General features: G+C 43.1%; 53 protein-coding genes, 1 other RNA gene, 1 pseudogene and 1 riboswitch (1 of these 56 running past the window's edge). Of the genes and pseudogenes, 41 read left to right on the top strand and 14 right to left on the bottom strand.

All coding sequences use genetic code 11. The annotated features are described in order from the left end of the window. Positions 1-73: 73 nt before the first annotated feature. A complete protein-coding gene (locus Q5C82_RS11020; protein WP_003220076.1) occupies positions 74-607 on the bottom strand; it encodes a GbsR/MarR family transcriptional regulator in 534 nt (177 codons plus the stop codon). A gap of 284 nt (positions 608-891) precedes the next feature. Between Q5C82_RS11020 and opuBA the strand changes: the two genes are divergently transcribed. The 14 genes from opuBA (at position 892) to Q5C82_RS11090 (ending at position 16,401) form a co-directional block, all read left to right on the top strand. Continuing rightward, positions 892-2,037 carry a choline ABC transporter ATP-binding protein OpuBA gene (opuBA, locus tag Q5C82_RS11025; protein WP_003220072.1) on the top strand — a complete coding sequence of 382 codons (1,146 nt, stop codon included), beginning with the start codon at positions 892-894 and terminating at the stop codon, positions 2,035-2,037. A 14-nt stretch (positions 2,038-2,051) separates the two neighbouring features. Then, positions 2,052-2,705 (top strand): choline ABC transporter permease OpuBB, encoded by a 654-nt coding sequence (opuBB, locus tag Q5C82_RS11030; RefSeq protein ID WP_003220070.1) that lies wholly within the window; start codon positions 2,052-2,054, stop codon positions 2,703-2,705. A gap of 11 nt (positions 2,706-2,716) precedes the next feature. Beyond that, on the top strand, positions 2,717-3,637 hold the full coding sequence (gene opuBC / locus Q5C82_RS11035) for a choline ABC transporter substrate-binding lipoprotein OpuBC (protein ID WP_003220068.1): 921 nt from the start codon (positions 2,717-2,719) through the stop codon (positions 3,635-3,637). Between the two features lie 16 nt (positions 3,638-3,653). Next, entirely contained in the window at positions 3,654-4,325 is a 672-nt protein-coding gene (gene opuBD / locus Q5C82_RS11040; protein WP_003220066.1) for a choline ABC transporter permease OpuBD, read from the top strand. Between the two features lie 218 nt (positions 4,326-4,543). Beyond that, entirely contained in the window at positions 4,544-7,636 is a 3,093-nt protein-coding gene (locus Q5C82_RS11045) for a thiopeptide-type bacteriocin biosynthesis protein (RefSeq protein ID WP_003220060.1), read from the top strand. Then, positions 7,627-9,471 carry an ABC transporter ATP-binding protein gene (locus tag Q5C82_RS11050; protein ID WP_003220059.1) on the top strand — a complete coding sequence of 615 codons (1,845 nt, stop codon included), beginning with the start codon at positions 7,627-7,629 and terminating at the stop codon, positions 9,469-9,471. The genes Q5C82_RS11045 and Q5C82_RS11050 overlap by 10 nt, the downstream gene beginning before the upstream one ends. Further along, positions 9,444-10,769 carry a lanthionine synthetase C family protein gene (locus Q5C82_RS11055; protein WP_003220057.1) on the top strand — a complete coding sequence of 442 codons (1,326 nt, stop codon included), beginning with the start codon at positions 9,444-9,446 and terminating at the stop codon, positions 10,767-10,769. The genes Q5C82_RS11050 and Q5C82_RS11055 overlap by 28 nt, the downstream gene beginning before the upstream one ends. Before the next feature lie 74 nt (positions 10,770-10,843). Then, positions 10,844-11,014 carry a gallidermin/nisin family lantibiotic gene (locus tag Q5C82_RS11060; RefSeq protein WP_003220055.1) on the top strand — a complete coding sequence of 57 codons (171 nt, stop codon included), beginning with the start codon at positions 10,844-10,846 and terminating at the stop codon, positions 11,012-11,014. A gap of 585 nt (positions 11,015-11,599) precedes the next feature. Further along, positions 11,600-12,097, top strand: a complete 498-nt coding sequence (locus tag Q5C82_RS11065) for a NisI/SpaI family lantibiotic immunity lipoprotein (protein ID WP_229283779.1) — start codon at positions 11,600-11,602, stop codon at positions 12,095-12,097. Between the two features lie 13 nt (positions 12,098-12,110). Beyond that, complete coding sequence (locus Q5C82_RS11070; protein WP_003220042.1) at positions 12,111-12,827, top strand: lantibiotic protection ABC transporter ATP-binding protein; 717 nt, start codon at positions 12,111-12,113, stop codon at positions 12,825-12,827. Continuing rightward, positions 12,824-13,579 (top strand): lantibiotic immunity ABC transporter MutE/EpiE family permease subunit, encoded by a 756-nt coding sequence (locus Q5C82_RS11075; protein WP_003220041.1) that lies wholly within the window; start codon positions 12,824-12,826, stop codon positions 13,577-13,579. Before Q5C82_RS11070 ends, Q5C82_RS11075 begins: the two co-directional genes overlap by 4 nt. A 1-nt stretch (position 13,580) precedes the next feature. Next, a complete protein-coding gene (locus tag Q5C82_RS11080) occupies positions 13,581-14,351 on the top strand; it encodes a lantibiotic immunity ABC transporter MutG family permease subunit (protein WP_003220040.1) in 771 nt (256 codons plus the stop codon). 17 nt (positions 14,352-14,368) lie between these two features. Beyond that, positions 14,369-15,031: a response regulator transcription factor gene (locus tag Q5C82_RS11085; protein WP_003220039.1), complete on the top strand. Its 663-nt coding sequence runs from the start codon at positions 14,369-14,371 to the stop codon at positions 15,029-15,031. Further along, positions 15,022-16,401 (top strand): HAMP domain-containing histidine kinase, encoded by a 1,380-nt coding sequence (locus tag Q5C82_RS11090; RefSeq protein ID WP_003220038.1) that lies wholly within the window; start codon positions 15,022-15,024, stop codon positions 16,399-16,401. Before Q5C82_RS11085 ends, Q5C82_RS11090 begins: the two co-directional genes overlap by 10 nt. A gap of 209 nt (positions 16,402-16,610) precedes the next feature. Here the strand turns inward: Q5C82_RS11090 and catR are convergent, their stop codons facing one another. From catR to rghR, 3 genes are all read right to left on the bottom strand, one after another. Beyond that, complete coding sequence (gene catR / locus Q5C82_RS11095) at positions 16,611-16,937, bottom strand: catDE operon transcriptional regulator CatR (protein ID WP_003220037.1); 327 nt, start codon at positions 16,935-16,937, stop codon at positions 16,611-16,613. A gap of 90 nt (positions 16,938-17,027) precedes the next feature. Next, entirely contained in the window at positions 17,028-17,447 is a 420-nt protein-coding gene (locus tag Q5C82_RS11100; RefSeq protein ID WP_003220036.1) for a helix-turn-helix domain-containing protein, read from the bottom strand. A 28-nt stretch (positions 17,448-17,475) separates the two neighbouring features. Beyond that, positions 17,476-17,883 carry a transcriptional repressor RghR gene (gene rghR / locus Q5C82_RS11105; RefSeq protein ID WP_003220034.1) on the bottom strand — a complete coding sequence of 136 codons (408 nt, stop codon included), beginning with the start codon at positions 17,881-17,883 and terminating at the stop codon, positions 17,476-17,478. A 151-nt stretch (positions 17,884-18,034) separates the two neighbouring features. Between rghR and Q5C82_RS11110 the strand changes: the two genes are divergently transcribed. Then, positions 18,035-18,268, top strand: coding sequence for a helix-turn-helix transcriptional regulator (locus tag Q5C82_RS11110; protein ID WP_003220031.1), 234 nt, complete (start codon positions 18,035-18,037; stop codon positions 18,266-18,268). 40 nt (positions 18,269-18,308) lie between these two features. Here Q5C82_RS11110 and Q5C82_RS11115 read toward each other — a convergent pair whose 3' ends face one another. After that, positions 18,309-19,079, bottom strand: coding sequence for an alpha/beta fold hydrolase (locus Q5C82_RS11115; protein ID WP_003220029.1), 771 nt, complete (start codon positions 19,077-19,079; stop codon positions 18,309-18,311). A gap of 150 nt (positions 19,080-19,229) precedes the next feature. On the opposite strand from Q5C82_RS11115, the gene secG reads away from it, so the two are divergent. From secG to Q5C82_RS11145, 6 genes and pseudogenes are all read left to right on the top strand, one after another. Next, a complete protein-coding gene (secG, locus tag Q5C82_RS11120) occupies positions 19,230-19,460 on the top strand; it encodes a preprotein translocase subunit SecG (RefSeq protein WP_003220028.1) in 231 nt (76 codons plus the stop codon). 131 nt (positions 19,461-19,591) lie between these two features. Continuing rightward, positions 19,592-20,332 carry a carboxylesterase gene (locus Q5C82_RS11125; RefSeq protein WP_003220027.1) on the top strand — a complete coding sequence of 247 codons (741 nt, stop codon included), beginning with the start codon at positions 19,592-19,594 and terminating at the stop codon, positions 20,330-20,332. A gap of 18 nt (positions 20,333-20,350) precedes the next feature. Beyond that, positions 20,351-22,690 (top strand): ribonuclease R, encoded by a 2,340-nt coding sequence (gene rnr / locus Q5C82_RS11130; RefSeq protein WP_003220026.1) that lies wholly within the window; start codon positions 20,351-20,353, stop codon positions 22,688-22,690. Between the two features lie 144 nt (positions 22,691-22,834). Further along, a complete protein-coding gene (gene smpB / locus Q5C82_RS11135; RefSeq protein WP_003220025.1) occupies positions 22,835-23,305 on the top strand; it encodes an SsrA-binding protein in 471 nt (156 codons plus the stop codon). A gap of 175 nt (positions 23,306-23,480) precedes the next feature. Continuing rightward, positions 23,481-23,843: a transfer-messenger RNA gene (ssrA, locus tag Q5C82_RS11140) on the top strand. A gap of 303 nt (positions 23,844-24,146) precedes the next feature. Beyond that, positions 24,147-24,311, top strand: a pseudogene (locus Q5C82_RS11145) (holin); the annotation flags it as partial. Positions 24,312-24,412: 101 nt separating this feature from the next. On the opposite strand, the gene Q5C82_RS11150 reads toward Q5C82_RS11145, so the two are convergent. Beyond that, on the bottom strand, positions 24,413-24,613 hold the full coding sequence (locus tag Q5C82_RS11150) for a hypothetical protein (protein WP_003220023.1): 201 nt from the start codon (positions 24,611-24,613) through the stop codon (positions 24,413-24,415). Between the two features lie 689 nt (positions 24,614-25,302). Continuing rightward, positions 25,303-25,719: an NAD(+)--rifampin ADP-ribosyltransferase gene (gene arr / locus Q5C82_RS11155; protein ID WP_003220022.1), complete on the bottom strand. Its 417-nt coding sequence runs from the start codon at positions 25,717-25,719 to the stop codon at positions 25,303-25,305. A 451-nt stretch (positions 25,720-26,170) separates the two neighbouring features. On the opposite strand from arr, the gene Q5C82_RS11160 reads away from it, so the two are divergent. From Q5C82_RS11160 to azoRB, 5 genes are all read left to right on the top strand, one after another. After that, positions 26,171-26,965, top strand: a complete 795-nt coding sequence (locus Q5C82_RS11160) for an SDR family NAD(P)-dependent oxidoreductase (RefSeq protein WP_003220021.1) — start codon at positions 26,171-26,173, stop codon at positions 26,963-26,965. 120 nt (positions 26,966-27,085) lie between these two features. Next, positions 27,086-28,033 (top strand): DMT family transporter, encoded by a 948-nt coding sequence (locus Q5C82_RS11165; RefSeq protein ID WP_003220020.1) that lies wholly within the window; start codon positions 27,086-27,088, stop codon positions 28,031-28,033. 7 nt (positions 28,034-28,040) lie between these two features. After that, positions 28,041-28,697, top strand: a complete 657-nt coding sequence (locus tag Q5C82_RS11170; protein ID WP_003220019.1) for a GntR family transcriptional regulator — start codon at positions 28,041-28,043, stop codon at positions 28,695-28,697. Between the two features lie 105 nt (positions 28,698-28,802). After that, positions 28,803-30,701, top strand: coding sequence for an FUSC family protein (locus Q5C82_RS11175; RefSeq protein ID WP_003220016.1), 1,899 nt, complete (start codon positions 28,803-28,805; stop codon positions 30,699-30,701). Between the two features lie 159 nt (positions 30,702-30,860). Further along, positions 30,861-31,496, top strand: a complete 636-nt coding sequence (gene azoRB, locus Q5C82_RS11180; RefSeq protein WP_003220015.1) for an FMN-dependent NADH-azoreductase AzoRB — start codon at positions 30,861-30,863, stop codon at positions 31,494-31,496. A 37-nt stretch (positions 31,497-31,533) separates the two neighbouring features. Here the strand turns inward: azoRB and Q5C82_RS11185 are convergent, their stop codons facing one another. Continuing rightward, entirely contained in the window at positions 31,534-32,610 is a 1,077-nt protein-coding gene (locus Q5C82_RS11185) for an oxidoreductase (protein WP_003220013.1), read from the bottom strand. Positions 32,611-32,735: 125 nt separating this feature from the next. Between Q5C82_RS11185 and csoR the strand changes: the two genes are divergently transcribed. From csoR to Q5C82_RS11240, 11 genes are all read left to right on the top strand, one after another. Continuing rightward, complete coding sequence (gene csoR / locus Q5C82_RS11190; protein ID WP_003220011.1) at positions 32,736-33,041, top strand: copper-sensing transcriptional repressor CsoR; 306 nt, start codon at positions 32,736-32,738, stop codon at positions 33,039-33,041. A 74-nt stretch (positions 33,042-33,115) separates the two neighbouring features. Continuing rightward, entirely contained in the window at positions 33,116-33,325 is a 210-nt protein-coding gene (gene copZ, locus Q5C82_RS11195; RefSeq protein ID WP_003220010.1) for a copper chaperone CopZ, read from the top strand. Positions 33,326-33,408: 83 nt separating this feature from the next. Next, entirely contained in the window at positions 33,409-35,820 is a 2,412-nt protein-coding gene (gene copA / locus Q5C82_RS11200) for a copper-exporting P-type ATPase CopA (protein WP_003220008.1), read from the top strand. Between the two features lie 159 nt (positions 35,821-35,979). Next, the gene (locus Q5C82_RS11205) at positions 35,980-38,088 is read left to right on the top strand and encodes a heavy metal translocating P-type ATPase (protein ID WP_136975876.1); all 2,109 of its coding nucleotides are present in this window, start codon (positions 35,980-35,982) and stop codon (positions 38,086-38,088) included. Positions 38,089-38,208: 120 nt separating this feature from the next. Beyond that, a complete protein-coding gene (gene bdbD / locus Q5C82_RS11210) occupies positions 38,209-38,877 on the top strand; it encodes a disulfide bond formation protein BdbD (RefSeq protein WP_003220003.1) in 669 nt (222 codons plus the stop codon). A 4-nt stretch (positions 38,878-38,881) separates the two neighbouring features. Beyond that, positions 38,882-39,298, top strand: coding sequence for a disulfide oxidoreductase (locus tag Q5C82_RS11215; protein ID WP_003220001.1), 417 nt, complete (start codon positions 38,882-38,884; stop codon positions 39,296-39,298). Positions 39,299-39,483: 185 nt separating this feature from the next. Continuing rightward, the gene (locus Q5C82_RS11220) at positions 39,484-40,092 is read left to right on the top strand and encodes a trimeric intracellular cation channel family protein (protein ID WP_003219999.1); all 609 of its coding nucleotides are present in this window, start codon (positions 39,484-39,486) and stop codon (positions 40,090-40,092) included. Between the two features lie 192 nt (positions 40,093-40,284). Next, positions 40,285-42,609, top strand: a complete 2,325-nt coding sequence (gene helD, locus Q5C82_RS11225) for an RNA polymerase recycling motor HelD (RefSeq protein WP_013308051.1) — start codon at positions 40,285-40,287, stop codon at positions 42,607-42,609. 170 nt (positions 42,610-42,779) lie between these two features. Continuing rightward, complete coding sequence (locus Q5C82_RS11230) at positions 42,780-44,597, top strand: assimilatory sulfite reductase (NADPH) flavoprotein subunit (RefSeq protein WP_003221590.1); 1,818 nt, start codon at positions 42,780-42,782, stop codon at positions 44,595-44,597. Positions 44,598-44,622: 25 nt separating this feature from the next. After that, the gene (cysI, locus tag Q5C82_RS11235; protein WP_003221592.1) at positions 44,623-46,338 is read left to right on the top strand and encodes an assimilatory sulfite reductase (NADPH) hemoprotein subunit; all 1,716 of its coding nucleotides are present in this window, start codon (positions 44,623-44,625) and stop codon (positions 46,336-46,338) included. Positions 46,339-46,592: 254 nt separating this feature from the next. After that, on the top strand, positions 46,593-48,605 hold the full coding sequence (locus Q5C82_RS11240; RefSeq protein ID WP_003221594.1) for a Na+/H+ antiporter: 2,013 nt from the start codon (positions 46,593-46,595) through the stop codon (positions 48,603-48,605). A gap of 44 nt (positions 48,606-48,649) precedes the next feature. Here the strand turns inward: Q5C82_RS11240 and yvgO are convergent, their stop codons facing one another. Next, positions 48,650-49,135 (bottom strand): stress response protein YvgO, encoded by a 486-nt coding sequence (gene yvgO, locus Q5C82_RS11245; protein WP_003221595.1) that lies wholly within the window; start codon positions 49,133-49,135, stop codon positions 48,650-48,652. Positions 49,136-49,357: 222 nt separating this feature from the next. On the opposite strand from yvgO, the gene pgoN reads away from it, so the two are divergent. Then, the gene (gene pgoN, locus Q5C82_RS11250; protein ID WP_003221597.1) at positions 49,358-50,188 is read left to right on the top strand and encodes a glyoxal/methylglyoxal reductase; all 831 of its coding nucleotides are present in this window, start codon (positions 49,358-49,360) and stop codon (positions 50,186-50,188) included. Positions 50,189-50,217: 29 nt separating this feature from the next. Here pgoN and modB read toward each other — a convergent pair whose 3' ends face one another. Then, entirely contained in the window at positions 50,218-50,910 is a 693-nt protein-coding gene (gene modB, locus Q5C82_RS11255) for a molybdate ABC transporter permease subunit (protein ID WP_136975874.1), read from the bottom strand. Continuing rightward, positions 50,882-51,664, bottom strand: a complete 783-nt coding sequence (gene modA / locus Q5C82_RS11260; protein ID WP_003221601.1) for a molybdate ABC transporter substrate-binding protein — start codon at positions 51,662-51,664, stop codon at positions 50,882-50,884. The genes modB and modA overlap by 29 nt, the downstream gene beginning before the upstream one ends. A gap of 109 nt (positions 51,665-51,773) precedes the next feature. On the opposite strand from modA, the gene Q5C82_RS11265 reads away from it, so the two are divergent. Then, the gene (locus Q5C82_RS11265; RefSeq protein ID WP_003221605.1) at positions 51,774-52,700 is read left to right on the top strand and encodes a substrate-binding domain-containing protein; all 927 of its coding nucleotides are present in this window, start codon (positions 51,774-51,776) and stop codon (positions 52,698-52,700) included. 26 nt (positions 52,701-52,726) lie between these two features. On the opposite strand, the gene Q5C82_RS11270 is transcribed toward Q5C82_RS11265, so the two are convergent. Both Q5C82_RS11270 and Q5C82_RS11275 read right to left on the bottom strand, forming a co-directional pair. Further along, entirely contained in the window at positions 52,727-54,580 is a 1,854-nt protein-coding gene (locus Q5C82_RS11270) for an LTA synthase family protein (RefSeq protein WP_003221607.1), read from the bottom strand. A gap of 99 nt (positions 54,581-54,679) precedes the next feature. Next, positions 54,680-55,162, bottom strand: coding sequence for a metal-dependent hydrolase (locus tag Q5C82_RS11275; protein WP_003221610.1), 483 nt, complete (start codon positions 55,160-55,162; stop codon positions 54,680-54,682). A 168-nt stretch (positions 55,163-55,330) separates the two neighbouring features. Here Q5C82_RS11275 and sspJ point away from each other — a divergent pair, with 168 nt between their 5' ends. Together sspJ and Q5C82_RS11285 are read left to right on the top strand one after the other, a co-directional pair. Beyond that, entirely contained in the window at positions 55,331-55,471 is a 141-nt protein-coding gene (gene sspJ, locus Q5C82_RS11280; RefSeq protein ID WP_003221612.1) for a small acid-soluble spore protein SspJ, read from the top strand. A 116-nt stretch (positions 55,472-55,587) separates the two neighbouring features. Next, positions 55,588-55,767, top strand: a riboswitch (Lysine riboswitch). Positions 55,768-55,870: 103 nt separating this feature from the next. Beyond that, entirely contained in the window at positions 55,871-57,280 is a 1,410-nt protein-coding gene (locus Q5C82_RS11285; protein ID WP_003221614.1) for an amino acid permease, read from the top strand. Between the two features lie 364 nt (positions 57,281-57,644). Here the strand turns inward: Q5C82_RS11285 and Q5C82_RS11290 are convergent, their stop codons facing one another. Continuing rightward, positions 57,645-57,671, bottom strand: partial view of an iron-hydroxamate ABC transporter substrate-binding protein gene (locus Q5C82_RS11290; protein ID WP_003221619.1) — the 3' end only. It continues 921 nt past the right edge of the window; only the last 27 of its 948 coding nucleotides appear in the window; its start codon lies off the right edge, out of view — the gene reads right to left on this strand; the stop codon is at positions 57,645-57,647.

The raw sequence follows: 57,671 nt of genomic DNA on the forward strand, positions 1-57,671 counted from the left end.
AATTGGCTGTTTAAAAGGTGTTTTGATCCCTGTCTCGAAAACGGGGGTCAGTCCCAATGACAGAGCGTTTTTTTTACGGCTTCGGCACATATTTAAAAATCTCTTCGCTCTCAAAAAACTCAATCAATCGCCCGAGCCAATTATAATAATCGAGCCATTCCTGTAATTCCTTCAGCAGTTCATTCACTTTTTCTTCCGCTTCAGGGGTAAGCTCTTCATCCAAAACGCTGAGCAGTTCCCGATTGAGTTTTTTATGCATCATTTTGTTTTTGCTGACGACTTTGCTCCAAGTGGCTGTAAAAAGCGTGATAAACGTTTGGTAGTAGTCCTGCTCAACCTCATATAAATCTTTTCGCACGCCCTTTTCGAACACTTTCTCGGCAATGTTGGCATCAAGCATTTCCCGCACAACCTGGCTCATGCGAGTTTTGCTCATGCCGGTTGCTTCAGACAATTCGGTCAGCGTCATCGGTTTTCGATTCATATAAATAATGCCCAGCACACGTCCGACGGTAGAGGGCATTCCAAATGCATGCATGTTTTCTGCGATTCTTTCTATTAAATGGTCCTCAGCTTGTTCAATGATCGTTAACGGATCTTTCTCCAACGGTTTCAATCCTTTCAGCTAACAATTCCGATGTCAATATACCACATTTTTGATACGGCGGAAATGCTGTAACAAGAGAATTTGGCAGGAAATTGGAGCAATAAGGAGATCATCACAGGTCAATGCGGGTAAATCAGCGCTTACACATACTTTATAAACAATATGAACAAATTGTAAACTTTTTATTTTATAAACTTTATTCTATAATGGGAAGCATTCAATTGTCTGAAAAATTAAATACAAACTGAACAAATTGAATAAACTTAATTTTGGAGGTGCGATGTTTGCTGACATTAGAAAATGTCTCGAAAACATACAAGGGCGGCAAAAAAGCCGTGAACAACGTGAATCTTAAGATTGCAAAAGGCGAATTTATCTGTTTTATCGGTCCGAGCGGATGCGGAAAAACGACAACAATGAAAATGATTAACCGATTAATTGAGCCTTCCGCCGGCAAGATTTTCATTGACGGCGAAAACATCATGGAACAGGACCCCGAAGAGCTTAGGCGTAAGATCGGCTATGTCTTTCAGCAGATCGGCCTGTTTCCGCATATGACCATTCAGCAGAACATTTCTCTTGTCCCTAAACTGCTGAAATGGCCGGAGCAGCATCGGAAAGAACGGGCGCGTGAGCTTCTGAAATTGGTCGATATGGGGCCAGAATATTTAGACCGTTACCCTCATGAATTAAGCGGGGGACAGCAGCAGCGAATTGGTGTATTACGGGCACTTGCCGCGGAGCCGCCGCTTATCTTAATGGATGAACCGTTTGGGGCACTCGACCCGATTACGAGGGATTCCCTTCAGGAAGAATTTAAAAAACTGCAAAAAACCTTACATAAAACCATCGTATTTGTTACCCACGATATGGATGAAGCGATTAAGCTGGCAGACCGGATTGTGATTTTAAAAGCGGGAGAAATCGTTCAAGTTGGAACGCCCGATGATATTTTGAGAAATCCGGCAGACGAATTTGTTGAGGAATTTATCGGAAAAGAGCGGCTGATTCAGTCATCCAGCCCGGATGTGGAACGGGTTGACCAGATTATGAACACGAAGCCTGTAACGATCACTGCGGATAAAACGCTTTCTGAAGCGATTCAGCTAATGAGGCAGGAGCGTGTCGATTCATTGCTTGTCGTCGATGGCGAGCACGTTCTCCAAGGCTATGTGGATGTTGAAATCATTGATCAATGCCGGAAAAAAGCCAATCTCGTAGGAGAGGTTCTGCATGAAGATCTTTACACAGTATTGGGCGGCACATTGCTGCGCGACACGGTCCGCAAAATTTTAAAACGGGGTATCAAGTATGTCCCTGTTGTGGATGGAAATCGGCGCTTAATCGGAATTGTGACTAGAGCGAGTCTGGTCGACATTGTGTATGACTCCCTCTGGGGGGAAGAAAATCAGCTCGCGGTATTGTCATAGGGAGGTGACAAGTCATGCATCATATTATTCAATTTTTACAAACCAACGGGGGCGAACTCCTGTATAAAACATATGAGCATATCACGATCTCGCTCATTGCTGTCATCTTAGGCGTGCTTGTTGCCGTCCCCCTCGGGGTTGTGCTTACTAGAATGAAAAAGGGAGCCGGCACCATTATCGGTATCGTCAATATCATTCAAACGCTGCCGAGTCTGGCGATTCTCGCCTTTTTTATTCCGCTCCTGGGTGTCGGGAAGGTTCCGGCCATTGTGGCATTGTTTTTCTATTCCGTTCTGCCGATTCTGCGCAACACGTACACGGGCATTCGCGGCGTCAACAAAAATCTGCTCGAGTCTGGCAAAGGCATCGGAATGACGCCGGCTGAACAAGTCCGCCTGGTGGAGCTGCCGCTTGCCGCACCTGTCATCATGGCGGGAATCAGAACATCGACGATTTACTTAATCGGCTGGGCCACGCTTGCTTCCTTTATCGGAGGCGGCGGATTGGGTGATTATATTTTTATCGGACTGAATTTATATCAGCCGGAATATATCATCGGGGGCGCGGTGCCCGTCACAATATTGGCGATTGTGATTGATTATGTGCTGGCAGTGACTGAACGAAAACTGACACCTGCCGGCATGCAGAGATTGAAGGAAGTTTCATAAGGAGGCGGCTCATGAAAAGAAAATATCTCAAATGGATGATCGGGTTAACGCTCGCAGCAATGCTGCCGTTGAGCGGCTGTTCGCTTCCGGGTCTCAGCGCCGCTTCAGACCAGACCATTAAAATCGGCGCGCAAAGCATGAGCGAATCAGAAATCATCGCCAGCATGCTTGGCCAGTTGATCGAACACCATACTGATCTTAAAACAACAACCATTAAAAATCTCGGCTCCAACGCGGTACAGCAACAGGCCTTAATGAATAGGGAAATCGACATTGCGGCCACAAGGTATACGGGAGACGCGCTGACAGGAACGCTGAGAATGGAACCTGAGAAAGATCCGGAGAAAGCGCTGGCGCTAACACAGCGGGAGTTTAAAAAAAGATATGATTTAAAATGGTATGACTCCTACGGGTTTGATAATACGTATGCCTTTACGGTCAGCAAGAAGCTGGCAGATCAATATCATTTAGAAAACGTATCAGACGTGAAAAAATGGGCACCGCAATTAAAGCTGGGTGTTGATAACTATTGGATGAAGCTCAGGGGGAACGGCTATCAAGATTTTACGAAAACCTACGGCATGACATTCAGCGGCACGTATCCAATGCAGATCGGCCTTGTGTATGACGCGGTGAAAAGCGGAAAAATGGACATTGTCCTCGCGTATTCGACTGATGGAAGAATCAAGTCCTATGGTCTCAAAATGCTAAAGGATGATAAGCAATTTTTCCCGCCGTACGATTGCTCTCCGGTTGTTCCGGAACAAGTGCTCAAAGAACATCCTGAGCTTGAAGGCACCATCCAGAAAATGATCGGGAAAATCGACACAGCCACCATGCAGGAGCTTAACTATGAAGTCGACGGCAATCTAAAAGAACCGTCTGTCGTAGCTAAGGAATATTTAGAAAAGCACCACTACTTCGAATCGTGAAAGGAGGCCGAAGCCAATGAACGTGCTTGAACAGTTAATGACATATTACGCGCAGAACGGCAGCTACGTCATGGATGAATTCGGCCGCCACTTTCTCATGTCGGTTTACGGCGTATTGTTTGCCGCTGTTGTCGGGGTTCCGGTCGGAATCCTCATTGCGCATTATCGCCGCTTATCAGCCTGGGTGTTCGCCGTAACAAATGTTATCCAGACAATCCCGGCGCTCGCGATGCTGGCCGTTTTAATGCTTGTCATGGGGCTCGGCGCAAACACCGTGATTATATCATTATTTCTGTATTCCCTCCTGCCGATTATCCGAAACACGTACACAGGCATTGTCAGCATTGAACATGCCTACTTAGAATCGGGAAAAGCAATGGGCATGACGAAATTCCAGGTTCTCCGGATGGTTGAGCTCCCGCTCGCGCTTTCTGTCATTATGGCAGGCTTGCGCACGGCTCTCGTCATTGCCATCGGAATTACAGCAATCGGCACATTTGTCGGCGCCGGGGGGCTCGGGGATATGATTGTCCGCGGCTCAAACGCGACAAACGGAACTGCGATTATTCTCGCAGGCGCGACCCCGACTGCGGTAATGGCCATAGGAGCAGATTTGATAATGGCCTGGATTGAAAGGTTCTTGAATCCGGTGAAACAAAAAAGCAGAAGAAAGGTAATAAGTGTATAGAGTTAAGCAAAAAGGATTCTTTTCTGAGAGGGAAAAGAGTCCTTTTTTTATGGTATTTACTGGGTGGATCTTGATATTTTTTTGATTTTTAGAATGTATAGTAAAAATAGAGTATTGTAAATATTTTGGTTCAAATAGAATAATATGGAGGACTAAGCAGAGGGATGTAGAATTGTTTTTATTAAGAAGCGGATAAATATGGGGGGCTATAGACTAATATGAAATCCTTATATACACCTACAGATTATTATATGATTCGGGTTCCTTTAGTACATCAAGACTTAAAAAATGAGAATTCTCAGGATATCGATCAGTTATTACATGACCTTTGCAACGATTCATTATTTCGGGAACAAATACTGGTATCTAGCAGGACACTATATGAAACAATACATACTTTCCTGCAAGCGCCGGATAAATTAAAAGGGAAAAAAAAGCGCAACTTTCAACAGGCTATTTTGAAGTATGCAACAAGAAGAGCAACAAGAACCACACCTTTTGGCCTTTTTTCTTCAGTCGGTATAGGGTCGTTTTCTGATAAAAATCACTTATCTTTTAATCAACATTCATTTTACAAAAAGGCTCGTGTTGATTTTGAGTGGCTCTACCAATTAATTAGAAAATTGGAAAACGAATACACCGACCGACTTTCTTTTACATTAAATTCCGCTTGTTATATTAAGGGTGACCGGGCTTACTTGTTGTACAGCACAGATGGAAAATCTGAAGAAGTTAGTGTTCGTGCGACATCTGTTTTCTATTTGATAAATGAACTGTGTGGTGAATCTGCTGCATATCAAGATATAATCCGTTGTTTGATAGATAACTATCCAAATACTCCAATAAATAAAATTAATCAGTACGTAGCAGACCTTATTGACAAAGAGTTCCTTATATCAAACTTACGGCCGCCGATGACTGTTTCAGATCAATTTCAGTATTTAATTGATCAAGCGGAAAGCCGCCATATTCCAAATGAACTCATTCAGGCTTGTAAGAACATTCAATATCAGATAGATGCATATAATCGGATCACTATCGGAGAGGGAGAGCATCAGTATTTAAATCTGATTGAAACAATGAATAAACTCATAAAGGCATCATCTCCTCTGCAAGTAGACGCTGGGCTGGCAGACTCCTCCATTCAATTAGATAATGAAACATCTCTCGCCATAAGTGAATTGGCAAGCATGTTTACTTATATGGCTTCTCCCTCTGCCAATACATTAGACCACTTGGAAAAATACAAAAATGTATTTTTGGAACGCTATGGATATGAAAGAGAAGTTCCTCTCTTAGAAATGCTATGTTCCAGCACTGGCATTGGTGCTCCTGCTACGTACACGAATCCTGCTAATGAATTCTTTGAAGAAACATCATTTGGGGAGCAATTTTCACCGGAAATGAAACAATTTTTCATGAGAAAGTATTTTGAATCAGTTAGAAAGAAAGCTCCTATTCAATTAGACGACGAAACATTCCATAGAATTTGCAACTCTGAAATTGCTGATGAGGAAATTCCATTATCATTTGAACTCAATTTCTTTGTTAAATTACGAAATGGGAGAGTTAAGCTTTATTTAGGCCCCAACGTCGGATCTACCCGCGCAGGGAAAACATTTGGGAGATTTTCTCATATGTCTGATTCAATCAGTGAAATCATAAAGACCTTACATAACAAGGAGAAAGAGTTAACAGAGTGTAATACGAAAGTTTGTGAACTGAGTATTGTGCCTAATCAAACTAGGTCTGGAAATGTAACAAGAAATGTAAGCTACCGAGAAAAAGAGATGTCTCTTTTTACGAACAGTGCTCTGCATCTCAATGATTCCGTCAAAGCTGAAGATATTCTAATTGGAATCAATAAAGACCATATCTTTTATGCTAGACATAAAACAACTGGCGAAATTCTGTCTTTTGAGTCAAATCATATGTTTAATCCTTTATTAATGACCAACGCTGTACGGTTTTTATTAGAGATTTCAAGAGATGGTAAAAGAAAATGGAATGATTTCCCGTGGTTTAGTATCTATAGTGATTTCAAGTATATTCCTGAAATCAAATATAAAGAGATAACCTTATCTTGTGAACAATGGCTGATATACAAAAATGATTTAAGCATGCACTCGAATGCATCTCTAGAAGAGATAAAATCTGCTTTTTTTGAATTTCATCGTACTTATGAACTGCCGCAAACATTTTATATCGTTAACGCAGACAATCGATTATTGATTGATATAGAGAATGATTGTACTTTGGATGTTTTTTTCTGGGAATTGAAAAAAACGAACCATAACCAGCCATTACAACTTGTGGCTGTTGAGCATGATGCAGATGCGTTAATGGATAGAAACCAAAATGACTATTCGGGAGAAATCGTCGTTCCGCTGCTTAGAAAACAACCAGAAAAACCATTGTATTTACCGGTTCTTAACGCAATAGAGGGAAGTGGTTCCGACAGAATAAAAATGCCATTTGAAGACTGGCTGTTTATTAAGCTTTATTGTAAACAAACAAGAGAAGAAGAGCTAATTGCTTTTGAAATAGCGGATTTTTATAACCAGATTTCTGATCAATATCCAGTCAGACATTTCTTTATGAGGTATCGGGATCCAAAGCCTCATATAAGACTTAGATTTAATGGAAAAGCCGAAGTGCTGTACAGCTTGTTTCCCCAATTATTGAATTGGCTGAAAAGCTTAAGAGAAAAAGGACTGGTTTCAGAGTCTGTTATCACTCAATACGAGCGGGAGATAGAACGATATGGCGGGCTAAGCCTTATGGAGGCTGCAGAACAGCTTTTCTGTGAAGACAGCAAAGTTGTTGAAATGATGATTAGAATGCACCGGATGAAAGATATTACGATAAGCAAGGAAATTGCAGGCATGGTTTCGGTTATACAGTTTTTAGAACAGTTCGAGCTAACGTTTGAAGAACAGTTAACTTTTTTAGAGAGAAATTCCTTACAGAATGAGTATCGTACTGAATTTAAAAAGGATAGAGAAATGTATATTGAAATATGCAATTCTGACAGAGATTGGGATAATCTCAAGAAAACAAGTGATGGCGGTATGTTATATGAAACTTTGAAAACAAGAAAAATGGCTGCAGCTCATTATGCATTTTTAATCAAAAAGGCATTTGATAACAAAGATGAAGTTTATTCACGTATAGGAAGTATCATCCATCTGCATTGCAATCGTTTATTCGGAACCGACAGAGAACTGGAAAATAAAATTCTCACCCTATGCAGACATTCTTTATATGCGCAACGATATCAAAAGATGAATGGTAGTTTAGCATGGAAGTAAAGGAACAACTGAAACTAAAAGAGCTGCTGTTTATCATGAAACAAATGCCTAAGACGTTCAAGTTGATTTTCACCTTAGAAAGATCACTGTTTTTAAAGTTGATTGCATTCAGTATTATTACCGGTATTCTGCCAATTGTTTCACTATATATTTCACAAGAACTGATTAATTCCCTTGTGACTATCCGGAAAGATGTTTCAATTGTTATCACCATTTTCTTGACATATCTAGGGGTATCTTTTTTTTCGGAGCTCATTTCGCAGATTTCCGAATTTTATAATGGTAAATTTCAATTAAATATTGGTTATAAACTCAACTATAAAGTCATGAAAAAGAGCAGTAATTTAGCTCTCAAGGATTTTGAAAATCCAGAAATATATGACAAGTTAGAGAGGGTAACGAAAGAGATCAGTTATAAGCCCTATCAGATTATTCAAGCCATCATTACAATGACCACATCATTTGTGACGCTACTCTCATCAATTGCGTTTTTAATGTCGTGGAACCCTAAAGTCTCACTTCTGTTGTTAGTTATTCCGGTAATTTCTCTATTCTATTTCTTGAAAATTGGACAGGAAGAATTCTTCATACACTGGAAACGCGCGGGAAAGGAAAGGAAATCTTGGTATATCAGCTATATACTCACACATGATTTTTCTTTTAAAGAATTAAAATTGTATAACCTTAAGGATTATTTATTAAACAAGTACTGGGATATCAAAAAATCATTTATAGAACAAGATACAAAGATATTAAGAAAGAAAACTTTATTGAACCTAATATATGAGATTGCAGTGCAATTAGTCGGAGCTGTCATTATATTTATTGCCATCATGTCTGCTTTTGCGGGAAAAATAATGGTCGGTAATGTAATGAGTTATATCAGATCGGTTTCGCTGGTGCAAAATCACTCACAATCTATCATGACAAGCATTTATTCGATCTATAACAGCAATCTCTATATGAATCAATTGTATGAATTTCTGGAATTAAAAGAAGAGAAAAGTCAAGGTCACAAGAAGCCGATTGTTGAGCCTATTCATTCTGTTGTTTTTCAAAATGTCAGCTTTATCTATCCCAATCAAGGAGAACAGACACTGAAACATATTAACGTTTCATTGCATAAAGGAGAACGTGTAGCCATTGTTGGACCAAACGGATCAGGGAAAAGTACATTCATTAAGCTCCTTACCGGCTTATATGAAGTTCAGCAGGGCGACATTTTGATTAATGGAATAAATATTAAAGAACTGGATATGGACAGTTATATGAATCAAATTGCAGCGCTATTTCAAGACTTTATGAAATACGAAATGACATTAAAAGAAAATATAGGATTCGGCCAAATTGATAAACTACATCAAACAAACAAAATGCATGAAGTTCTCGATATTGTGAGAGCCGATTTCTTAAAAAGCCACTCTTCCTATCAATTCGATACACAGCTCGGACTATGGTTTGATGAAGGAAGACAGCTATCCGGTGGACAATGGCAAAAGATTGCTTTGGCAAGGGCTTATTTTAGGGAAGCTTCTTTGTATATTTTGGACGAGCCAAGTTCTGCGCTGGATCCAATTGCAGAAAAAGAAACCTTCGATACTTTTTTCAGTTTGTCAAAAGATAAAATAGGAATATTTATTTCTCATCGATTGGTTGCTGCTAAACTTGCAGATCGGATCATTGTTATGGATAAAGGAGAGATTGTAGGAATAGGCACACATGAAGAGCTATTAAAAACATGTCCGCTGTATAAAAAAATGGATGAATCCGAGAACTATATGAACCCACTGGAGGAGGAAGGCAGTAAATGGAAAGAGGCACTGTATCAAGGATAGAAGTTGAAATTGTGAAAGAAATGGCTCGTCAAATTTCTAATTACGACAAAGTGCTTGAAATAGTGAATCAAAAAGATAACTTTCGCAGCATTGGCGAAGTTCCGCTTATACCTTGGAAATCAACTGCTTTGAGTCATGGTATACCAGGCATTTGTATGCTGTATGGCGAATTGCACGCTCATTTTCCTGAGGAAGGATGGGACGACATAGGACATCAATATTTATCGATTTTAGTAAATGAAATAAAAGAAAAAGGGCTGCATACTCCTTCAATGTTTTCTGGAGCAGCTGGCATTGGACTGGCAGCAATCTGTTTATCGCAACGTTTCACCTATTACAATGGTTTGATTTCTAGTATTAATGAATATTTGGCTGAAACCGTACCTCAATTGTTAACTGAATTTGATCAGCGGCAAGTGTGTATGAGTGACTACGATGTCATAGAAGGAGTTAGCGGAATTGCCAACTATCTGCTGTTATTTCAAGAAGATAAAGCTATGGGAGATTTGTTAATTGATATTTTGAAATATCTCGTTAGGTTAACTGAAGACATTATCGTGGATGGAGAAAAAGTTCCTGGATGGCATATTCCATCTCAACATCAGTTTACTGATATTGAAAAAAAAGCTTATCCTTACGGCAATTTTAATATGGGATTAGCACATGGGATACCTGGTCCTATTTGTGTTCTCTCTTCAGCACTCATACAGGGAATTAAAGTAAAGGGACAAGAACGTGCGATTGAAAAAATGGCGAATTTCCTACTGGAATTTTCTGAAAAAGAGCAAGACAGCTTGTTTTGGAAAGGAATCATAAGCTTTGAGGAGTATCAATACGGATCTCCGCCAAACGCAGTAAATTTTAGCAGAGATGCTTGGTGTTATGGAAGACCTGGTGTATGTCTAGCGCTTGTTAAAGCCGGAAAAGCACTTCAAAATACTGAACTTATAAATATCGGAGTACAGAATTTAAGATACACAATATCTGATATACGGGGAATTTTTTCACCTACCATATGTCATGGTTACAGCGGTATCGGTCAGATTCTGCTTGCTGTAAATCTACTCACCGGACAGGAGTATTTTAAGGAAGAGCTTCAAGAGATTAAACAAAAGATCATGAGCTACTATGACAAGGATTATATCTTTGGATTCCATAACTATGAATCAATGGAAGGGGACGAAGCAGTACCTTTGCAGTACGTTGGTTTGTTGGATGGAGCTGTAGGTGTAGGCTTAGGGGTATTAAACATGGAATTAGGCTCAAAAACAGATTGGACAAAAGCATTATTAATTTAATAAAAAAAGGAAAAAAATGATAAAATCTTGATATTTGTCTGTTACTATTTAGGTATTGAAAGGAGGTGACCAATATGTCAAAGTTCGATGATTTCGATTTGGATGTTGTGAAAGTCTCTAAACAAGACTCAAAAATCACTCCGCAATGGAAAAGTGAATCACTTTGTACACCAGGATGTGTAACTGGTGCATTGCAAACTTGCTTCCTTCAAACACTAACTTGTAACTGCAAAATCTCTAAATAAGTAAAACCATTAGCATCACCTTGCTCTGACTCCTTGCACTTCTGAGTGTTATACATACTTATTTTCATAGAGTCGGGACAAGAAAATGAAGTAAAAAACGACGGGTGTGAAAGAGTTTATATTCACACCCGTTTTTATATTCGGCTTTAAGGAGGAACACAATTGTAGAACGGAAGAACGGTTATTTTCGATCATGCGTTTTGAATAACATTCCAATAAAAATTCCAGTCTCTTCCTCAAATGCAGACAAAGGATGAAGGACTTAAGGGTACTTACCAGGTTTTATGGTTAAGAATATTTCTAAGAACATCATATTTTTTATTAGGAAATTAATAAATGAGATTGATCCATCTAGAGTAGGAGTGTGACCTGATCGCACTTTTTTTATTTGGCATTGATCATGGCAATGGCCGCCCAAATGCTTAAAGTTTCCAGTTGGAAATGTTTTTTTGATTAAATTTTGATAAAAGTATTCTAGAATGGTCTGCATCCGGAAAAAAGGATTCTTCACATGGATTCATGGCGGTGAAGAATCCATTATTGCTTAACATCTATTGAGGAAAATTCATAAGATTGAGGTGATGTATGTTGTTTTTGAAAAGAAGTGTTAACATTTTAGGCTGTTTTATTGTTTTATTTATGTTATCTGCTTGTCAATCATTAACAAAGTTTAAAGATAAAGTTGTTGAAGAAACAAAAAAAACAATGCATTTTACTGATGATAACGAAAACGATACATCGGAAACAATGGAGAGCCTGATTGATAAGGGAAAACTTGATCAAGTGGTCTATGACGATCAACTTTATCATCTGAAAGAGAAAGTTGATGAAGACAAAAAAGGAAAAGTAATAGGGGCAATAGGCCAAACTTTCTTTGTAGATGGTGATGGAAAGAGATGGTCGGAAGAAGAATTGAAAGAACCGTATATCTCTAATAACCCGGATGAAATTAGAGAGAAAAAACCATTACGCTATGGGAAGGTTTATAGTACAAACGAAGATTCTGATGCCAAAGATGAAATCATTGTTGAGTTTAATCGTGAGTATTATCGAGCGGTTTTAATAAAGAATGAAAAGGAATAAGGGAGAGTGTGACATGAGTACAGTCTTATTAGAAACCAAAAGTCTTACAAAAAAGTTTGGCAAAGAGACAGCTGTTGCAGATGTTTCATTAACTGTTCAAAAAAACAGCATTTATGGTCTGTTGGGACCAAATGGAGCTGGAAAATCGACAACGCTTAAAATTTTAACAGGAATTTTACGGAAAACTTCAGGTGAAATTCTCTTTGATGGACATAAATGGAAAAGATCTGATCTGCAAACTATCGGATCGTTAATAGAAGCTCCGCCTCTTTACGATAATTTAACTGCATTTGAAAATGTGAAAGTACATGCCACGCTGCTCGGTCTTTCCGAAGATCGCATACACAGTGTGCTAAAGACTGTGGATATGCAGCATGCTGGAAAGAAAAGAGCAGGCCAATTTTCGATGGGGATGAGGCAGCGGCTTGGAATTGCAATCGCCTTATTAAACCATCCTAAACTATTAATTCTTGATGAACCTACAAACGGGTTAGATCCAATAGGTATACAAGAGCTCAGAGACCTTATTCGCTCATTTCCTCAGGAAGGTATAACGGTGATTTTATCTAGTCACATCCTTTCGGAAGTCGAGCAAATAGCAGATCATATTGGGATTATCATCGACGGTCATCTTGGGTACCAGGGTGAAATAAACAAGGCTGATGATTTGGAGCACTTGTTTATGGAAGTTGTAAAGTCAACTCGTGAAAAAGAAGGTGTAAAAAGATGATAAATTATATAAAAGCCGAAAACCTAAAGTTTAAGAGGACGTTTTCCAGAAAAATGATTATCTTTGTAGCTCTTCTTAATATAGGTTTTTCTTTTTTAATGAACACTCAATTTTTTGTACCAGGAACTTATAACTGGTGGTCTATTATATTTATGCCAGTGATGATTGCTTTATTTTGTTCTTTATCTCATCAAAAAGAAAAAAAGGCCTCTCATTATAACGGTACGTATTCATTGCCTATAGATCTAGGGAAATTATGGTACGCTAAGATTATTATTATTGCAATTTATTCACTATTATCTCAGGTTGTATTTTTAGTTTTTATGTTACTCATGGGATTCGTTATAGCTGATTTTTCCATCATTTCGCCTTCTATAGTTGCCGCGAGCTTATTGCTTTGGTTGACAAGTCTTTGGCAAATTCCGCTCTGTTTATTTGTGGCAAAAAAGTGGGGATTTACAATGGCGGTAATGTTAAATTTCATAGGGACGCTAGTTCTCGGTGTTATGCCGGCATCTCGTGCCTTTTGGTGGTTCATTCCTTGGAGCTGGCCAATTCGAATGATGTGTCCAACCATTGGTATACATCCTAACGGTTTGCTGCTCGAAAACAATGATCCTTTGTTGAGTTGGATGGTTGTGCCTCCTGCCATAGTGATTTCAATTTTATTTTTTTTGATACTGGCATTTCTGACCAGCCGTTCGTTTGCCCCAACAACTGATTACAAAATGAATAAGCGGGAGGCGATGTAAGGTGAAATTGCTTTTGAGGTGTTTACAAGCTGATTTCCAGAAGAGCAAGCACACCTCTTTTTTGTGGCTGCATCTTATCATTCCTATCGTTTGTTCAGTTATATTGATTTTGTATTTTTACGGAAGAGATCAAGGTGAATTTCACCTTTATAAGTCTTTTATGGAAGCTATCGCAGTTGCATTACCGCTGCTCATCGGGGTGCTATGTGGAATGACTGCATCCTTAGAAGAACAGGCAGGGAAATTTCATGTATTACTAGGGAGCACATCTCCGAAAATCGTTGCTTATGTGAGTAAAGTGTTCATGCTGCTTTTCTTGGAGATTTGCTCTATTGGTTTAGCACTATTCATCTATTTCATTGGATTAAAGTTTATTTTAAAAGTGCCGGATTTATCTTACGATATTTTTATAATGGGTGGTGCCTGGCTGGTTGCAGGCAGTGTAGTCCTGTATTGTATTTACTTTTTTATCAGTTGTATGTTTGGAATGGGGGCTTCTGTCCTGATAGGAGGAGCAGGCCTGCTCATGACAGCTCTCATGAACACTGGATTAGGGGATGCTATATGGAAATTTAACCCGTGGGCCTGGGGGATTAGATTGTCAAGTTTAAATGGAGTACTTCACTTTAAAGAAGTAAATCAAGGGGATCATCCTTTATTAATGCATGAAATAAATTCAGGGGTATTGATGATGGTTTTTGGTATAATATGTACAATCATTGCCAGTCTTATATGGTTTAGTAAATGGGAAGGCAGAAAAACGTTTGAATAGTATGAGGGGGCCGGGAAATGGCAAAAATCCTTGCTGTCGATGATGAAAAAGATATTCTTGTACTGATACAAAATATTTTGCGCCGTGACCAGCATCAAGTTGACATTTTAGATCATGTTCATGGACAGCCGCCTGATGTATTTCAAGGATATGATTTAATTTTGTTAGATGTGATGATGCCGGATATTGACGGTTTTGAGTTATGTAAACAGATACGGCCTTTGGTTGATTGTCCCATTTTATTCCTCACAGCTAAAACGGAAGAGGAAGCGATAGTAAAAGGCCTCATTACCGGCGGAGATGATTATATTACAAAGCCGTTCGGCGTTAGAGAGCTTAGTGCCAGAGTGAATGCTCACTTAAGAAGAGAACGGAGAGATAAACATCAATCGAAGAGAGTGATCTCCGGTTTTTTATTTCATTTTGATAGTAAAGAAGTATTTATCAATAACAACAAACTCAACCTAACAAAAAATGAATATAAAATCTGTGAATTTTTAGCTCAACACAAAGGGAGAACTTTTTCGAGAGAACAAATTTACGAGGAGATATATGGATTAGAGGGGAATGCTTTGTATTCAACAATTACTGAATTTATTCGAACGATTCGAAAAAAATGTAAAGAGCATAATGCAGATCCCATTAAAACGGTATGGGGCGTTGGGTACAAATGGGAATAGGTTTTAAGGGCCGGAAAACGCTTCTTAGAGAACTGGTAAAGTATATGGTGACCCTATGTATTAGCTTGGTCGTACTTGCTCTGCTATATATATTTATAAATACGATTGCAATGAATACAGGTTTCTCACACCCAGCGAATTATAATGAACGAGAAGCGGAAAAACTTGCGCCGAAGCTGGAAACCATCGACAAAGTAACTGCCGATATGATTCCTGATACAATGTCATATGCCATTCTTAACAAAGAAACAAAACAAAAAACAGCTGGAACTATTAAAGAAAAAGATCTGCAGCTGGTAAAAAAGAAGATTGAAAAAAAACCATATGTCAATTATAAGCAAAAAGGCTATTTGGTTATAGAAAGAAACAATGAATATTGTGTTTTGCAATATTCATTGCGTGCCGATTTCAGTTCGCCTTTACTAAGAAAATACCTTCCTAATTATGAATTAACGAGTATTTGTATTTTGATTATCTTGCTCATTATAGTTATCTCTATTATAACAACTTACTTTGCGAATAGATTAAGAAAACATTTTGAGACATTGAACGTAATCACTCGATATATAAAAGAGCAAAATTTGCAATTCACTCCCGAATTTACACATATTAAGGAATTCGATGATGTGATTGACTCGTTGATTGAAATGAGAGATGCTCTCCAGTCCTCACTTGAGGCACAGTGGCGTTTAGAAAAAAACAAGAAAGAACAAATAGGTGCTTTGGCACATGATATCAAGATTCCGATCACCATTATTAAGGGGAATGCTGAATTACTCAGCTTGTCAATGCAAAACGAAGAACAAGCTGAGTATACAAAGTATATTCTTGGAGCAGGAAATCAAATTGAACAGTATATTTATCAGCTGATTCATCTTTCGAAAACGGAGGATGCCTTAACGATTCATTTGGAGAAAGCATCTGTAGATGAGTTGACAGAAACTCTAGTGAAAGATATATCCGCCTATAAAGGAAATAAAAATATAAACATTTCGTTCAAAAAAGAAAATCTAATGAAAGAAGCGAAAATAGACTGGCAATTGTTACATAGGGCATTATTGAATATTTTAACAAATGCAGTTGATTATACACCGGAAGGCGGCACCGTCTCGGTACATGCAGAATGCGATTCTGAGATATTTTATTTTTTTGTAAAAGACACGGGAAATGGATTTTCGGAAATGGGGTTAAAAAAAGCCACAGAACTTTTTTATATGGATGACAAGAGCCGTCATTCTAAAGGTCATTATGGAATGGGATTGACTTTTGCAAAAAATGCAGTGAATCTTCATAATGGAGAACTTACTCTTGGGAACACTATAGCCGGTGGAGCAGAGGTTCGAGTAAAAATACCTTTAAGAAACGAATAAAGCCCATGTCCTATCTGGACGTGGGTTATTTTAAATGTGAACTGATCCATCTTCTCATGAAGCTCTTTCGCCAGCTGCTCAAATTCTTCGGCTAAAAACGCAATGTGGGGTTCTACTATATATCGGCTGAGAAGTCGTTTTTTACCTGGCAAATGAAAAATAAAAAAACGGCTCTTTTCTCGCCTTTGAGATCAGAACCGTTTTAGCAATTAGTCAAGAAAGGAAGGGTCAATCCAATCCGTCGCCCATTTAGAAATCTCACCCAAGATGGGGGCCAACGCCTTTCCTTTATCGGTCAATGAATATTCGATGCGAACCGGAGTTTCAGGGATGACATCCCGCTTCACCACTCCTTCAAGCTCAAGTTCTTTCAGCCGTTCTGACAGAACTCTGCCGCTTAGATTTGGAAGTGCTGCTTCAATTTCGCTAAATCGCTGCGACCCGTTCAAGAGCTGAAATACGATCAAAGCGACCCAGCGTTTACTCAAGATGTCGACTGCTTTTTCAAATCTAGGACACATTTCTGATTGGTTCATACTTTTCACCTCGTCTGACACTATTATAACGCAAATAACGAGGGAAGGTATGCAAGCGTGATTGATAAAATGGAGAAAAGATACAGGGGATTATGAAGAAGAGGTTCGTTTTTTTGCTTCCAAGGCTAAAAAATCGAAGTATTTGCTGAGATTTTCAATATCCTGCTTTGAGAGATATCCCCATTTTTGGCTATTGAAAATCGGGAGGTGCTCCGCTCCGCGAGTGACAGCTGTTTGATAAATGTCATATATGGACTGATAGCTTTCCGAAGCTTCGCGAATTTCTTCTGGAAAGGCCCGAATATGGCCTGCGGCAGCCATCAGGTTTTCGTAGGGAACTTTGAGTACGGCCGCCAATTTTTTGATAGTGGCAGGTTTTGGCGTGCCCCGCTTACCGTTTTCAATTTTGGAAATGGTGGCGGAGCTGATGCCTGAGTACACCGCAAGCTGATTCACTGTCAGTTTGCGGGCGCGGCGCAGCTCCCGTAATTGCTGTCCGAAAGGTGACATGGTGATCCCCTCACATTTCTATCAAGAGTTAGTCATCAGCAGACCGTTTCTTGGCTTCGTCTGAAATAAACGAAAAATAATGATCCAGCATGAGCAAATCTTCTTTATTGAGATATTGCCACTTTTCGTTTTCAAGAAGAGCAAGGTTTTTCAGGTCATAGGCCTCCGCTTTTTCAAGCAGCTTGCACTTCGTTTCATAAGGAGCCCTAGCTTCATGCACTTCTTCGATGTAACCGGCCTTATACATAAGCCCTTCATAAGGAATTTTTAAGGCTTCCGCCAGTTTTTTAATGGTGGCAGGTTTGGGAACGCCCCGTTTGCCGTTTTCGATTCTGGAGATGCCGGCTGCGCTTACGCCTGAATAAGTCGCCAGCTGGTTGACTGTTAATTTTCTCTCTTCACGCAATGCCCGCAATTGTTCGCCAAAGCTTTCCATGTATCTCACCCCGTCCCTCACTGTTACTCATATTTTAGTATGTTTATTGACTAAAGGGAATAGGTAGGCTGGAAATGTGTTGACAAAAGTTAACATAAGCCGTAATGTAAAAGTATAGAAAAAAGTTTTCCAGGAATGGAAGGTGAGGAAAGTGCCAGTAGAAAAGATACAGATTAGACGTGATTATGTATTGCAGTATATGGTCAATAATGATTATTCCCTTAATCAGCTTGCGCTGGAAATCGGAGTCTCACCCGCCACACTTAGCCGCGTGCTGAATGGAGAAAGACGGCCGGGGCAGCTTGTGATCGGTAAAATGCTTCACTATTTTAATTTGAAATTTGAGGATCTTTTTTACTATGATTTTATTGACAAAAGTCAATAAAGGAACCAAAAAACGCAAGGAGACCAAGCGTTTTCTATCTCTATGAATGATGTGTCAACACAAACCCTGTCACCAGTTCGTTGCATGTTTTCCATTGTTTTGTCGGCAGCTGATGCCCCTGATATTCCAATCTGAAAAATTCGGCATGGCTGCAAGCTTTGCGGTAATAGCCTGAGGCTGGGAAGGTCCAGTCCCGCAGGCCGCCATACATAAACAGCATTGGCATGTGTAAATGAGGCAGCTGTTCAATGCAGTTGTAGCGGAGCGAATCCTGATAATATTGATGCCAATGGACAAGGTCTGCTTTTTTCATATGGCCTGTTAATAGGTTTCGAAGTTCTTTGTTTTTTGTGTGGCTGACGGCAAGCATTTTTATGAGCAAACCGGCGTTTTTCTCGAGCAGATACATCCCCGTCTTGTGAATCTTCTCTCCAATTACGTTATGAACAGCGGGGTAAGCGCCGGATAGAATAAGATGAGATACTTTGTCCGGACGGGTAAAGCCGATATGCTGCGCAATTAAGCCGCCGGCGGAATACCCGAATAACACAGCCTTATCAATATGCAGAGCGTCTATGAATTGCAAGATCTCGTTTGCGTAATAAGAAATAGAGACGGGCTGATCCGCGTGATCACTATCACCGTGGCCGCTTAAATCAGGGAAAATCACCCTGAAATGCTCGGAGAGAAGGCGCTGATAATAAAAAACCTTGCGTCCCATGCCCGGCGGGTGGACAAAAATGATAGGAATTCCCTGTCCATATTCCTCATAATAAAGATGTTTTTTGCTGGCTATGCTGATAAGGGGCATTGTTTTTCTCCTTTTGACCTTTTCATATGAATAGGGTAACCAAGATCATACGTCTTATCCCGCCTTTTGGTGTCTGATACAGCGTGACATGCCAACCCTTTTCATGTAAAATAGAAGTAATGTAGGCCAGTGAGTCTGGAGGTGTATGGGATGCACGCGGTTTTGATTACCTTATTGGTTATCGTCAGCATTGCACTTATTATTGTCGTTTTGCTTCAATCCAGTAAAAGCGCCGGATTATCTGGTGCGATTTCCGGCGGAGCGGAGCAGCTCTTCGGGAAACAAAAAGCAAGAGGTCTTGATTTGATTTTGCACCGCATCACGGTTGTGCTGGCAGTCTTGTTTTTCGTGTTAACGATTGCGCTTGCTTATATCCTATAGGGCAATGTTTGTATAAGGTCTGATGTGAAGTCAGGCCTTTTTCACGTTTCTGGCTGATATTCAGAGCGTTTTTTTCTGATCAAACTGTGGAAAACTAAAATGATCGTGCAGATAGAAAGGGAGACATGAGCATGAAAGTTGTGACACCAAAACCATTTACATTTAAAGGCGGAGACAAAGCGGTGCTTTTGCTGCATGGCTTTACAGGAAATACAGCGGATGTAAGAATGCTGGGACGTTATTTGAATGAACGGGGCTATACGTGCCACGCGCCTCAATATGAAGGACACGGCGTGCCCCCTGAAGAACTAGTACATACGGGGCCTGAAGACTGGTGGAAAAACGTGATGGATGGCTATGAATACTTAAAATCTGAAGGCTATGAGAGCATTGCTGCCTGCGGACTGTCGCTTGGCGGGGTTTTTTCGCTGAAATTGGGTTACACTGTACCCATAAAGGGAATTGTTCCAATGTGCGCACCGATGCATATTAAGAGTGAAGAGGTCATGTATCAGGGCGTCCTTTCATACGCTCGCAATTACAAAAAATTCGAGGGGAAAAACCCGGAGCAAATTGAAGAGGAAATGAAGGAATTCGAAAAAACGCCGATGAACACTCTTAAGGCGCTGCAAAATTTAATTGCCGATGTGCGGAACAATGTCGATATGATTTATTCACCGACATTTGTGGTGCAGGCACGTCATGATCACATGATTAATACCGAAAGTGCCAATATTATTTACAACGAAGTGGAAACTGATGATAAACAGCTGAAATGGTACGAGGAATCAGGCCATGTCATTACGCTAGACAAAGAACGGGACCTCGTCCATCAGGATGTGTATGAATTTTTAGAGAAGCTCGATTGGTAATCAACAGGAGGTTGGATAATGGAAAAAGAAGCATTTATGGATAAGCTTCTCTCGTTTATGAAGGAAGAGGCATACAAGCCTCTGACTGTTCAGGAACTTGAGGAGATGTTAAATATTACGGAAGCCGAGGAGTTTAAAGAGCTCGTCAAAGCGTTAGTCGCCTTGGAAGAAAAAGGACTTATCGTACGGACGAGAAGCGACCGCTATGGCATTCCGGAGAAGATGAATTTAATAAAAGGAAAGATTTCAGCACATGCAAAAGGATTTGCCTTTTTGCTGCCTGAGGATACGTCGTTAAGCGATGTGTTTATTCCGCCTAATGAGCTGAATACGGCAATGAACGGCGATATCGTCATGGTTCGTCTGAATTCACAGTCAAGCGGCTCCAGACAGGAAGGAACCGTCATCCGCATTTTAGAAAGAGCGATTCAGCGGGTTGTCGGTACGTATACAGAAACAAGAAACTTCGGCTTTGTCATTCCGGACGACAAAAAAATCACAAGCGACATCTTTATCCCGAAAAACGGGAAAAACGGTGCTGCGGAAGGACACAAGGTTGTTGTCAAGCTGACGAGCTATCCAGAAGGCCGCATGAACGCAGAGGGCGAGATTGAAACCATTCTCGGCCACAAAAATGATCCGGGGATTGATATTTTATCAGTCATTCATAAGCATGGCCTGCCGGGAGATTTTCCTGCTGATGCGATGGAACAGGCATCAAGTACGCCTGACACAATTGATGAAAAAGATCTGAAAGACCGCCGTGATCTCCGTGACCAGGTGATTGTCACCATTGATGGTGCGGACGCGAAGGATTTGGATGATGCAGTTACCGTGACGAAGCTTGATGACGGAAGCTACAAGCTTGGCGTTCACATTGCTGATGTCAGCCATTACGTAACCGAAAATTCGCCGATTGACAAAGAAGCGCTAGAAAGAGGAACGAGTGTGTATTTGGTTGACCGTGTCATCCCAATGATACCGCACAGACTATCAAACGGCATTTGTTCCTTAAATCCAAAGGTTGACCGCCTGACACTCTCTTGTGAAATGACAATTAACAGTCAGGGACAGGTGACAGAGCACGAGATCTTCCAAAGTGTCATCAAAACAACGGAAAGAATGACGTATTCTGATGTGAATCAAATTCTTGTTGACGATGATGAAGAGCTGAAACAAAAATACGAGCCTCTTGTTCCAATGTTCAAAGACATGGAGCGTCTGGCTCAAATTCTGCGCGATAAGCGGATGAACCGCGGCGCCGTTGATTTTGATTTCAAAGAAGCAAAGGTGCTTGTCGATGAAGAAGGGGCGGTTAAAGACGTTGTCATCAGAGAACGCTCTGTCGCCGAGAAGCTGATTGAAGAATTTATGCTTGTGGCGAACGAAACAGTAGCGGAGCATTTCCATTGGATGAACGTCCCGTTTATATACCGGATTCACGAAGAGCCGAATGCTGAAAAGCTGCAAAAGTTTTTAGAGTTTGTAACGACATTTGGCTATGTGGTGAAAGGAACGGCGGGAGATATTCATCCGCGCGCGCTGCAAAGCATTCTGGACGCTGTGCGTGACAGACCTGAAGAAACAGTTATATCTACTGTCATGCTCCGTTCGATGAAACAGGCGAAATACGACCCGCAAAGCTTGGGGCACTTTGGTCTGTCAACGGAATTCTATACGCATTTCACATCACCGATCCGCCGTTATCCGGACTTAATCGTCCACCGTCTGATCAGAACGTATTTAATCAACGGCAAAGTCGATGAAGCGACACAGGAAAAGTGGGCTGAACGCCTGCCGGATATCGCCGAACATACATCAACGATGGAGCGGCGTGCCGTTGACGCCGAGCGTGAAACGGATGATCTGAAAAAAGCGGAATACATGCTTGATAAAATCGGTGAAGAGTTTGACGGCATGATCAGCTCTGTGACAAACTTCGGAATGTTTGTCGAGCTGCCGAATACAATCGAAGGACTCGTCCACGTCAGCTTTATGACGGATGACTACTACCGCTTTGACGAACAGCATTTTGCGATGATCGGTGAGCGGACAGGCAACGTCTTCCGTATCGGGGATGAAATCACAGTCAAGGTCGTCGATGTCAACAAAGACGAGCGCAACATCGACTTTGAAATTGTCGGCATGAAGGGCTCTCCGCGGCGTCCGAGAGAACTGGACAGCAGCCGGAGCAGAAAACGCGGAAAGCCTGCCAGAAAACGCGTCCAAAGCACCAATACACCTGTTTCTCCAGCTCCGTCTGAGGAAAAAGGTGAGTGGTTTACTAAGCCGAAGAAGAAAAAGAAAAAACGCGGCTTCCAAAACGCACCGAAACAGAAACGGAAAAAGAAGAAATAGCAGCTCAACCAGCAAATAGGGCCGCAGTGCTCTATTTGCTTTCTTTCGGAAACAGCTTTTCATTGTAGCGGCACGTGACATTTGGTAAAATAGAGGGTATCGCAAAAGGTGGACAGTTTTTCCTTAGAGAGAGGAGGTTCTGGCATGCCAAAAGGGTCAGGAAAAGTATTATCTCAAAATAAGAAAGCCAATCACGATTATTTTATAGAAGAAACCTATGAAACAGGCATCGTTCTCCAAGGAACTGAAATCAAATCGATTCGTGCCGGCCGCGTAAACCTTAAGGATTCCTTCGCCAAAATCGAACGGGGAGAAGTGTTTCTCCACAATATGCACGTCAGCCCGTATGAACAGGGAAACCGCTATAACCACGATCCGCTTCGGACGAGAAAGCTGTTAATGCACCGCAAGGAGATTAATAAGCTGATCGGGTTAACAAAGGAAAAAGGCTATTCTCTCGTTCCGCTGAAGCTGTATTTGAAAAACGGCTTCGCCAAAGTGCTTCTCGGCCTTGGAAAAGGGAAGAAGAACTATGACAAACGGGAAGACCTGAAGCGCAAGGACGCGAAGCGTGAAATCGAAAGAGCATTCAGGGACAGTCAAAAAGGCTTCTAAAGGCATAGTGCTTGATTCAAAAATCAGGCCTGTGCTATACTGTGTTCACGAACAGATCCATAACGCATCTTTTGAAGGATTTGACAATTGAAAAGAGACGTGATCGTGTTATAATAAGACTATAGCCAGTTTGAGTGAGAGCTTGATATTTTCTCCCGTATTTCCCTTATAACAAGGGGACGTTACGGATTCGACAGGGATGGATCGAGCTTGAGCTGCGAGCCGAGAGGCGATCTCGTAAACACGCACTTAAATATAACTGGCAAAACTAACAGTTTTAACCAAAACGTAGCATTAGCTGCCTAATAAGCGCAGCGAGCTCTTCCTGACATTGCCTATGTGTCTGTGAAGAGCACATCCAAGTAGGCTACGCTTGCGTTCCCGTCTGAGAACGTAAGAAGAGATGAACAGACTAGCTCTCGGAAGGCCCGCCCGCAGGCAAGAAGATGAGTGAAACTACAAATATGCAGGCTACGCTCGTAGACGCTTAAGTAATCGATGTTTCTGGACGTGGGTTCGACTCCCACCGTCTCCATACATACTTTGAAACCGCAGTGCTATCAAGGCTTCCAAAGCTTTTGAGGGCACTGCGGTTTTTTCGTAGAGTCAGTCAATTGTACTGGTCGCTATGCTAAAAAGAACCAAAAACCCTATAATCTGATTTAATCGGCGCTGTCTTATGAGCGCTTTTTTTATGTCTTTTAATTGCTCTATCGCCTGTTTCGGCAGACTTATCCAGCTACAGCCTGGTTATCATAGATTTAGGAAGTTAACCAACACCCACGGAGATGTTTCTATTTTGCCTCTAATGAGGTGATCAAAAGAAAGGGAGGAAACGAACGTGCTTATTAACTTTGAAACGTTGGATTTAGCGAGAGTTTATTTGTTTTAGGGAGGGAAATACACTGATTTAATGCTGATTATCAGCATTATTGACAGCCTAACCGGTGAGATTAAGGGGTGGAAATTTAAAAAGCTGCGGAGCCAGAGCACATGGTTTGGTTACTTCTGAAAAAAGCCTGCCTTTCCAGTTTTTTAACAAAAAGGGAAAAATTCAATTTAAAATTAAAAAATAGACATAATCAGTAAAATATCGACAGAAGATTGTTACCATAAATGCAAAGCAAGAAACGAAAGTACCCATGCAAATATGCCGAATATTACAAAGAACCTAAGAAAAGTTTCATATTTTGTAAGTCTTCGTTCTTTTTTTGTTTTACCTAACTTCCAATAAAGGGCGTAGCCGGAGAACAATAAAATTATTTGTCCCAGTTGCGACACAGACTCTAAAAATTCTATACCATTCATTGATTTCACCTCTTATTTTATTATCGCAGACGGAAAAAACGTTTCCAACAGTTATATAAAAGTTAAGCAATCCATAATATGTCTATGGTATAAGAAATGATGTTTCTCTTACCAGTAGAACCATAAGTGTATAGTGGCAGAATACGTTACGTCCCTCCACTAAAAGAAACAGATGTGTTAATAAAAGAAAAAAGAGCCAAGTATAGGCTCATTCACATTGAAGCTTTATTCCGTCAGCACTAAGCACTCAAAGCCAATACATATCTCATCCCTGTTTCAAAGTCACTCATCGGCACTACTACACGCCTCCTTTTATCAAAGGCCAGCCCCTGTAGGTGATTTATCATGAAACGCTCCAAAAAATTTGGTGCGTATAACTGGGCACTCCGTGATCAGGAGTAACCACAAATATCCTAAATTCCGAAACAAACTCAAACTTATTCCCTGTGTTTGGCTTTGCCAAAAAGAAAAAAGCCATCCTTAGGGATGCCCTTTTTCTTGAAGACCATGGACGCCGTCCACCACCTGTAAGGGGAACTCTTCCTCTTAACTCCAACATAAAAACTCCCCCCAACCCCGGATCTGAAAACATCTCGGTTTGCCCAGGCACTTTTTTAAATCTTGCTTATAATGACAAATTAGTTAAGTCTTTAATTGGGCATTCAGTTGGAGTTTTAATAATGCGATAATCAATCGTATATTACATTTTTTCCTTCTTCACTTAACTTTTTTAAAGATGTAAGCATATGATTTATTTCTTCATCGGAATGCCTTTCCCATGAACCTAATTCAGCTACTATTTTCAAAGGAGATTTAGATCTATAAGAACGTGTTGGGTTTCCAGGGAATTTTTTGTCAGTTAAATTCGGATCATTTTCAAAATCGCCTAATGGTTCTACAATATAAATTCTCTCTTTTGAATTAGATCTTGCTAATTCAGCACCCCATTTAGCAGCGTTTAATGTTCCAGTAAAATAGATATGGTTAGATTTTTTATCCTGATAATTTGACAAATACAACGGTTCAAGCAGGTCTCCAATTTTCAGTTCTGCTTTAGTACCATGAAAAAACGGACCAGGATCTAAGACATTTTTTTTGTCATTCATATAGCCACATCCCTTATACTTTTAGACTTGCGTATAACAGTATAAGGCAGGACAAGAGCGAAAAAACAGTCTGTAAATAATCCTCAGATGGGGTTATAATGTAAGTAGAGACTAAGATGTATTGGTTTGTGGAACACTTTGGTAACAAAATCATAAAATTAAAGTTTAGAGCGGGATTTTCACCATACCGAAAAAACTTATATATCAACGTTTTGTAATGATTTTAAAACATAACCATACCAAGGTAATAGACTCCCACCGTCTCCATACATACTGACAATAAAGCAGAACCTCCTAAGGGGTTCTGCTTTATTTTTTCTCCAGATCACAGGCACCAAAAAGTGCGTACTTCCATTTCAATCCCAGTTGTTTCATACTGATTGCATAGCAGATGTTTCACCAATCAGATTTCTGTCAATAAATAAGAGGAAACAAAACGGAGGGATGAAGAATGAAGCTGAATTTACAAGGAAAAACCGCATTGGTGACTGGGTCGACATCGGGGATCGGAAAAGCTATTGCCTCTTCGTTAGCTGAAGAAGGTGCGGCAGTGATCATTAACGGACGCCGGGAAGAGAAAGTGAATCAGACGATAGATGAATTGAAAACACAATATTCTGAAGCGGTCCTTTATCCGGCCGCATATGATTTGGGAACAGAGGAAGGCTGCAATGACCTGTTTCAGGCATACCCTGAGGTTGATATTTTGGTCAACAATTTAGGAATTTTTGAACCGGCGGAGTACTTTGATATTCCTGATGATGAATGGTTTCGTTTTTTTGAAGTGAACATTATGAGCGGAGTAAGGCTGACACGCAAGTATTTGCACAACATGATAGAGAAAAAAGAAGGGCGTGTGATTTTCATTGCCAGTGAAGCGGCGATTATGCCGTCACAGGAAATGGCCCATTACAGTGCGACAAAAACGATGCAGCTGTCCATTTCCCGCAGTTTGGCGGAGCTGGCAACCGGCACAAATGTCACAGTCAACACCGTCATGCCGGGTTCTACCTTAACAGAGGGTGTGGAAACAATGCTGAATTCGCTGTATCCTGATGAAAACCTGACGGTTCAAGAAGCTGAGGCACGTTTTATGAAAGAAAACCGGCCGACATCCATCATTCAAAGACTGATCCGGCCGGAAGAAATCGCCCACTTCGTTACATTTTTAAGCAGTCCGCTTTCCTCTGCGATCAATGGCGCAGCACTTCGGGCGGACGGCGGTTTGGTCCGCAGTGTCTTTTAACTTCTCCCAAATGGGAGAGGTTTTTTATGTCACTATTTTTGTAAAGAAACCTTTGTTTTCAGAAAAGTGAAACGATATAATATGTAATATATTGCATATTACCTGTCAGGAGGATGTACATTGGCGACTCAAAAACAACGGATGTACGGATTTTTTATGGTCATTGTCGGAGCTGCTTTTTGGGGATTATCGGGAACTGTTGCCCAGCATTTGTTTGAAACAAGTAATGTGTCGGTGGAGTGGCTTGTCACCGTGCGTTTGCTTTTATCTAGCCTGCTTCTGCTGATGATTCTATCTGCCGGTAAAAACAGACGTGCTGTGTGGGAGATATGGAAGGATAAAAAATCGGCTATCCAGCTGATTGTTTTCGGGATTGCCGGCATGCTGGGCGTTCAGTATACATTTTTAGCTTCAATCGGAACCGGAAATGCAGCTGTAGCTACGCTTCTTCAGTACTTGGCACCCGTTATGATTGTGCTGTTTATGCTTGTGACTCGGAAGAATTCCTTTCAGTTAGCAGATATTTGCGCACTTGTGCTGGCCTTGGGAGGCACTTTTTTATTGCTGACCAATGGAAGTATTAATAATTTAACCGTCTCGCCTTTGTCTGTCATATGGGGCCTGCTTTCTGCTGCGGCTCTTGCCTTTTATACGCTATACTCCAGCCCTCTCTTGAAAAAATGGGGATCTGCTCTCGTGATTGGCTGGGGAATGCTAATCGGAGGCATTGGCATGAGCTTTATTCATCCACCATGGGACGTTGATGTACAGGGATGGACGATCTCTGAGAACGTATCAGTCGGTTTTATTGTCATTTTCGGAACGCTATTGGGTTTTTATATGTATTTGACAAGCTTGAAATATTTATTTCCGCAAGAAGCTAGCATGCTTGGGTGCACTGAGCCGGTTGCGGCAGTGGCATCCTCTATCCTGTGGCTCGGTGTGTCCTTTGGATTATATCAAGCGGCAGGGGCAGCGTGTATTTTGGCAATGATTTTTGTTTTATCGCAAAAGAAGAATGCCGGCAAATCGGCGGCGTTGAGAAAACAAACCAATATTCAGAGGTGATGCTTTTATGCCAATCCCGTCAAATACCCCGAAGCCTGTCAGGCAGACAGCTAAAACGATTGCATTGGAACAAATTCAAAAATGGATCGTGGAAGGCATTCTTGCTCCCGGAGAAAAAATCAATGATGACGAGTTAGCGAAAGCGCTTGGCGTCAGCAGAACGCCAGTCAGAGAAGCTCTGCAATTATTGGCAGTACAAGGCTTTGTTGAAATGTCACCGGGGAAAGAAACAAGAATTTCACAAATTGAAAAAAATGATGTTTTCAAGGTGTATCCGCCAATGGCGGCTCTGCAATCCACCGCTGCCGAACTGGCTATCGAAAACATTGAGTCATCCCACTTGGAGGAGATGGCGGCGATCAATCAGCAAATGGAGGCGGCTATTGACCGAAATGAAATCTATGAAGTGCTTGGGCTTGATAAAACGTTTCATGATGTCATGATTGATGCGGCCGATAATGAATATATCCGGAATTTCACATCTGTTCTTCATATGCATTTTCTTCGGCTCGAATATCTTTTTTTCAAATCGCCGCAAAATTCGATTGAAGAGCATGAACAAATCATTCAGGCATGTAAGGAGAAGGATCGAAAAAAAGCAGCCGAGCTGACGTACAGCAACTGGATCAAGCCAATTCAGGATATTGCGAATAAATTGATGTAAGACAGGCAGAGACGGTACGGTCTCTGCTTTTTTAACGTTATTGGGACATACTATAGCGGATAAGCGGGAAGAGTTCTACATATTCATTGAAAAGGATTTTGTCATATGAACAAGACTACTGAGAACAATCAAAGAACCATGCCAAGCATTGTGAAAGATGCCTTTCGCATTCATGCACATCCCTTTCCATGGAAAAAGGCAATCGGATCAGGCGTCGCCTCGGGGTTTCCTGTGCTGATCGGCGCATTGGCGGGGCACACGGATTACGGTTTAACTGCAAGCATCGGGGGCTTTGTTTATTTATATGCGGGCGGTGAATCGTATAAAAAGCGCGCTTTGAAGCTGCTCTTAGTTTCCATTGGGATCGCTCTTTCATTTGGATTAGGCACACTTTTGTCCGGTACGGTTTGGATGATGGCGGCTGTCCTGGGGCTGATCGGTGCAGCGGTGATGTTTATCTTTAGCGCGCTCGGTATACAAGGCCCTGCGCCGATGTTTTTTGTTCTTTCTTTTTTAGTCAGCTCCGGGCTGCCGGCCGATCCTTCACAAGCGCTGTTCAGAGCGGGATTGACGTTTCTCGGCGGCATTTTCGCCATGGGCATCGCCTTAATCGGCTGGTTATGGAGCAAACATGGACCGGAGGAGGCTGTTCTGCAAAAAACATATCATCAGCTGGCAGCATGTCTTTCGGCCGTCGGGACGTCAGGCTTTCATAACGCGCAGCATCAGACGGTGCTCATGCTCAGAACAGCTCGTCAAACGGTTCTCGGCAAGGGGAACAGGAAGAAAAAATCGCAGCATGATGAACGTTTTTTCCGTCTGCTCGAAAAGGCTGACGACATATTCCTTACTATTATTCATTTTTCAGCTGAAACGCCAGACGGAGAGAAGGCACAGATTGAAAGGGCACTCCGCCAAACCGGAGATATGCTTGGGCATGCCCGTGTTTCCAGTGCATTTCAGATTAACGAGAATGAATCAGAGCCAAGCCGGAAGCTGTTTGGAGAAATCAATGATGCTTTGCATATCGCTTTAGGGCGGTTTGATAAGCAGCTGGACGAGGAACCGAGCCGCCTGCCAGCCTCTTTCTACTTTCTGAGAAATGCCTTTGACTGGCAGTCTCCCGTCTTGATACGGTCGTTAAAGTACGGGATTGTGCTGTTTGCCGCCGATATGTTTGCCCTCACATTCGGTTTTGCACGCTCCTATTGGATTCCGGTTTCGGCAGCAGCGGTCATGCTTGGCACTACTGTTGTCTTTACGCTTCACAGGGCCATTCAGCGTTCGGCAGGAACTGTGATCGGTGTGGGGCTGGCAGGCGCAATCCTGTTTGTTAAGCCGGGCGGTGTTTATATTGCGTTATGTATTGCAGCGCTGCAATGTCTTCTTGAGATGCTGATTGTCCGCAATTATGCGCTGGCCGTTCCTTTTTTGACCGCAAATGCGCTTGTCATCACAGAAAGCATGCATGGCGGCGCGGACGTCGGTTATTTTATGATAGCGAGGCTGACGGATGTAGCTGTCGGCAGTGTGATCGGACTATTGGGAACGATGCTCTTGTGGAGGCGGTTTTCAACGAAGCGGCTGCCTGAACTGATGCGAGACGTGATCCGGGCGGAAGGGCAGTTTATGGAGAAGCTGTTAACCGGGCAGAAAGCAGACGAACACCGGTTAAGGGTGAGCCTAGTCAAGCTTCGGGATGCGTATGACAAGGCGCTTGGGGAATTTCCCAATACTCATGCGGATGCGCTATGGCCTGCCATTTCCGGTGCTCAGCACTTAGGGTATTATTTGCTCTCGGCCCAAGCCCATCATCGACCGCCTGCTCCGTTTTCTGAAGAAGAGATGAAGCAGCTAAGGGCATTTTTTGAACAGGCTGAGCAATCCGCTTTGATGAAAAGGATGCCGGCGAACATACAAGTACCGCATGTTCCTTACTACCCGAGGATCAGCAAAGAGCTCTCCGCACTGTATTCCGGCTTGCGGACAGCTTTTGAAAAGTGAACAGTTTGGAAGAGTTAAATAATCTTTAATTCGAGATATTTTACTTGAAAGTAATTTTTATTGTCTCTATAATAAAGCATAAGAGAGAAAGAATATTGGCAGTGCATCTGTATGATAATAATTGATGTGTAATTTTTAAAAACGAAAGGGCTGGTTAAAATGGCAAAAGTATTGTATATCACTGCTCACCCACATGATGAAGCAACTTCTTACAGTATGGCAACAGGTAAAGCATTCATCGAATCTTACAAAGAAGCGAACCCTAATGATGAAGTTGTACATATCGATTTGTACAAAGAAAACATCCCGCACATTGACGCGGATGTATTCAGCGGCTGGGGCAAGCTTCAATCAGGCACAGGCTTTGAAGAGCTTTCTGATAGCGAAAAAGCAAAAGTCGGCCGTCTGGGAGAGCTTAGCGACCAATTTGCATCTGCTGATAAGTACGTATTCGTTACTCCTTTATGGAACTTCTCATTCCCGCCAGTAATGAAAGCGTATCTTGATTCTGTTGCAGTTGCAGGAAAATCATTCAAATACACTGAACAAGGCCCTATCGGATTGTTAACTGATAAAAAAGCGATTCATATCCAAGCACGAGGCGGTTACTATTCAGAGGGTCCTGCGGCTGAAATGGAAATGGGCCACCGCTACATCGGCATCATGATGAACTTCTTCGGTGTACCATCCTTCGATGGCATTTTTGTAGAGGGTCATAATGCGGAGCCTGATAAAGCACAGCAAATTAAAGAAGACGCGATTGCGCGTGCGAAAGAAGCAGGAAAAACATTTTAATGAAAAAGCCTCCCTTGAGAAATGGGGAGGCTTTTATTTAGTGCTCCAGTATAATGGTACGTTTCTCTTCACTGCTTTTCATTGCGGCTTCAATGATGCGGATGACATCAATTCCTTCCTCAGCGGTGACGGGCAGCGCTGCGCCTTCCCGTATGCTTTCCGCTATTTTGCGGTAATAGGTAAGGTAGGAACCATTTACTGATGGGATGGTTTCTGTTTTTTTGTCCGTGCCATGAACGGTTGTCAGCTGTCCGTAATACTCCGGATCATCCGCACCCCAGCTGTCATCCTCCGGTTTTTTTCCCGCTCTGAGTGCGTCTTCCTGTCCGTCGATTCCGTATTTTATAAAGCTAGAATGCTGTCCATGGATTTGATAACGAGGGCCGTTTGCCGGAACGATCGATCCTCCGTATAGAATGGCTTGGAGCTTGCCGTAATCTAGAGTCAAGTGAAAATAGTCAACCGTTTCCGCATTTTCACGCTGGGCCATCACGTTTGCAGTAACGGCTTTAGGCATCCCGAACAAATGCAGGGCTTGGTCTATGACGTGGGAGCCGAGATCATACAGTGTACCAGTGGCAGCGCCTTCTTTATCCCGCCACCGTGCTTGAACCTCAGGTCTGTAGCGGTCATAGGAGACTTGATATGTATTGATATTTTCAAGGGATCCGTCAGCGATCAGCTTTTTAATCGTTAAAAAGTCGTTATCCCAACGTCGGTTATGATATACGCTTAACAATACACCTTTTTCATCAGCAGCCTTCTTTAACTTCTCCCCCTCTTCGGCCGTCGCTGTCATCGGTTTTTCCATTACAACATGTTTTCCAGCCTGAATGCATGCCATAGCATGCTCGTAATGAAGGTCGCTCGGGGTGGTGACAATGACAAGCTCAATGGCTGGGTCATTTGTTATTTCCTCAAGCTCATGCACAACTTCAGCATTCGGAAAATCCCGTTTCACTTCTTCTGTCCGCGATGTCATGACCTTGCTGACGTAATACTCATCCAGAACAGCAAGCAGCGGTGCGTGAAAAACAGAACCAGAAAGTCCGTATCCTAATATCCCAACCTTTATCGTATCCACTTTTCTTCTCCCCTTTAAAAGCGTTTTCACAAGAAGTATATACCCTCCTGAACAAATGGTAAAACCTAACTGATTTATTTTTGCCGCGGCATGCTTAGACAACAGTTTGGACAATCAGTATAATGGGAATTAATATAAGGAACAGAGGTGTACGCATGGAGAAGCATAACGAACATAAAGCATTAAACCATAAAAGCTCGAAAGAAAAGGATCAAATCACAAACCGGCTGAAGCGGATAGAGGGCCAAGTCAGAGGGATTCAAAATATGGTGGAAAACGATAGATATTGTGTAGATATTCTTGTGCAGATTTCAGCTGTTCAGGCGGCAATGAAAAATGTGGCGCTTCAATTGCTTGAGGATCATGCCCATCATTGTGTAGCAGATGCCATCAAAAGCGGAGACGGAGAACAGGCCATTTCTGAGCTTTTGGACGTATTTAAAAAGTTCACTAAATCATAAAGTCTTTTTTTATTGTAATACCCTACGGGGGTATGGTAGGATGAAAACAGAAAGAACAAACAGGAGGAATTCATATGGAACAAAAAACATTGCAAGTTGAAGGAATGTCTTGTCAGCACTGCGTTAAAGCAGTGGAATCAAGCGTAGGAGAACTGGACGGCGTCAATGCTGTCCATGTCAATCTGGAAGCAGGAAAAGTCGATGTTTCGTTTGATGCTGACAAAGTATCAGTCAAAGATATTGCGGATGCGATAGAAGATCAGGGCTATGATGTAGCCGAATGATTCAAGGTATCGCGCCTTTATGGAGGCGCGATATTTCTTTCATTTTTATATACCCCCCGGGTGTATATAAAGGAGTGAGTATGTTGAGTGAACAAAAGGAAATCGCGATGAGGGTATCTGGGATGACCTGTGCGGCATGTGCATCCAGAATTGAAAAAGGACTCAAGCGGATGCCGGGTGTCACAGATGCCAATGTCAATCTGGCAACCGAAACGTCAAATGTCACCTTCGATCCTGCTGAAACAGGGGCGGCAGCGATTCAGGAAAAAATTGAAAAGCTGGGCTATCACGTCATAACAGAAAAAGCTGAATTCGATATTGAGGGCATGACCTGTGCGGCCTGCGCCAATCGGATTGAAAAGCGGCTTAACAAAATAGAAGGCGTCACAAATGCTCCTGTAAACTTCGCTCTAGAAACCGTTACAATCGAGTACAATCCAAAAGAAACGTCTGTCACCGATTTGAAAGAAGTGGTAGATAAGCTGGGATATAAGCTTCAGCCCAAGGGCGATGAGGAGCGTGAAGCGACAGCTTCTAAAAAGAAAGAAGAACGGAAGCAAACGGCGAGACTGATCTTTTCAGCGGTTCTGTCATTCCCATTGCTTTGGGCGATGGTGAGCCATTTTACGTTTACATCGTTCATTTGGGTGCCGGATATTTTCCTCAATCCGTGGATGCAGTTTGCGCTGGCGACACCAGTCCAGTTTCTGATCGGCTGGCCGTTTTATGCGGGGGCGTATAAGGCGCTCAGAAATAAGAGCGCCAATATGGATGTATTGGTCGCGCTCGGAACGTCGGCTGCTTACGCTTACAGTCTTTATCTTACGATTCGAAGCGTCGGTTCCCATGGGCATACAGACGGTCTTTACTATGAAACAAGCGCAATTTTGCTGACGTTGATTTTATTAGGCAAGCTGTTTGAAACAAAAGCAAAGGGCCGTTCTTCAGATGCCATTAAAAAGTTGATGAAGCTTAAAGCCAAAACAGCAACTGTCGTAAGAGACGGACAGGAGAAAATCATTCCAATAGATGAAGTGCTTGTCAATGACATTGTTTACGTCAAACCGGGCGAACGAATTCCTGTCGACGGAGAAGTAGTTGAAGGCCGCTCGGCAGTAGATGAATCGATGATTACAGGAGAAAGCCTTCCTGTTGACAAAAATCCAGGTGATAGCGTGACAGGTGCAACCGTCAACGCAAACGGCTTCCTGAAAATCAAAGCTGTCAACGTTGGAAAGGATACGGCACTTTCTCATATCATCAAAATTGTCGAGGAAGCACAAGGATCAAAAGCGCCGATTCAGCGTCTCGCTGATCAGATTTCCGGTATTTTTGTACCCATCGTTTTGGGGGTTGCCGTTCTCACTTTCATCATTTGGTATCTTTGGGCGGCTCCCGGCGATTTTTCCGAAGCGATCAGTAAGTTTATTGCAGTTCTCGTCATTGCCTGCCCGTGCGCCCTGGGCCTTGCCACTCCGACGAGCATTATGGCTGGATCTGGGCGCGCTGCTGAATTTGGGATTCTCTTTAAGGGCGGCGAGCATTTAGAAAAAACACATCGTCTCGATACGATTGTTCTCGATAAAACCGGAACTGTGACAAACGGGAAGCCGCGACTGACAGATGCCATTCCGTTCGGCCGTTTTGAAGAAACTGATCTGCTTCAATTTGCGGCGGCAGCTGAAATGGGATCAGAGCACCCGCTCGGTGAAGCGATTGTAGCAGGTGTGAAAGAAAAAGGGCTTGAGATACCGAATCTGACCCGCTTTGAAGCAAAAATCGGCTCAGGCATTTTGGCTGAAGCCGGAGGAAAAACCATTCTCGTCGGCACAAGAAAGTTAATGGAGAGCGAACAGGTTGAGCATGGAGCCCTTCTTGCCCAAATGGAAGAACTTGAGGCAGAAGGGAAAACAGTTATGCTTGTATCCATTGATGGTGAAGCCGCGGGCCTTGTAGCGGTTGCCGATACGATAAAAGACACGTCACGGGCGGCAGTAGCCCGTCTGAAAGAGTTGGGCCTGGATGTCATCATGATGACAGGAGACAACCGCAGAACCGCTGAAGCCATCGCCAGGGAAGCGGGGATTACGAGTGTCATAGCGGAAGTCCTTCCTGAACAAAAGGCAGCAGAAATTTCCCGCCTGCAAAAAGAAGGTCGGCAGACGGCCATGGTAGGCGATGGAATTAACGATACGCCGGCGCTTGCCACAGCCGATATCGGCATGGCGATTGGAACAGGCACGGACATTGCTATGGAAACAGCAGACATTACGTTGATTCGCGGCGACCTGAACAGCATTGCCGACGCAATTCGCATGAGCAGACTGACAATGAAAAACATTAAACAAAACTTATTCTGGGCGCTTGGCTATAACAGCCTCGGCATCCCCATCGCGGCGCTCGGATTTTTAGCGCCATGGATAGCGGGTGCAGCAATGGCGTTCAGTTCCGTTTCCGTTGTTCTGAATGCGCTGCGTCTGCAGAAAGTAAAATAAAAACCGGCTATATGCCGGTTTTTGTTTTACATTGACACTTTCTTGGAAAACGACATATAATAGATGTAACCAATATATGAGTATATGCTCATATATAAAAATCCAATACCAACACTCATTGATACGTTTTGAAGAGGGAACCCTAAATCGGAAGGTAAGGTGAGACTAGTGAAACAGGAATACGTTCTGGACGGTTTGGATTGCAGCAATTGTGCTCAAAAAATCGAAAATGGAGTCAAAGGCATAAAAGGCATTGACGGATGCGCGGTAAATTTTGCGGCAAGCACCTTAACTGTCTCAGCCGATGGGAAAGAAGAGCAATGGGTCACCAATAAAGTAGAGAAAAAAGTAAAATCAATCGATCCGCATGTAACGGTTCGTCAAAAACATAAAAAGAAATCAGCTGATGACGGCTATCGTCATCGAATGATCAATATGCTGATCAGAATGGCGGCGGCTGTCATTCTCGGGGCAGCGGCATATTTGGTTCATTCCGGAACAATTGAATTTTTCCTTTTCCTCGCTGCCTATTTGATCATCGGCGGTGACATTATCATCCGTGCAGTTAAAAACATCACTCGCGGTCAGGTGTTTGATGAGCATTTCTTAATGGCTCTTGCCACAATCGGCGCTTTTCTGATTCAGCAATACCCTGAAGGCGTCGCAGTTATGCTGTTTTACCAAATTGGTGAGCTTTTTCAAGGAGCCGCGGTCAGCCGGTCCAGAAAATCAATCAGTGCGTTAATGGACATCCGGCCTGATTACGCCAATGTCAAAACAGAGAACGGCATCGAACTGGTTTCTCCGGAGGACGTACAGATAGGAGACATCATTGTGGTCAATCCGGGAGAAAGCATACCCCTTGACGGTAAGGTCGTGCAGGGATTAGCGATGGTTGATACGTCTGCTTTGACAGGTGAGTCCGTTCCGAGAAAAGCTGCAGAAGGACAAGATGTGATGTCAGGCTTCATTAATCAAAACGGCGTTCTGCATATTGAAGTCACAAAGGGCTACCAGGAGTCTGCAGTATCAAAAATATTAGACTTGGTTCAGAATGCGAGCAGCCGTAAAGCCCGGACAGAAAACTTTATCACGAAGTTTGCCAAGTATTATACACCTGCTGTTGTGATCATCGCGGTATTGCTGGCCTTTGTCCCGCCGCTGGTTCTTCCTGGCGCCGCACTTTCGGATTGGGTGTACCGTGCACTTATTTTCTTAGTGATTTCTTGTCCATGTGCGCTTGTTGTCTCTATTCCGCTCGGTTTCTTCGGCGGAATCGGAGCAGCCTCAAAGGCCGGAGTGCTTGTGAAGGGAAGCAATTATTTAGAAGCCTTGAATCAAGTCAAATACGCGGTGTTTGATAAAACAGGAACATTAACAAAAGGCAGCTTTGAAGTGACAGAAATCAAACCTGCTGAAGGATTTACAAAGGAAAGTTTACTTGAAGCGGCGGCATATGCTGAACTTCATTCCCAGCATCCGATTGCCGAATCTGTGCGAAAAGCTTACGGGAAAATGCTCTCCTCTGACGCGATAGAGTCATATGAGGAAATATCCGGCCACGGCATTTTTGCAAAAGTAAACGGAACAGAGATCCTTGCTGGAAATAAAAAGCTCATGGAAAGAGAACAGATTGAGGGTGTCCCGGTTTTAAATGCCGGAACAATCGTACACATTGCTGTTGATCAACGGTATGCCGGAGCAATCATCATAGCGGATGAAGTAAAAGAAGATGCAGCACAGGCGATTGCTGATCTGAAATCGTTTGGAATCAAACAGACAGTTATGCTGACAGGTGATTCGAAACAAACGGGAGAAGCCGTCGGAAAACAGCTTGGCATCGACGAGGTATATGCAGAGCTGCTGCCGCAGGATAAAGTTGCGCGGGTCGAAGCATTAGAAGCCAAGCTTTCGCCAAATGAAAAACTCATTTTTGTTGGTGACGGCATCAATGATACGCCGGTGCTTGCGCGCGCAGATATCGGAGCGGCCATGGGCGGCCTTGGCTCAGACGCCGCGGTAGAAGCCGCAGACGTCGTACTGATGACAGATCAGCCGTCAAAAATAACGGAAGCAATTCGGATTGCGAAACGGACACGCCGAATCGTGTGGCAAAACATCGGCTTTGCTTTAGGTGTGAAAGCGATCTTTCTCATTCTTGGAGCATTTGGAATTGCAACCATGTGGGAAGCGGTTTTCTCAGATGTCGGCGTTACACTGCTCGCTGTGGCAAACGCGATGCGCGTCATGCGTCTCAAAAACGGATAAATTGTCGGAGAGAATTCATTTTTTCGGGGTTTTCTTATAGGCACTTGTCTTGTTAAAATAAAGAAGTGGGTCTATTGCGATCCGCTTCTTTTTTTAATTTTAAAACGATGAGGTGTCGGAGTGAAAAAGAAACAGCAGTCTTCTGCGAAATTCGCGGTCATCCTTACGGTTGTGGTTGTTGTCTTACTAGCAGCCATTGTCATCTTTAATAACAAAACGGAACAAGGCAATGAAGCGGTTTCCGGACAGCCGTCTATCAAAGGCCAGCCTGTGCTTGGCAAGGATGATGCACCGGTAACTGTAGTAGAATTCGGAGATTACAAATGTCCATCTTGCAAGGTGTTTAACAGTGACATCTTTCCAAAAATACAAAAAGACTTTATTGATAAGGGCGATGTGAAATTTTCATTCGTGAACGTCATGTTCCATGGAAAAGGTTCAAGATTAGCGGCTCTTGCATCAGAAGAAGTCTGGAAAGAAGATCCTGATTCTTTCTGGGCATTCCATGAAAAGCTGTTCGAAAAACAGCCGGACACAGAACAGGAATGGGTGACTCCAGCCGTTCTCGGTGATCTAGCAAAAAGCACCACAAAGATAAAACCTGAGACGCTCAAGGACAATCTTGATAAGGAAACATTCGCTTCTCAAGTGGAAAAGGATTCTGAGCTTAATCAAAAAATGAATATACAGGCAACACCGACGATTTACGTAAATGATAAAGTAATTAACAAATTTATGGATTATGATGAAATCAAAGAAACGATAGAGAAAGAGCTGAAAGGGAAGTAATCATATGAAAAATAGAATTGTATGTTTATATGCTTCCTGGGTTGTGGCTCTTGTCGCTATGCTTGGCAGCCTGTATTTCAGTGAAATCAGAAAGTTCATCCCCTGTGAACTGTGCTGGTACCAGCGTATCCTCATGTATCCGCTCGTCCTGCTTTTGGGCATCGCCACCTTTCAAGGGGACACACGCGTGAAAAAATATGTGCTTCCGATGGCGATTATCGGGGCGTTTATTTCGATCATGCACTACTTAGAGCAAAAAGTGCCCGGCTTTTCAGGCATTAAGCCGTGTGTAAGCGGCGTGCCGTGCTCAGGCCAATATATTAACTGGTTTGGTTTTATTACCATTCCATTCCTGGCCCTGATTGCTTTTATCCTGATTATTATTTTTATGTGTCTGCTGAAAGGCGAAAAATCTGAATAACAAAAAAGCGCCCGCGTATGCCGGGCGCTTTTTCTCATCTCGAAAACTTATATCCATCAGCATTAGCGGTATTCCCTCTAAATTTATCTTTTTTTATCGTGAAAATGTTATTGATTTTACGCTTGAGCGATTATAAAATCTAGAGGTCGTCAGAAAATTTAACAAACATAAAGGGAGTCATCAGAATGGCTTGGGAGCTGCTCAGTGTGATTGGCATCATTGCGTTTGCAGTCAGCGGCGCAATTGTTGCGATGGAAGAGGAATATGATATTTTAGGAGTTTATATATTAGGGATTGTCACAGCTTTTGGAGGCGGAGCGATCCGCAATTTGCTGATCGGTGTTCCGGTGTCAGCATTATGGGAGCAGGGGGCGTACTTTCAAATTGCGCTCTTATCCATTACGATTGTATTTCTGTTCCCGAAACTGCTGCTGAAGCATTGGAACAAGTGGGGCAATTTATCAGATGCGATCGGTCTCGCAGCCTTCGCCATCCAAGGCGCACTGTATGCCGTCAAAATGGGCCATCCGCTTAGTGCCGTCATCGTCGCTGCGGTGCTGACGGGAAGCGGCGGCGGAATCATCCGTGATCTTCTTGCCGGACGCAAGCCGCTTGTGCTGAAAGCAGAAATTTATGCAGTCTGGGCGGCTCTCGGCGGTTTAATCGTCGGCTTGGGCTGGCTGGGAAACTCATTTGGCTTGTACGTTCTGTTTTTCGTGCTCGTAGTTTGCCGCGTTTGTTCTTATATGTTTAATTGGAAGCTGCCAAACCGTTCTTTTCGTTTAGATAACTAACAGCAAAAAAACCGATTTCAAATTGAAATCGGTTTTTTTGCATATAAATAACCCAAACCTTGATTGAGATTGGGTGAATGTGCTAAGATAAATTGTATTTGCCAGCTTCAATCATATATTGATTATATGTATCCAATTATATTTTACAGTATTTCATCTGTGTTTGTCAACTATTTTCTGGAGGTGCCGTTCATGAATCAGCAGGATAAGGAATGGAAGGAAGAGCAGTCAAGAATAGATGAGGTGCTGCAGGAGCTCGGCAAAAAAGAGCGGTTTCTCGAAACGTCTGCAGGCGGGTTAAAGCATGACATTATCGGATTAAGAAAAAGCTTTTGGGAGGATGTTACGGTTAATCTTGATGATGCCCATGAAGCGGTTGAAACGATGGCAAGCATTAAGCAGCAGGCAGAGCTACTGTCTGATCGGGAACGGAATCATCGGCGTATGGATCAGCAGCTCAAACGAATTCATCAATTAAAAGCATCGCCTTATTTCGGCCGGATTGATTTCATTGAAAACGGCGAGGAGCAGGCAGAGCGAATTTATATCGGTTTAGCTTCTTGTATGGATGAGAAGGAGGAACAATTTCTGATCTATGACTGGAGGGCGCCAATATCAAGTATGTACTACAATTATTCCCCAGGAAAAGCGGATTATGAAGTGCCCGGCGAAACGATAGAAGGGGAAATGGTGCTGAAACGCCAGTTTATCATCAAAAACGGCACTCTTAAGGCGATGTTTAACACTGATATGACGATTGGCGATGAAATGCTGCAAGAGGTATTAAGCCATCAGTCTGATACCCAAATGAAAAACATCGTGTCCACGATTCAGAAAGAACAAAATCAGATTATCCGTAATGAAAAAAGCAAATTTCTGATCGTACAGGGAGCGGCCGGGAGCGGAAAAACATCGGCAGCGCTTCAGCGTGTCGCTTATTTGTTATACAGGCACCGCGGCGTCATTGATGCCGGACAAATCGTTTTATTTTCTCCTAACTTCTTATTTAACAGCTATGTCTCCTCTGTTTTGCCTGAATTAGGAGAAGAGAATATGGAGCAGGCGACGTTTCAGGAATATATTGAGCATCGGCTTGGCCGCAAGTTTCAATGTGAAAGCCCCTTTGATCAGCTCGAATATTGCCTGACCGAAAAAAAGGATGGCGATTTTCCTTCAAGACTTTCGGCAATCACATGGAAGGCAGGCTTATCTTTTCAGCAATTCATTGATGAATACGTCAGCCAACTGTCCTCTGAAGGGATGATCTTTAAAAACATCATCTTCCGCGGACAAAAACTGATCAATAAGGAACAGATTCAATCCTATTTTTACTCACTGGATCAAGGCCAGTCCATTCCAAACCGGATGGAGCAAACGGCGAGGTGGCTGCTGAGTGAGCTGAACAAGCTTGAGAAAAAGGAACGGCGTAAGGATTGGGTCGTTCAGGAAGCTGAGCTGCTCGACAAAGAGGATTACTTGGACGTATACAAAAAACTGCAGGAAAGGAAACAGTTCAGTGAGAGCACATTTAACGATTATCAAAGAGAGCAGCAGCTCCTTGCCGCCATCATTGTGAAAAAGGCCTTCAAACCGCTCAAACAGGCGGTCAGACTCCTTGCATTTCTTGATGTTACACAGTTGTATCTGCAATTGTTTTCTGGCTGGGGAGGGAAATTTCAGCATGAGGAGACGGCAATGATAGGAGAGCTGACCCGATTGGCATTTGCGGAAAATAAATTGCTCTATGAGGACGCGGCACCGTTTCTTTATATGCAGGATCTGATTGAAGGCAGAAAGAAAAATACGAAGATCAAACATCTTTTTATCGACGAAGCTCAGGACTATTCACCGTTTCAGATGACTTACATGAGAAGCATTTTTCCGTCTGCCAGCATGACGGTGCTCGGTGATATCAATCAGTCCATTTACGCCCATGCCATACATGGCGTAAAGCGTATGGATGCGTGCTTTGAAGGTGAGCCGGCTGAATATGTTCGTTTAAAGAGAACGTACAGATCGACAAGGCAGATTGTCGAGTTAACAAAAGCGATGCTTCAGGACGGAGCGGATATTGAGCCTTTTAACAGGAACGGGGAAATACCTCTCATTTTCAAAACCGAAGGACGTGAGGACCTTTGTCAAAAACTCACGAAAGAAATTGACCGGCTTAAGAAGCAAGGGCACGAAACGATAGCCGTCATTTGCAAGACTGCGCAGCAATGCATACAGGCGCACGCTCACATGAGCGAATATATAGATGTTCGTCTGATTCATAAAGAAAATCAAACATTCCAAAAGGGAGTTTGTGTCATTCCAGTGTATTTAGCGAAGGGAATTGAGTTTGACGCAGTGCTTGTCTATGATGCATCAGAAGAACATTATCATACAGAGCACGACCGCAGGCTGTTATATACTGCCTGTACCCGAGCAATGCATATGCTGACGGTATTTTATACAGGTGAAGCCAGTCCGTTTGTAACAGTTGTGCCGCCTCACTTATATCAGAGTGCTGAATGAAGAGAAGGGAATCCTTCTCTTTTTTCTATTTAAATGAAACATAACCGTTTTATCATTAGGATTCTTAATAGTTATCATCATGTAAATCTATTTTACTTAAGCCTAGTATTCCGGTAAAGTTCAATTAGATGCAATTTTCGATCAGTTTATAACTTTGTGAGGTGGATACGTTGCAACTTCAGGTAATGAACAGTCCGTTTAATCAGGAGCAGGCAGAGCTCCTTAACCGCCTTCTGCCAACCTTGACCGAATCTCAGAAAATCTGGCTGAGCGGATATTTATCCGCGCAATCTGTTTCCGCCCAAGAAACAGCGGGGGCGCCGGCGGCTGCTGTTTCTGCAGAAGCGGCGGCACCAGCCGTTTCAAAAGAAGTGACCGTTCTTTACGGTTCACAGACGGGAAACGCACAGGGGCTTGCAGAAAATGCCGGCAAGCAGCTTGAGCAGCGCGGTTTTCGAGTAACCGTCTCATCCATGAGCGATTTTAAGCCGAATCAGCTGAAGAAAGTAAACAATCTTTTGATCGTCGTCAGTACGCACGGTGAAGGCGATCCGCCAGATAACGCGCTGTCGTTTCATGAATTTCTGCATGGTAGACGGGCGCCTAAGCTTGAAGATCTTCGTTTTTCTGTTTTGGCGCTTGGTGATAGCTCGTACGAATTTTTCTGCCAGACAGGGAAAGAATTTGATCAGCGCTTAGAAGAACTCGGCGGAAAACGGATTTCTCCGCGCGTTGATTGCGATCTTGACTATGATGAGCCGGCAGCCGAATGGCTGGAAAGCGTTTTTGATGGCTTAAGTGAAGCTGAGGGCGGAAGTGCCGCGCCTGCGCCGGCAGAAGCGCCTCAAACCGGTGAGTCTTCGTATTCCAGAACAAACCCGTTTCGGGCTGAAGTGTTAGAAAATTTAAATTTGAACGGCCGCGGATCAAATAAAGAAACACGCCATGTGGAGCTGTCTCTTGAAGGATCTGGCCTGACTTATGAGCCTGGTGACAGCCTCGGCGTCTATCCGGAAAACGATCCGGAGCTTGTCGAGCTGCTGCTTAAGGAAATGAATTGGGACCCGGAAGAAATTGTGACGCTTAATAAGCAAGGTGATGTCCGCCCGCTGAAAGAAGCGCTGATTTCTCACTATGAGATTACCGTTCTCACAAAACCGCTTCTTGAACAGGCAGCCCAGCTGTCTGGAAGCGATGAGCTTAGAGAGCTTTTAGCCCCGGGAAATGAGGATCGGGTAAAAGCGTATCTTGAAGGGCGCGATTTGCTTGATCTCGTTCGTGATTATGGCCCGTTCAGTGTATCGGCGCAGGAGTTTGTTTCAATTCTGCGAAAAATGCCGGCCCGTCTCTATTCGATTGCGAGCAGTTTATCCGCAAATTCGGATGAAGTGCATTTAACGATCGGCGCAGTCCGCTACGATGCACACGGCCGTGAACGAAAAGGCGTCTGCTCGATTTTATGCGCGGAGCGTCTGCAGCCGGGAGATACACTGCCGGTTTATGTCCAGCATAATCAAAACTTTAAGCTTCCGAAAGACCCTGAAACACCGATTATCATGGTCGGCCCTGGGACGGGCGTCGCTCCGTTCCGTTCCTTTATGCAGGAGCGTGAGGAGACGGGAGCGGAAGGGAAAGCATGGATGTTCTTTGGCGATCAGCACTTTGTGACAGATTTCCTTTACCAGACAGAGTGGCAAAATTGGCTCAAAGACGGTGTGCTGACAAAAATGGATGTGGCGTTCTCGCGTGATACGGAAGAAAAAGTATATGTGCAACACCGCATGCTTGAACAGAGCGCAGAATTGTTCGAATGGCTTCAAGAAGGCGCGGCTGTTTACATTTGCGGCGATGAAAAGCACATGGCGCATGACGTCCATAACACATTGCTTGATATTATCGAGAAAGAAGGCAATATGAGCCGCGATGAAGCGGAAACTTATCTTGCCGACATGCAGCAGCAGAAACGCTATCAGCGTGATGTATACTGATTTGACTTGAAAGGAGTTTTTCAACATGGTGACCAAAATCTTAAAAGCACCGGACGGCTCTCCAAGTGATGTCGAACGCATTAAAAAAGAAAGTGATTATTTGCGCGGCACACTGAAAGAAGTCATGCTGGATCGGATCAGTGCCGGAATTCCGGATGATGACAACCGCCTGATGAAACACCACGGCAGTTATTTGCAGGATGACCGTGACCTTCGCAATGAACGCCAAAAGCAAAAGCTTGAGCCTGCATATCAGTTTATGCTGCGGGTGCGGATGCCAGGAGGCGTTTCAACGCCTGAGCAATGGCTTGTCATGGATGACCTTTCTCAGAAATACGGGAACGGCACATTAAAACTGACGACACGTGAAACGTTCCAAATGCACGGGATTCTGAAATGGAACATGAAAAAAACCATTCAGGCGATCCACTCAGCTCTTTTGGATACGATCGCAGCCTGCGGAGACGTAAACCGCAACGTCATGTGCGCATCGAATCCTTATCAGTCTGAAATCCACTCTGAGGTATACGAGTGGTCTAAAAAATTAAGTGATGATCTGCTGCCGCGGACGAGAGCATATCATGAAATTTGGCTTGATGAGGAAAGAGTGGCCGGCACGCCTGAGGAAGAAGTCGAGCCAATGTACGGACCGCTCTATCTGCCGCGGAAATTTAAAATCGGTATTGCAGTTCCGCCGTCTAATGATATTGACGTCTTTTCACAAGATCTTGGATTCATTGCGATTGTTGAAGATGGCAAACTGATTGGTTTTAACGTGGCGATCGGCGGCGGTATGGGAATGACGCACGGCGACACAGCGACATATCCGCAATTAGCCAAGGTGATTGGGTTCTGCCGTCCTGAGCGAATGTATGACGTTGCTGAAAAAACGATTACGATTCAGCGTGATTACGGAAACCGTTCTGTCCGCAAAAATGCGCGGTTCAAATACACGGTTGACCGCCTCGGTTTAGAAACCGTAAAAGAAGAATTGGAAAACCGTCTCGGCTGGAGCCTGGAAGAAGCGAAGCCGTATCACTTCGACCATAACGGCGACCGTTACGGCTGGGTGGAAGGCATTGAGGATAAATGGCATTTTACACTGTTTGTCGAAGGCGGCCGTATAACGGATTACGATGATTATAAACTGATGACAGGCTTGCGGGAAATCGCGAAGGTTCATACAGGCGAGTTTCGTCTGACTTCCAATCAGAACTTGATTATTGCGAACGTTTCAAGCGATAAAAAAGATGAAATTAGTGCGTTAATCGAGCGATACGGACTCACTGACGGCAAGCAACATTCAGCGCTCCGCCGCAGCTCTATGGCGTGCGTCGCTCTTCCGACCTGCGGATTGGCGATGGCTGAAGCAGAACGTTATTTGCCGACCCTTTTAGATAAGGTTGAAGAGATTATTGACGAAAACGGCCTTCGTGATCAGGAAATCACCATTCGCATGACAGGATGCCCGAACGGCTGTGCACGCCATGCGCTTGGTGAGATCGGATTTATCGGAAAGGCCCCGGGCAAATATAATATGTATCTTGGCGCCGCATTTGACGGAAGCCGTTTAAGTAAAATGTACCGTGAAAACATCGGTGAAGAAGACATTTTAAGCGAGCTGCGCGTTCTTCTTTCCCGTTATGCGAAAGAACGCGAGGAAGGCGAGCACTTCGGTGATTTTGTTATCCGCGCAGGCATCATTAAAGCAACAACTGACGGCACAAATTTTCATGATTGATAAAGAAAGACGAGAGACAGGGTATAGCTCCCTGTCTCTTTTTTCTAGAATTTGCTCTGCTGCAAAAAAGTTCACTATGAGCATATCATGAGAAATAATACCCTAAAAAGGGTACTATAAAAGAAGACAAGTGTGGAGAGAACTCCTGTGAAATCACATAATGGATGCAAGGCCATCCAATCCTCAGCCTCTTATAGACAATCAGACATCGAATCATCGTGCACGAAACACAACAGACGAAGGAGGTCATGCATTTGGACATATTTTTAGTTGTTCTCGTTTTATTAACGATTATTGCGATATCCAATATCGTGAACCGGTTTATTCCTTTTATTCCAGTGCCCCTTATTCAGGTGGCGCTAGGGATTCTTGCGGCCTCATTTCCACAGGGGCTTCATTTTGAATTAAGCACCGAACTGTTTTTTGTATTGTTTATCGCGCCTCTTCTATTTAATGATGGGAAGAGAACGCCGCGGGCGGAACTTTGGAATTTGCGAGCTCCAATTTTATTGCTTGCACTCGGCCTTGTATTTGCGACTGTAATTGTAGGAGGCTACACGATTCACTGGATGATTCCTGATATTCCGCTGGCAGCGGCTTTTGGACTTGCGGCCATTCTTTCACCGACCGATGTTGTCGCTGTCAGCGCATTATCAGGAAGAGTGAAAATGCCAAAAGGGATTCTTCGACTGCTTGAAGGGGAAGGGCTGATGAATGACGCATCAGGTCTGGTGGCCTTCAAGTTTGCGATTGCAGCTGCAGTGACCGGTGCATTTTCATTAGCACAAGCGGCTGTCAGCTTTGTATTTATTTCTCTCGGGGGACTGCTGTGCGGGGTTGTTATTTCTTTCTTGATTATCCGCTTCCGTTTATTCCTGCGCCGCCTTGGTATGCAGGATGTTACGATGCATATGCTGATTCAAATTTTGACGCCGTTTGTCATTTATTTGGCAGCGGAAGAAATCGGCGTTTCCGGCATTTTAGCCGTTGTAGCGGGAGGCATTACCCATGCGGTTGAACAGGATCGTCTGGAATCAACGATGGTCAAACTGCAAATCGTCTCCTCAAGTACATGGAACATTATTTTATTTATTTTGAATGGCCTGGTCTTCGTTATTCTCGGGACGCAGATTCCAGACGTCATTTCTGTCATCTTTAACGACACCGCAATCAGCAACTTAAAGGTGATCAGCTATATCCTTGTGATCACATTTACGTTAATGCTCCTCAGATTTCTGTGGGTGCTGTTCTTCTGGAATGGCAAATGGTTCTTTAATAGGGATCAGAACATCTATAAACCGGGTCTTCGTTCAACGCTGTTACTCTCGATTTCCGGTGTGCGCGGAGCTGTAACGCTTGCGGGTTCTTTCTCCATTCCTTATTTCCTGGAGGATGGCACACCGTTCCCGGAAAGAAATTTGATTCTCTTTTTAGCAGCCGGCGTCATTTTATGCACGCTTGTCATTGCCACCGTTGTCCTGCCGCTTCTGACTGAAAAAGAAGAAGAGGACGAGAAACGAAATGAAAAGCTTCTGACGGCGAGACGCAAATTGATTAAAACAGCTCTCCGAACGATTAAAGAGGACATGAACGATACAAACAAAACAGCCTCTCTTGCGGTTATAGCTGAATACAATGAGAAAATGAAGAATCTTCGTTTTCAGCAGTATACATCATCTAATCGGATCAAAAGGCAAGAGCGAAAAGTCCGTGCACAAGGAGTTAACGCTGAGCAAGAGGCGCTGGTGAAAATGCTGGAGCGGGGAGACATCCCGGAAGAAACGGCAAATGTGCTGCAAGAACGGTTTAATGAATTAGAAATTTTGTATGGCAACCCATTTAAAGTCGGATTATCAAAAACAAGACTCAAGCGGTTGATGTATTGGATTTTCTTTGGTGAACATAAAAAGCCGGAGATGTCGATTTTAAATGAAGCGGGATTGATACGGGCAACGAGAGTGAAAACGGCAAAAGCAGCGATAGAACACTTGGAAAAACATAAGACGGAAGAACATAAAGAAGTGTTTTTATCTGTCATTACGTTTTATAAACAGTTAATTTTCAGGCTGGAGCACAGCCATCATGAGCTGAAATCAAGCGCTCATTTTGAAAATCAGAAGCTGGAGGTGAAGCTGAAGGCTGTGCAGGCGATCAGAAATGAAATTCAAACGCTCTTCGAGGAGCGGGAAATTTCCCGGGACATCTCCCATGAGCTTCGCCAATACATTAATGATGTGGAAGCCGCGATGCTTGAAGGCGGCGAATAAATGCAGCAAAAAAGCTGGCGCTCTAACGCCAGCTTTTTTCTATATTAAGGGCGATGGAATTCGACAGTGCTGCCATCCCGGTCGAACCAGCCTCTGAAGGCCCAGTTGATCCAGCCGCCATCACCTTTGTTAGTAAAGGTTCCGTCTTCAAATACCCAAATGCCGTAGGTAATGCCATCGTAAACGGCTGAGCCGTAAAATTGCACACCGTTCAAGTGATCTTCATATTCCTGGCTTAAATTAAATACCATAACATTATATTTTTGGCCGGATGCGTAGAAGGAAGACTCCATGAGGTTTTTCACAAATCCATCCCGGTTTTGTGAGGATTTAATGGCATCGGCAATCTGATTGGCAATGCCAAGCACATCAAGGTTTACATTTAAACCGACCTCAGCCGCAGTTGCTCCGGCTGTTGTTGTCTGCGAGATCTTCGGAGCGGGGTTTTCTTCAGCAGAAGCAAAAGACAAAGGGGCAATGGTCAAAGCGGCACCAAGCGCAAGTGTCATTGGGATATGAATCCGTTTCAATTTGTTTCCTCCTTTGTTTTTATGTGGTTACACTACACGCATACCCTGCTCAATGTATCTGTAATCTCAATATTGTCAAAATAGGAAAAAGATAGTGTTTGGATTTGTCTGTGCTGTGAAAAAAGAAGCAAAAAGAGGCTCTTAAGCGTATTATTGGTATCGGCTGAGAGGAATGTGAGATAATATAGACGCTTACATTTCAGTGAAAGGGTGGATGTTCAAGTGCCAACAAGTTTAAAAGATACTGTAAAGTTACATAACGGAGTGGAAATGCCTTGGTTCGGTCTTGGTGTTTTTAAAGTAGAAAATGGAAGTGAAGCGACTGAATCAGTGAAAGCGGCAATTAAAAACGGCTACCGCAGCATTGATACAGCAGCTGTCTACAAAAATGAAGAAGGTGTTGGCATCGGGATCAAGGAATCCGGTGTGGCAAGAGAAGAGCTCTTTATTACATCAAAAGTATGGAATGAAGATCAAGGCTACGAAACAACGCTTGCTGCCTTTGAAAAAAGCTTGGAAAGACTTCAGCTTGATTACTTAGATCTATATTTGATCCACTGGCCTGGCAAGGATAAATATAAAGATACATGGCGTGCGCTTGAAAAGCTGTATAAAGACGGCAAAATCCGCGCAATCGGTGTCAGCAACTTCCAAGTTCATCATTTAGAAGAACTGCTGAAAGACGCAGAAATCAAACCGATGGTGAACCAAGTAGAATTTCACCCTCGTTTGACGCAGAAAGAATTAAGAGATTACTGCAAAGCGCAAGGCATTCAGTTGGAAGCGTGGTCTCCGCTCATGCAGGGACAGCTTTTGGATAACGAAGTGCTTGCACAGATTGCTGAAAAACACAATAAATCTGTGGCTCAAGTCATTTTGCGCTGGGATCTTCAGCATGAAGTTGTAACAATTCCAAAATCCATCAAAGAACACCGTATCATCGAAAACGCTGATATTTTTGATTTCGAATTGTCTCAGGAAGACATGGACAAAATTGACGCGTTAAACAAAGATGAGCGTGTCGGTCCAAATCCCGATGAGCTCCTGTTCTAATGAAAAACTCCCCGTCACGGGGAGTTTTTTTAGTGTGTGTTTTTCTGTTGAATGAAAAACAGCATCAAAAAGGAAATGACGACAATACAGACGACCCACGCCCAGGCTAGGGTATTGTTGCCGGAATCTAATGCGACATAAATGGCCGTCGGCAGTGTTTGCGTAACACCGGGGATGTTCCCTGCAAACATGAGTGTTGCACCAAATTCTCCGAGCGCCCGCGCAAGGCTGAGGATGCTTCCGGTCAGCAATGAAGGATAGGCGAGCGGGACTGAAATATGGATAAATACCTTCCATCTGCTTGCGCCGTCTAGCTTTGCCGCGCCCTGTATATCGGGATCAATGTCAGCAAATCCGGTTTTGGCGGATTGATACATGAGCGGAAAGGCTACAACCGCCGAGGCGATCACAGCGGCCCACCAGGTGAAAATGACAGGCTGCTGAAAGACCCACTCGATGGCTTGACCGATGAAACTGTGCTTTCCGAAAATGACGATCAAGATAAAACCGACAACAGTAGGCGGAAGAACGAGCGGAAGCATAAAAAATGTTTCGAGCGCCGTTTTTCCGAAAAATGATGCCCGCGACATCCATGCTCCAGCCAGTGTTCCGAGAATAATGACAACAATTCCGGCAACTGCCGCCACCTGAAAGGAAAGCAAAACAGGTGTGAAAAACTCTGAAGCGCTTATGCTACTCAGCAGTAAAACCATATTTCTCAAATACTTTCATTGCTTCATCAGATTGCAGGTACTCGTAAAATTCCTTCGCTTCCTTACGGTGTTTTGTATCTTTTACAATTCCTAACGGATAGACAATCGGGCTGTGTGTATCTGCTTTTGCCTCGTCAATGATTTTGACCTTTTTTGAGATCAGAGCGTCTGTTTTATAAACAACGCCTGCGTCTACATTGCCTGTTTCAACATAAGAAAGAACTTGGCGAACGTCTTTTCCGTAAACGATCTTATCCTTCACTTTGTCCCATAGAGACAGCTTTGTCAGTGATTCTTTCCCGTAAGCTCCTGCCGGCACAGATTCCGGCGTTCCGAGGGCGATTTTTTCTGAATCAGCCAGATTGCTGAAGCTAGTTACAGGCGAATCACCGTTTTTCGGCACGACCAGCACAATTTCATTGCCGACTAAATCAGTGCTGTCTTTTTTGGCGATATCCCCATCATCCACCAGCTTTTGAAATTTATCCTCAGCAGCTGAGAAGAACAGATCAGCCCCTGCACCTTGAGAAATCTGTTTTTGCAAGGCGCCGGATGAGCCGTAATTATCTTGGATTGTAATGTTTTGATGTTCTTTTTCGTAATTCTTCTGGATTTCCTCAAGTGCATCCTGTGCACTGGCGGCCGCTGAGAGGGTTAACGTTACTTTTTTCTCGCTGTCAGTTGTAGACTGGTTTGCAGAGCAGCCTGCTGCAAGCAGAAAAGCGGTTAAGACTGCTGTTAAAATGGAATACTTTTTAAACATGAGTGCACCCCTTATAATTAGTTATAACTAATTATAACTGATTATGTTTGGTTGTGTGGGTTTTTTTACATTCGATGAAAAGGTATAATAAAATAGGAGAGTGATGATGATGAATGAAAACTCATCCTATACGATAGAAGAAGTTGCAGGTCTGCTGAAGGTATCAAAGCTGACCGTTTATGATTTGATTAAAAAAGGCATGATTTCTGCTTACCGCGTCGGAAGGCAGATGCGTGTGGACGAAGAAGACCTAAAGCAATATAAAACGAATATGAGAATGTCTCAGCCTATTGCTGCAGCCGAAGTGCCGAAACAGATGCAGGAGGCGGAGCCGGATGGCAGACCGAATGTCATGATCAGCGGACAGGACATTTCGATGGATCTGCTCAGTAAGCATTTGGAGAATGCCATTCAGGAGACGCCGCTCCGTAAATACAAAGGAAGCTTAAACAGCCTGATTGATATGTATCAAGGAAAGTGTGACATTGTCAGCCTGCATTTGTATGATGCGGAAACAGGGCAATATAACGCGCCTTATGCAAAACGGATTTTGTCAGGTGAACCGTTTTGTCTGATCAATGTCGTTCTCCGCAAAGCAGGACTGTATGTTCAAAAAGGAAATCCGAAAAACATTCAAAGCTGGGAAGACTTGAAAAGGACCGATATCCGGATCATCAACAGAGAAAGAGGTTCGGGCGCAAGGGTGCTCCTTGATGAGCAGCTTGGCTTGCTTGGTGTGAATCCGGCTGATGTAAAGGGATACGGCGAAATCGTGACCAATCATTACGCTGTCGCTTCACAAGTCTCAAGCGGACAGGCTGACGCGGGAATCGGGGCGCAGCACGCGGCACATATGGGCAGTGTTGATTTTATCCCGCTCATCGAAGAACAATATGATATTGTCGTTATGAAAAAACATGAGCAGCTGCTGAAGGCCGTGAAGGAGATCTTGAATTCTGAGGAATACAAGGCGAATCTGTCTCATTTAAACGGCTATCACACAAAGCTGACTGGTAAAGTAATGTTTGAAACGTAAAAAATCCCTCTATAAAGAGGGATTTTTTATTCATAAAAACGGAGCAGGTCGCCGTTTAAGATTTTATCAGAGAAAGACAGCTCTTCGTTTGCTTTCTCCTTATAAGGGAGGCACGCATTCTGATCTTCCAGCACTTCACCTGTTTTTTGGCTGTAGCACGTGTTTTTCGTGTATACATAGTCGTTCGTAATAAAACTGCCGTTTCTCAGCACGGCGAATGGGTTGCGGTCATCTGACAGCAAATCATTGCCGAATTGAATATCTCCCTTTGTTTCAATGCCTAGCAAATGCATCAGTGTCGGCCTGACGTCGACCTGCCCTCCGGCATCAGAGATGGTTTCCGGCTTATGATCGGTGATTCCCGGGATATGTATGATAAACGGCACTCGCTGGAGCTGAACGTTGTCATACGGCGTGATTTCATCTTTTCCTAAAAACTCAGCCATCGCCTCGTTATGGGCCTCTGAAATGCCGTAATGATCTCCCATAAATACGATCATCGAATTTTCGTATAAGCCTTCGTCCTTCAGCCTTTTGATAAAATGCTTCAATGCCTCATCTTCATAGCGAACCGTTGTCACATAGCGGTTTAGCAGGTCGCTGCTTGAATCGTATTCATCAATCAGCTGATCCTTTTCATCAATCTCAAACGGAAAATGATTCGTTAAGGTGATGAAACTGCTGTAGAACGGCTGCGGCAGGCTTTTCAGCTTTCCGGCTGACTGCTCTAAAAATTCCTTATCCTTTAAGCCCCAGCTTGTTGATGTTCCGGGAGTGACATGGAAGTCATCAACATCAAAAAAGCGGTCAATCCCAAATGAATTGTACATCACATCTCGGTTCCAAAATGTTTTATGGTTGGCGTGAAAGACGGCTGAATAATAATCATGTTGTTTCAGCGATTTGTACATCGTATGAAATTGATGATCGCTTTTCGTGAAAAAGACGGCGCCGCTAAGGGAAGGATATAGCGAGTTCGCGACGATGAATTCTGAATCAGATGTTTTGCCTTGTTCTGTTTGCTGATAGAAATGATCAAAGTAATAGCTTTTTTTGATGAAATCATTCATAAACGGGGTAATTTCTTTTCCATTTACCTTTTCATTCAGAACGAAGCTTTGGGTCGATTCAAGCGTCACAAAGATGACGTTGCGCCCCTTTGCCAGCCCGAATTTGCCTTGGTCAGGCTTGCTGTAATCAGCCTCTGTGTAGTTTTTAATGGCAGTCATGCTGTCTTCATCTGCAAATGCTTTCGCGCTTATATTAACAGTCTGAGAAATCGTATCGTAGATATGGAATTGAAACAGACCGATGCTTTTAACGAGCATTTCGCGGTCAAAGGAATGTGCCAAAAGCTTCGGCTGCTGTACTTCTGCAAGTGCCAGGGTGCATAAAATCATGCCGCAGGAAGCTGCATAGTACCGTTTGATCGTGCGGGATGCGGCTTTTGTCTGCGGGTGTTTCTCTTTTCGGGCAAGCAGCAGAAGAAAGACCAAATCTGCAAATAGGGCGATAAACAGAGGATTGAACAGTTCTTTTACACTGCTGCCCATATCGCTCATGTTACTGGCCTGAAACAAAACCGGGATGGTAATAAAATCGATATAAAAGCCGTAAAAAATCGTGTTGGAAATCAAGATTACAGTCAGAACCAAATTGGCAATCAGCAAAAAGACCCGCTGCTTGTTTTCTTTCAGAAGCAGGCCGATCCCGAATAAAGGAAGGATAAAGCTGAGCGGGTTGATCAGCAACATCAGCTCCTCCAACAGAGAATCGATCTGCAAATCAAAGCCGAGTTTATAGATCGCATACGTTTTGATCCACATGAATACGATCGAAATACATAAAAACCGCTGATTGTGAAAAAAGGTTCCTTTCATTAATATGACTCCTCGCGTTTTCTTAATCATCTGCATGAAATGTTTCTTATGTAAAACCTACTAAAAACAGCCCGTTCAGACAAGTGTCAGCACTCACGTTTAAAACATGCGTCCATGAAACAGCATATAAAAGTAGTAACATGAAGCAATTGTCAGCCCGGCTAACACGAGCTGCTCGGAAAAACTGCCTGTCTTCATATATAATGGGAGCCGCACGCGAATCGTTGAAGGGAATAATAATTTGATTCCGTTCACCGTCCAAGCGTCAAGAATTAAATGGCTCGCCATTCCGATCATCAGTCCGGTTGATATGTTTTTATCTGGAATATATGTGGCTGTGATAAAAAACATGATGAGCAGAAACAGCAGGCTGTGCGTAAAGGTTCGGTGGCCAAAAACGGAGCTGACCACTTTCGATAAAATAGGAAATCTTCTCCCGATTTTGCTTTGCGTGTGGCAGATATCGGGTATCAATGCCCCAACCGCGCCTGAGGCAGCCATAAGCACTGGATCAAATCCATAATAATAAGCCACTGCCGTACAAGAAGCGATGCCTCCCATGATGTGTGTTTTTCCTGTCATTTCCCGCTTCTCCTTTTATCTTTTGCAAAAAATCTCTGAATTACAAATATATCAAGAGAATGTATGTTTGATCAACAGGACTTTGGACGATAAAAAATTTCCCGCATAATTTCTCAAGGAAAAAGGCATCTTAAACATGTACCTATTTTCTATAAAGAGGTGATACGAATGGGTTTCTTTAATAAAGATAAAGGAAAACGTTCTGAAAAAGAAAAAAACGTAATCCAGGGAGCTCTTGAAGATGCCGGTTCAGCTCTAAAAGATGATCCGCTTCAAGAAGCTGTGCAAAAAAAGAAAAATAATCGATAACCACATGCGGATAGGGCTTGGCTCTATCCGTATTTTCCATCTGTTCCCTTTGACAGATCATCCTTTCTTTGATAACCTTCTGGGAGTAACTGAATAATTAAATCCTCACTCTTTCTCAGTGAGGTAGAGGTTGCGCGGATGATGAGTCACACATGCCAGGCTGACAGGAGCTGTTAAACATGTGTAAAAGGCATCAGCGCCGAAGTGTGGAGAAAGCCGATCCTTCTCTATGCTGGGACTGTATCTGAATAAGTGCAGGACTGCCGCGTGCTTTTTCGCGGAGGGCTATCCGGAGATCAAGGGTGTGTGTTTCTTTAAGCATGGACTTTTGTTCAGGCTTTTTTTGCGTTTATATGATCTCGGGGTCTGGTCCGTACAAAGAATCATGGAGGTACTGGAATGGAACAGACGAAAAAATGGGGTTTTTGGTTATTAACGGCGTTTGTCGTTGGAAATATGGTTGGATCAGGAATTTTCTCCTTGCCGAGTTCGCTTGCTACTATCGCAAGTCCGCTTGGCGCTACGTCCGCCTGGCTTTTGACAGGTGCCGGCGTGCTGATGATTGCGCTTGTCTTCGGGCACTTGTCCATTCGCAAGCCCGAACTGACAGCGGGACCGCAAAGTTATGCGAGAGCGCTGTTTTCAGATCCGAAGAAAGGGAACGCTGCCGGATTCACAATGGTGTGGGGCTACTGGGTGGCGAGCTGGATCAGTAACGTGGCGATTATTACAAGTCTTGCCGGTTACTTGACTTCGTTCTTCCCGATCTTAGTTGATAAACGTGTAATGTTTTCGATCGGCGGGCAAGAGGTGACACTCGGCCAATTGCTGACGTTTGCTGTTTGTACGATCTTGTTATGGGGAACGCACACGATTCTTGTTGCAAGCATTAACGGTGCAAGTAAATTAAACTTTATCACAACGTTTTCGAAAGTATTAGGGTTTGTCTTCTTTATCGTTGCCGGATTGTTTGTATTTCAAACGACATTATTCGATCATTTTTATTTTCCAATTCAAGGCGAAAACGGCACAAGCATCGGAATTGGCGGACAGGTTCACAACGCCGCAATTTCTACTCTTTGGGCGTTTGTGGGAATTGAATCAGCTGTTATCCTGTCCGGACGCGCGCGTTCTCAGCGTGATGTAAAACGTGCAACAATTACCGGCTTGCTGATTGCCTTGAGCATTTATATTATTGTGACTTTAATTACGATGGGCGTTCTGCCGCATGATAAACTTGTTGGATCTGAAAAACCGTTCGTTGATGTGCTGTATGCGATTGTCGGGAACGCGGGAAGCGTGATCATGGCGCTATTGGCGATTCTTTGCTTATTCGGAACGATGCTCGGCTGGATTTTGCTTGGCTCTGAGGTTCCTTACCAAGCTGCTAAAGCAGGAGATTTTCCGGCATTCTTTGCGAAAACGAATAAAAAGGGAAGTCCTATTAATGCGCTGATTATTACAAACGTGATGTCACAGGTCTTCATTTTCTCTGTTATTTCCCGGACAATAAGTGACGCATTTACGTTTTTAACAACAGCGGCAACGCTTGCGTACTTAATTCCGTATTTGGTATCAGCGATTTACAGCTTGAAGCTTGTCATCAAAGGTGAAACATATGACCAGCTGAAAGGCTCCCGCGTAAAAGACGGATTGATTGCGATTTTAGCGTGCGCATACTCAGTGTTTGTAATTGTAACAGGCACAGCGGATTTAACGACATTTATTCTCGGCATCGGTTTATTCTTTGTCGGCTTGATCGTTTATCCATTTGTGGTTAAAAAGTTCCAGAAAGAAAAACAAGCATAAACAAAAGACACCTGATTTGCTTTTCAGGTGTCTTTTGTTATCGAAATACAATTTCTCCTGTTAGTAATCCGATCGTTAAAATAGCTGACAGGAAAGCTGAAATAGAGAGAAAAACCTTTGCGGATAATCGCATATGCAAAAAACGTTCTTTCAGTCTCTCCAGTAAGCTAAACAAAACAAGGATTAATATAAATACAAGAAGCACATCAAAAAAAGGTTTTCCGATATAGAGCCTGTTAAAAAAACTGATCGCGATGATCATGCAGCTAAATATAAATTGTGCAAGAAAATATCCGATATGGTTCAAAATGAGCCGCTCCTTTTAATGGATGGAAAAAGAGCCGCAGGCAGGCGGCTCTTTTGTTTATTTTGTTAAGCTTTCCGTAATAAA

The sequence above is a fragment of the uncultured Bacillus sp. genome (assembly GCF_958411575.1).
Taxonomy (GTDB): domain Bacteria; phylum Bacillota; class Bacilli; order Bacillales; family Bacillaceae; genus Bacillus; species Bacillus spizizenii.

Bases quoted from the DNA above. Each gene is read 5' to 3' on its own strand.
- Q5C82_RS11075 (WP_003220041.1), top strand. From the start codon at position 12,824: ATGATAAATTATATAAAAGCCGAAAACCTAAAGTTTAAGAGGACGTTT.
- Q5C82_RS11215 (WP_003220001.1), top strand. From the start codon at position 38,882: ATGAAAAATAGAATTGTATGTTTATATGCTTCCTGGGTTGTGGCTCTT.
- modA (WP_003221601.1), bottom strand. From the start codon at position 51,664: ATGTTTAAAAAGTATTCCATTTTAACAGCAGTCTTAACCGCTTTTCTG.
- opuBD (WP_003220066.1), top strand. From the start codon at position 3,654: ATGAACGTGCTTGAACAGTTAATGACATATTACGCGCAGAACGGCAGC.
- smpB (WP_003220025.1), top strand. From the start codon at position 22,835: ATGCCAAAAGGGTCAGGAAAAGTATTATCTCAAAATAAGAAAGCCAAT.
- copZ (WP_003220010.1), top strand. From the start codon at position 33,116: ATGGAACAAAAAACATTGCAAGTTGAAGGAATGTCTTGTCAGCACTGC.
- Q5C82_RS11175 (WP_003220016.1), top strand. From the start codon at position 28,803: ATGAACAAGACTACTGAGAACAATCAAAGAACCATGCCAAGCATTGTG.
- sspJ (WP_003221612.1), top strand. From the start codon at position 55,331: ATGGGTTTCTTTAATAAAGATAAAGGAAAACGTTCTGAAAAAGAAAAA.
- Q5C82_RS11150 (WP_003220023.1), bottom strand. From the start codon at position 24,613: ATGAATGGTATAGAATTTTTAGAGTCTGTGTCGCAACTGGGACAAATA.
- opuBC (WP_003220068.1), top strand. From the start codon at position 2,717: ATGAAAAGAAAATATCTCAAATGGATGATCGGGTTAACGCTCGCAGCA.
- secG (WP_003220028.1), top strand. From the start codon at position 19,230: ATGCACGCGGTTTTGATTACCTTATTGGTTATCGTCAGCATTGCACTT.
- Q5C82_RS11070 (WP_003220042.1), top strand. From the start codon at position 12,111: ATGAGTACAGTCTTATTAGAAACCAAAAGTCTTACAAAAAAGTTTGGC.
- Q5C82_RS11265 (WP_003221605.1), top strand. From the start codon at position 51,774: ATGAATGAAAACTCATCCTATACGATAGAAGAAGTTGCAGGTCTGCTG.
- catR (WP_003220037.1), bottom strand. From the start codon at position 16,937: ATGAACCAATCAGAAATGTGTCCTAGATTTGAAAAAGCAGTCGACATC.
- opuBB (WP_003220070.1), top strand. From the start codon at position 2,052: ATGCATCATATTATTCAATTTTTACAAACCAACGGGGGCGAACTCCTG.
- rghR (WP_003220034.1), bottom strand. From the start codon at position 17,883: ATGGAAAGCTTTGGCGAACAATTGCGGGCATTGCGTGAAGAGAGAAAA.
- csoR (WP_003220011.1), top strand. From the start codon at position 32,736: ATGGAGAAGCATAACGAACATAAAGCATTAAACCATAAAAGCTCGAAA.
- arr (WP_003220022.1), bottom strand. From the start codon at position 25,719: ATGAATGACAAAAAAAATGTCTTAGATCCTGGTCCGTTTTTTCATGGT.
- Q5C82_RS11090 (WP_003220038.1), top strand. From the start codon at position 15,022: ATGGGAATAGGTTTTAAGGGCCGGAAAACGCTTCTTAGAGAACTGGTA.
- rnr (WP_003220026.1), top strand. From the start codon at position 20,351: ATGGAAAAAGAAGCATTTATGGATAAGCTTCTCTCGTTTATGAAGGAA.
- Q5C82_RS11115 (WP_003220029.1), bottom strand. From the start codon at position 19,079: ATGCCCCTTATCAGCATAGCCAGCAAAAAACATCTTTATTATGAGGAA.
- Q5C82_RS11160 (WP_003220021.1), top strand. From the start codon at position 26,171: ATGAAGCTGAATTTACAAGGAAAAACCGCATTGGTGACTGGGTCGACA.
- azoRB (WP_003220015.1), top strand. From the start codon at position 30,861: ATGGCAAAAGTATTGTATATCACTGCTCACCCACATGATGAAGCAACT.
- Q5C82_RS11065 (WP_229283779.1), top strand. From the start codon at position 11,600: ATGTTGTTTTTGAAAAGAAGTGTTAACATTTTAGGCTGTTTTATTGTT.
- Q5C82_RS11170 (WP_003220019.1), top strand. From the start codon at position 28,041: ATGCCAATCCCGTCAAATACCCCGAAGCCTGTCAGGCAGACAGCTAAA.
- Q5C82_RS11055 (WP_003220057.1), top strand. From the start codon at position 9,444: ATGGAAAGAGGCACTGTATCAAGGATAGAAGTTGAAATTGTGAAAGAA.
- Q5C82_RS11275 (WP_003221610.1), bottom strand. From the start codon at position 55,162: ATGACAGGAAAAACACACATCATGGGAGGCATCGCTTCTTGTACGGCA.
- Q5C82_RS11125 (WP_003220027.1), top strand. From the start codon at position 19,592: ATGAAAGTTGTGACACCAAAACCATTTACATTTAAAGGCGGAGACAAA.
- helD (WP_013308051.1), top strand. From the start codon at position 40,285: ATGAATCAGCAGGATAAGGAATGGAAGGAAGAGCAGTCAAGAATAGAT.
- Q5C82_RS11050 (WP_003220059.1), top strand. From the start codon at position 7,627: ATGGAAGTAAAGGAACAACTGAAACTAAAAGAGCTGCTGTTTATCATG.
- Q5C82_RS11100 (WP_003220036.1), bottom strand. From the start codon at position 17,447: ATGTCACCTTTCGGACAGCAATTACGGGAGCTGCGCCGCGCCCGCAAA.
- Q5C82_RS11270 (WP_003221607.1), bottom strand. From the start codon at position 54,580: ATGAAAGGAACCTTTTTTCACAATCAGCGGTTTTTATGTATTTCGATC.
- Q5C82_RS11285 (WP_003221614.1), top strand. From the start codon at position 55,871: ATGGAACAGACGAAAAAATGGGGTTTTTGGTTATTAACGGCGTTTGTC.
- Q5C82_RS11060 (WP_003220055.1), top strand. From the start codon at position 10,844: ATGTCAAAGTTCGATGATTTCGATTTGGATGTTGTGAAAGTCTCTAAA.
- Q5C82_RS11085 (WP_003220039.1), top strand. From the start codon at position 14,369: ATGGCAAAAATCCTTGCTGTCGATGATGAAAAAGATATTCTTGTACTG.
- cysI (WP_003221592.1), top strand. From the start codon at position 44,623: ATGGTGACCAAAATCTTAAAAGCACCGGACGGCTCTCCAAGTGATGTC.
- Q5C82_RS11220 (WP_003219999.1), top strand. From the start codon at position 39,484: ATGGCTTGGGAGCTGCTCAGTGTGATTGGCATCATTGCGTTTGCAGTC.
- Q5C82_RS11045 (WP_003220060.1), top strand. From the start codon at position 4,544: ATGAAATCCTTATATACACCTACAGATTATTATATGATTCGGGTTCCT.